The following is a 57,671-nucleotide window of genomic DNA, read 5'->3' as shown; positions in this document are numbered from 1 at the left end:
TTATGATGGGTATCAAATGTTTGGACTTGATACCTAATTCTTTCATTTCCGTTTTTGCCCTAATAAAGAAATCGTCAGCTCCGGTAACTACACCTATGAGAATACTTGCATACGTTCCTAATTTCTCAAATCCAAATTCACGTTCACATCTGTTTAGAATTTCAGTTAGATTATCCTCTCCAGAGTAGTGAACTTTATCTGAAATCCAATTATCAAGAGTTATATCTGAGTATAGTATATTCTCATGTATGTTCTTCGATGAACCTATTTGAATTGAGTTACATTCTTGGCCAAAATTACTCAACAATACAATAACTATCCGCTCCTGGGCTTTTTGAAAATATTCTTCTCCCAGGGTTTGTACTTTAATTGTTTCAAATTTTTTTGCTAGTAGCTTCCGTAACGGAGTTGCATAACCGGCTTGCAAAAATGACCATGGAAGTATCGCACTTATACCACTTCCTATGTGCAAATGTGAAAGGGCTTTAACTAAGAAATATGCCCACAAGTCAGCGGAGTTGTTAAGAATTCTTAGATCTGGTAAGTCTTTTCTGGCCCGTTGAATGGTCTCGTTTGTTAATCTATGATGACGCACATAAGGGGGATTCATCAAGATCAGGTTAAACTTGTTGTTACTGGAGTATCTGAAAAAATCAATCTTTTTTAAGTTGGCCTTAGGTAGATGCTTCAATAGGCCATTCACAGGTTTGATGTCACAACCAAATAGATGTAAGTCTTCGTTATAATTCGACTCTTTATATATTTTCTCGGCCGCTAATAAAAGAGACCCCTCGCCATAAGCGGGATCTAAGATTGACATGCCTGGAGTGAACTGAGTTGATTTGGCTAAATATTCTGCTAGGATGGGAGGAGTATAATATATACCATTGTCTCTTTCATGTGCCACTTCACCTGCCATAATTGAAATCTCTAATTAACGAATTGACTTTATGATCATGATTCACAAAGCCGTTTACTTTTAAGTAATAAGGACGTAGTAAAAAATCTTCGTTGAGTTTAATATGCTCACGCCATTTGCTGTCCTCAATTATATGTACAGTATCGGCTGTCCTGAATTCGCAAAAAACCATATCAAGAAGCAACGCTAGGTTCATCGGGGCGTAGTTGATTCTTGGTAATGACAGCCAGGGGTGTAAATGTCCTACATCTATACCTAGCGCAGCAAGTTGAGGTGATTGTTCTCCACCGTATTGTAAATGATAAACGGGTTTTGGTCGAGAATCTCCGGCTACTGGAAGCGCATAGTCAAAATGAAACTTCCTAATTATACTATAAGGAGGCGTATTTTTTTCACATATTGACAGTACGTACGAAGCCATGCTATATTGACTTCGAATGCCGGCTTCAATTACTATTCTGCGTTGTTGCTTTTCTATTTCAATATCAAAATCTACATGGAACTTAAAGTCTCGAATTAATAGTTCCTTATCTTTGTATCCTTTATATGCATGATATAAGCGATCAGCTATTGTTGTTAAGTTCCTAAATTTATTCACTAAGAACGTGTTGCTCGCTATTACATTCAAGGTTCTCAATTCGTTTCTAAAGAATTGCGGATATTTTGGGTGATCGGAATGTATGCTCATTCTGCAGGTTTCATTAATCTAATTTCCTCGAAGAATAACAAATCTTCGTAACTTGGATGTGATATCGTTTGATGTAATTTCATTGGTGCTCTTTTCGAACCTTTTGTTTCATCAATGAAAGCAACGGTCTCCGGATATTCTTCCCCAGTTACATAACATTGACTGTAATCTTTTTTCGAAATAGAGGGGAGTAAACGTCCTTTCTCCCAAGGCAAACCAAATTCTTTTACATTATCAGATAGTATTGACAATACTTCACTTTTCCACCAAACTTCATTGCTACTGTCTGAAAAAATTCCTGAATACTTTGCCTTGGCAAAGAGGTCTTCGACCTTACTAAAGCTATTTTCTTTTAACCCGAGAATTGTAGCAATCCACAATCTGTCATAAACAAATCCTGCGCGCGATATGAAGGTATTTCTAATCCAGTGTGAAATGTTCAGAAATAAACTATCGTCTCCGAAATTTTCTTTTAGTTCTTGAGGAAGAATTGTCATTAGGCGAACACGATCTTCATTGGGAGCTTTCATCAAAGACAGAATATCCATCACATTTTGTGGACGTTTATTCCGAAGTTTTTTGAATGATTTGGCTATAGATATTATAGTGGAGTAGTGGGAAGAAATTTTGGAGATGCTAAAAATGGCGTCATATAATGATCTCTTTTGAGAATCAACAGTGCTGATGTCTTCTGCAGTAATGCAAACAATGGGGCATTCGGGCCAAGTTTCTCTTATATAGGCCGCAAACGTTGAACCCTTCTTGAAAATACCTGTACTGATTTCTCTTAAATTGTGATCAATCAATATTAAATCCGGCTCTGCTTTTTTTAAGAGACTTTTAATTTCAACTTCATAGTCTTGACTCTTGACATCAATAAATTCTCCGCTAAGATTTGCTGCTTTTTTTAAGTTGTCGGACGAAGTGCGCCTACGAGGATCATCATCTATCCAGATAAATTTCAATTTACTCATGGTAATTTTATTACTAGTTCAGCATTCCAATCTTTTTGTGGCTTTACAAATTCTACAGTGCCATCGTGCGCATTGACAATCTCTTTCACAATCCCTAAGCCGAGTCCACTTCCAGTACCTACTATAAGATTATCCTCTGGGTTTAATCTACTATCTAAATTTTGATAAAGTTTGCCCTCGGGATCTGCTATAAATGGTATGAACACTTCTTCAAAACTTGATTCCTTTAATCCTAGACCTGTGTCTTTTATTGTAATGATATTATAGATACCATCCTTTACTGCGTTAATTTGAATTATTCGATTTCTGCCAGCAGCGATAACTGATTTAATACTATTTGAAAGAACATTGAGTAAAATTGAATAAAGCTCAGCTTCAAGAATTTTCTTAATCACTATATTAGCTGGCACTCCGCTGTAATCAATTGTTATCTCATATTTATTTGTTACTAGTTCAAATACTTTCTCAACTCTTGCTATTTTTTCTTTAAGTGCTATTTGACTAGGCTTAGATTTCCTATGGTCGGAACCAACTAGCGAAGTCAACTGTAACAATTCTTCTAATCTATCTTTTAGTTCTGAAAAACTTGCAGATATTTCGTTGACCTTCCTCTGATGTTTTGGGGAAGACATATTCTTTGCAATCAATGTGAGGGAATTTTTACTTTGCTCTAGAAGACCCAATAATGATTTTACTTCATGAGAAAATATTAAAAGTAAGGTTGAAGTAGATGCAACTAACCTCAGATGTGAAAGCTCAGCCTGATTAGATTCATTATGTTTTCGAATTGCTTCTGTGGCCTTAGTAAATGAGATTTCGATCTCTTTCGCTTCTTTTTCAGGCAGATGATCTATAATTGACCTCACATTATGTTCTAAAAAGCTAACAGCTTCAGTGACGACTTTGTCCGCATCAATTTTTTGATCGATAATGTTCTCGAATTCTCCTTTCGCTATCAAGAAATGTCTTTGCGATTCTTGCCTAATATAATAATCTCTTAAAATTGTTGACCAATCAATGGTAAATCGCACGAAATCTTTTAATTGGTCTACTGCAACGGAAGATAAGAAGCCTTCTCTATTTAATTTCATTTCAAATCCATCCGCTTCCTCCCCGATGTTGACGTTTCCAACGTAACTTCGCATAGAAAGTAAATTCAGTAGGGAACGCGATGGATCAACACCTCTAAGGGATTGAGCAAATGCAAATAATTCACTATTAGGATTCCCTTTCCTAAGTCCTCGATCCCTATCAATTTCTAGCCAATCATTATCACCATAAGGATATACTCTAAAATTTCTGTATCTAACTTGAACGCCTCCCCACTCAGGAAGTATTTTTTGCAAAGTTCCTTGAGACAAAACACCTGTATCTCTCATTTGATCACGTTGATCAACCATAATTGCAATCTCAAGCGAGATATCTCTGAGAGCTGAAAATTTTTGACTCGAAGTAATTGTCTTTCTACCAATGCCGAGTGCATTTAATTCGCAGACAGCCTGGTGTTTTTTATTAATATATGCCGTTAGAGTCCCCCAACCAGCATTCATTAAATCATCTCTTAGATCTCTTATACCACCTTCGAAATCAGGGGCTATTAACTTGACATTGAAACCAGGATCTTCTTTAAATCCCTCTCTCTTAACTCCTCTATTAGCGGCAAGGACTGCAAGTTGCCTTTTAAGCCAATTAAGTCCCCTATGTGACCATTCTTCTGAAATGCCACTTATTATTAAAGTGGTACCAGTAATTTCTCCATTCTTAAATGTTTGGTCACCTTTACATTTTATGTCAGTAACGTCAGTTCCTGGCTCAAACTCCATCCACGGAAATTCAACCTCAGTATATTCGATTTTAGATTGTTTGCCAACTGTCTTACCATTTGCTGTTCCTTTTGTTATTAAAGTAAGGCGATTGCCAAGTCTCCTACAGCAAAATCTACCGATTCCCTTGGCACCCGTCAATGGACGCCCAAATACAGTAGAAACTTTTCTGTCTTCTTTGTTCGAGGTTGCTATTCTCATCCAATAGTCCTTTACGGAGGTATGGCTCATACCTGTGCCATTATCAATGACCTTTATTATGGTTGCACCATTATCATTTGTTGTAAAAATTATTTCTACTTCTGTTGCATCCGCGTCATAACAGTTTTTTACTAGCTCTACCAATGCCAAATGCACTGTCTCAACTAATTTCTCACCAAGCTCTCTAAGCAAGGCACTGTCAACTGAAAAGCGTAAGAATGCCATATAAACTTTTGTCAGTGCAAAATTTAATTCTAATCTCTTTTAGTAGAAATCAACAACTCTCTAATATCCACATCCAAAATCGCAGCTATCTTTTTTAAATCTTTCAAGTGAGGCTGAGTTTTGTTATTACACATCGCAGTCATGGCTGTAGTGCTTACTCCAAGCTCATCGGCTAGCCATTTTTGAGTTCTCTTTTGGAAGAAAAGAACTTCCTTTATCCTGTTTATTTCGTCTATCGGTTCTTCCATTTCCTTGAAAATAACCCAAGAAAGTGGAATTGTGCAAGTCTAGCTTATCTATCTAAAAGTTATACTTCCAGTTATATAAGATTTAATTAAAGTATTTCTTGACTTTGTGTAAGTGTGTCTTACTTTTGTGTAAGTATTACTTATATATCAAGGTCAATAAAATATTTTCAAGTTATGGTTAAACATGATGAGCATTTCTATCTGCAACGCACCGTTACATTGCCAAAAACCACCAAGCTAACCGATGAAGCTATTCAATACCTCGATGACATTTTCGATTACTCCTCACCGGAAGAGTATCGCGAAACGTTGATTGAAGTATACCAGGTATATATTATGCATGAGCATCAATCGCTTCCGCAGGAGTTTGAGCACATGGCAGCGCATCTATACTTTCTGATAAACTTCTTTAAAAAGATCAGCACGGAAATGAAAGGAGTGGAGCGCTCAACGGTTAGTGATAGCGAGCCTCACACGTAAAAAACAGATATACTATATATACCTAAAGCCGTAACGCTGCCTTACCGAAACCCTCGCAATAGGGATAGAAGCGGAAAGCCCGAAGCGGGTAGGGCATGTGTGCGGACGGACTTGCAGCGTATAGCCCGGACCTTCTACGTGTTTACGTTGGTACGTGTTTATGTTGGTACGTTGGTGGAAGCGTGCTTACGTGGTTTAAGTTTTTAGAACGAACGTAAACACGTGCCAGCCTAAACACGTAAACACCACTTTGGCGTTCAATCCGAGTAAAGAGTCTATCAAACTGGCGTCACTGAACAAATTGCATGACGATGCGCACGCGGTGCTGGATTCGGTAAAGGCCGCTAAAACTGCATTCGACAATGCTACCAACGACCGCGAAACCAGTTTTGCACCGCTCAAGAAACTATCTACCAAAATAGTAAATGCGCTGGCCGCAACAGATGCCAGCAAACTAACGCTGGATGATGCGAGTTCTATAAACTTTAAAATACAGGGGAGGCGCAACGGTAAAAAGGTTGTTGCTGTTGCCGGCAAAGACGACACACCTCCGGAGCCTGCCGGTATATCGGTATCGCAACAGAGCTTTGATACACTCGTTGATAACTTCGCGAAGCTTACGCAGACTGTGGCCGCAGAAGCGCACTACACGCCCAATGAGAACGAGTTGCGGGTAACCACACCAAACAGCCTGCTGGCCGACTTGCGTGCCAGGAACAAAGCCGTAGTGGCCGCTATTACTTCGCTGAGTAACGCCCGCATAGCCCGCGATACGCTGCTACATGCCGCGAATACGGGCTTGTATGACACCGCGCAGTCGGTGAAGCAATATATTAAGTCGCTGTTTGACGCTACGAGCCCGCAATACAGGCAAGTGAGCGGTATAAAGTTTACGAGTCGCGCGTAGGTTGGTAATGTTACCGCTATACTTTTTAATGGACGGCAGATAAAGTATATACCTTGCGGGGAGTTTTCTATTTTTTGCAAGGTATTTTTTATAGGTAATACTGCATTCCATACAGTATACCAGGAGAAAGTTATTTCAGGCGAGCGAATGTATCAGAAAGCTCGATGTATTTATAGAATACGTCTTGTAACGTTTGCCGGTAGCAGTGGAAAGTATAGAGCGTGCAGCGGTATATAGCAAGGCGCGTGTTGCGAGTTTATAATTAGTCTCCGTGAGCCAACAGACCGCAATTGTTTTTCTCGGCTATATCAAAGAGTTTTACCAGTTGCTGAACATCGGCATCTCGGCTCATGTTTTTCTTCTGGATGGTTTGTCGCATTTGTTGGATCAGGTCCGTGCCCCAGCGAAAGGTAGAGTATATATCAAACCGGTCGGCTATGATACCTTTTTGCTGGAGGTTCTCAACTATAGTTTCATCAAGCTCACCGGCCAAGGGGAGGATGCTAGCTTTATCAGGTCTGGGTTGATCGTCTGGTATAATGTATAGATGGAGCATAACTAAAACTTTATATTTACTGCGCGGCTATTTTTAATTAGTGAGATCTTCAATGAATGTCCATTTACTATAATCCATTCCACATGCTTTAATTGCGTCTTTAGCAAAATCAACTGCCGGCTTATCAATAGTAAAATCTATTTCGTAAATATTTTCCAACAAGTTCTCCAGGGCGATGTCCCACTCATTGTGTTCGATTAGATCTCGGGCTTCTTTTGTGAATCTGTGTATCAGTTCTTTTTCAGTCTGTTGATATCCATTAACAATTCTATCGGTAGCCTTTTGTTGCAGGTACTCTATATGTTGAAGAAAATTCAATGTCTTTATTTTAGCTTTCGATTCGAACATGTGAATTGTAATCGTTAAATCTTTACATATTTTTTCATGCAAGAATCATTGATGACTGGTGCTGAAATCTTATTTGTTTTTGGTAGGTAATTGTTCGTTCTCGTTATAGACAGCCTTTAGCCTCGCAGCGTTTTGTTCAACGGTTAAATCGAAACCCATTTCCTTTCTGCGCTTATTTACATTCCTGGCATCTTCAATAGGCCAGACCGCGAGCTTCTTGTCTTCGCGGAAAGTTGAAGCCTGCGATCCATAGATTTGCTTTTTACCTTTCCACATCAGCAGTCTGTCTTCCATCATGGCACAGGCGGTCTTATCAGCTTCACCGATGCTGGCGAGTCTTTTAAATTCAGGAAACCATTTTTCCATTAACGCTATATCTGAATGCTGCACGATATAGAAAAAACCTTCAGCCGCTTTTTTGCCAATCTTGCTTTGTTCGATCCATCCATATTTATCAAGAATAACGTTCAGCTTTACCTGGTTATCAGCATCAATGTTTTGCATCTGCTTTATATACGTGCCGGCATGCGGAGAATCAAGTCCAACGGAGTCGATCAGAATTCTGCGGATGTTCTGGTCTTTGTAAACCATTTCTTCCAACACGATTCGAAGGGAATCGTAGTTAGGTTTGTGCGTAGTTTGGCGGGTAGCCTGTCCGTAGCATGACAGGGATGTTATTAGTATTACGATCGAAAGTAGTTGTTTCATGTAGCTATTGTTAATACTTGCTTTTTAACGATTAGGAATATACACGTTGTTACCTCGATTGTAAAGATGTTTTGATATGAAGTTTAGTTTAATTACGGACTGTGTAATTTTGTCCTCCGCAGAGGTCTCCCGCTTCGGGGACTCTGTCGGAAGCAAGCTAGAGGAGGACACGAAGTACTTACTTAGGTGGTTCGAGATTTCTGTCGGCATGCGGAGTCCTCTGCGAGAGACTCCGCTCGGACACAGGAGTTACAGTGATAATATCGTGGAGATGATTTATATTCTAAGAAGCATAACTCACCGTTCGGAAGCAAGCTATAGGATAGGCGGCACTTACTTAGGTTGTTGGAGATTTTCTGTAGGCACGCGGAGTCCTCTGCGAGAGACTCCGCTAGGACTGCCTTGTTTCTATCCCATATAAAGTGCCTATATTAAAATGAAACTATATCTTCTCCAATAACTTTTTTATCTCTTCAATTGATTCCGGCAATTCGTTCTGAAGATAATACTCGCAGAATAGACTTATAGTGGCATCTTCATATTTCTCTTTGGAGTCCAACGTATTCACAATATTAATGGTACGGAGATATAGTGACTCCAATCGGTAGATCACTCTGTTAGTATCAGGATGGAAAGTAGTAGTTTCATATGTGACTATAGTTATTCGTTTAACGATGATACCTATATTCCTCGGAACAATTGCTTTGTGTGAATATATCTAATGATGAGATGTATTCCTTGAATGGAGATGCTTAAATATTAATTTTAGTTTTAACTGGTCGAGGAGATTCTTTCAACGTGTAGTTGTTAGTTCTGGCTATTCGCTTTTTTCTCCATGATGTCGAGGAAATACTTTTCGTCAAAGATTATTTTCTCTCCTTTTAATCTTTTGAACTCGTTAAAGATTGTTAAAAGCGATGTGTAGTTCCAATTGAAAGTTCGGTTAATATCAACTGATTGACCTGGTGAGCTCAGTGTAAAATAATAACCGATTTTGGTGCCGCCTCTGCCTTCAGACGTGATTTCGATTCGCGAGTTCCTGATTTCGAACTCTTTGTGCCAATGTGTATTTATACTGGCGCCTCCGATGATAATCTTGTCCTCGGTAAATTTAACTTCATTGACAAAAGTCCAGGCACTGACTATAGATATGACTGCCTGAGTTACACTAAACCCTAAAATTATAATTCCGCAGAATAGAAACGTGTTGTTACTGGCGAAATATCCATAAAGAACAATCAGCGTTATTACGATGAATGGACCGATGAACTTTTTTCTAACTCTGCTCCAAAAGGGTATATATGGTATTGTTAACGTCATGTTTTTAATATTTCAGGGCTTTAGTCTAACGTTACGTTTAATACCAGTGATGGCCGCAATGTCGACATACTTTAGATTGTGGTCTTCGCGTGAGCCTTCCGCATTACGTCTCCGCAGAGTCTCCCGCTTCGGGGACTCTGTCGGAAGCAAGCTATAGGATAGGCGGCACTTACTTAGGTTGTTGGAGATTTTTCTGTAGGCACGCGGAGTCCTCTGCGAGAGACTCCACTCGGAGTGTAGGATGATAGGATACACAATATAGTTTGATTAAGGGGTATTAATAATTTTGATGAACTCATCCTTATTGCTGGGTGGAGGTGGTCCTTCACATATCATTATCAAATTTGATTTAAAATCGCTGACAAGTTTATTGATAAACAAGTCATTACGCTTAGATGAAATACTGATGCCTAACGTTAACGTATTGTCATGATTAAAGAATATCATGCCCATCAAGATTTCGGTTGTGAAAGGAGGTCTAAGATAGAATCTGAAGTACCCCTTACCACCTTGTGACATGAATTCGATCATTTCGTCCATGTTATCAGTTTCGAATTGATTTCCTGAATGTGACGGAAATGGTGGATATTCAAAGTAATCAGCTACTGGTAAAAAGCCTTTTAAATAGTTACTTCGAAATAGGTCAATATCCTTTCTGGCGAAGCTTTCCAGTAGAATGTAGATTTCATTTTTCATTCTATATCTTAACTAATAGAATACAAATTTACGTCTCCGCAGAGTCTCCCGCTTCGGGGACTCTGTCGGAAGCAAGCTATAGGATAGGCGGCACTTACTTAGGTTGTTGGAGATTTTCTGTAGGCACGCGGAGTCCTCTGCGAGAGACTCCGCTCGGACTGTTAGTTTAATGGAGATTCCCCATGTGCTTTTTATAAATCGAAAGTGGTGTGTTAATGGCATGCGATGATACTATATTTTATCTCCGCAGAGAATCTATTGCATTATAGCGTAAGTAATGGTGAATGCAAAAACACCAATTACGATTATATGTCCTACGAAGCCTATCCAGAACAATAAAGGTCTTTGTTTTCCTATTTCACCAATTCCAACTATGAGTCCGGCAATACTAATTCCAAAGGCAATTGTTGTTGTTACCGCTAAACGTATTTTGTTTGTTCCCAATTCTAGGGAATCCCAGAACGTTGCAGTTAGGATAGTTCCCAATAGAATCGCTCCGCTAAATAAAAAGAGTTTAAATGTTCTTGATTTCATTTTCTTTAATGCTTTTATGTCGGAAGCTCGCTATTAATGGCTGTGTCATTAGTGCTGTTTGATAGCTTGTTCTTAAACACGATAACGAAGAAAATTATCAAAAGAATAATTTCTCTAGTCTGGATAAGTATTGCATCTACGAGCTCTAGATATAATGCGTTATTCCGAATTTCATATCTTTGAGCGTTATCTAGTAAATTTATTTCTTTATTAAGATCTGTTGAGGCAAAGTAGCCTGTGGTTCTCCCGGCTATTATAACAAGGAGACAGATAAGTCCATATATTCTAAAGTTCTTTAATGTTACAAGTTTTGTAGCTTCTTTGTTTTTAGTACCCCATTTTTTAAGTATCCATATTAGAAGACCTAATAAAGTGAGAACAGTCAATCCGTCCGTTGATACTAAAACAGTAGCTCTCTATTTCTCCGCAGAGTCTCCCGCTTCGGGGACTCTGTCGGAAGCAAGCTATAGGATAGGCGGCACTTACTTAGGTTGTTGTAGATTCTCTGTCGGCACGCAAAGTCCTCTGCGAGAGACTCTGCTCAGACTAGAATAACCTTTTACTATATCAGCGACTATAGATTATTGCAAGTAGCAATAGTATTGATATAATGATTGAAATAGTCAAAGGAAATCCGATAGGTTTTGCTCTATACTTCACATCTTTTCCGATGTACTTGTCCCAAAAGGTAGTGATGAGTCCTAATCCGCCAGACCCGTTTAACAATGTCAGCCAATATTTACTGACGGAAGGGACGTTTATTATAATAATTGAAATAATGAAGTAGGCTATTCCGAAACCAATGATAATTAACTTCTTCTTTTTACCATTGACGTTATCAGCCAAAAGAAAAGCCCCAAAGAGTACGGTGAACACCGATGAGAACGCTAGGATTGCTGCTTTTGAGTAAAGGAGTGGAGCATTCGGATCTTCAACAATATTGGTTAAGGCATCGGCTACCAAATAATTTTGCTCTTCATACTCGGCTTTGGCTCTTGCATGCATCTTCCGGTCTATGTCTTCCAATTCCTGGTCGCTAAATTTTTTGCCACGTTTTCTTAGCTCGTTAACCGCTGCTAGGATTGCTTCGGGAGTATACTTGTTAAAATTGTTGATGTAATCGGTGAGTCCTTCGTCAGACTTCGCCTTCATTACCTCGCTTAAGCTCCTGCTCATTACTTAATCTGTATTATTAGGTCCACAGGCCTTAATCCATGGTTGTGTTAATTGGTAATCGTGCTGTTTGATTGTTTATTTTTGAATACAATTACGAAGTATGTTATAAGTATAATTACTTCTTGTGGGCACGCAGAGTCCTCTGCGAGAGACTCTGCTCAGACTAGATCATGGTCTGTAAGTTTATTCTTTTAAAGCAAAGTAATTTGTAATGGTAAGTATACCGGGCACGGTTGGATATACATCGTCGGTAAGTGTTGCTTTCCGGGTAGCCCGAGAGAGAGAACTACGCTATTGTTTGCTGTCGTAGTGATTAGTGTCCTTTACTCTTCCTTTTTCTTTGTGTCTCCAAACTGCCAAAACATAGCAGTCTGCATGATGTTCATCTGGATTATTAGCAAAAAGTCTTTCGCGAATGTAGTAAGCCATTTCAAATGTGTCTATGAGTCCATACTGGTTTAAGTCGGAGGGTTGAAAGGTTTCATCAAAACCGCCACAATTCGCGAGTGCACTGGTAGAATAGTCTTTGTCCAATAATTCGTATCCAACAAATTCAAAGTCCTTAGTTTCTATTTCTTCGCATTTGTGGTCAGGTTCTTTAACTACCTTTAGCAGATTAAATCTTTCTTTGTCTTTAACTTGTTCGACTACATAATTTAATGAATTGAATAGCCCTGTTACGTAGAGATTATCGACAACAGAAAATTTCGAATCTTCTGGATTTTCATTGTCCTGTTTTACTATAGAGCCATTGAGCATTGTGTCTAACGAAACCAATTCTGTCAGATGTGTTAGTTTACTAAACTCAATAAACTTTGCCCACGAAAAACCTCCCTCATCATAGCCAGGAGCATACGTTTCTGTTGCGGTGTATAAATAGTCCATTATTCTGTAAATCTTTGAAGTGATTTTAAACAATTATAGCCAATGTTGATATAAACGATGCTACATGTATTTTTATTTAACGAGCTCGTTAACATCGTTAGCAATCGCAGCCGTTTCACCGGTCTCGTGTGACCATATATAAATCTGGTCACTCAACTTCGATGGATCATCTGCTGTTGGCAGCAGAACTAACTTGTCACCGAAGCCATTGTCACCTATAGCAATGCCGGTTGAAGGGAAGTTGTCCCATTCTTTTGCGTTCTTTGTTTCTAAAATTATATGGTTTGCTGTTCGCTTGATTTTTTTAACATCAGTCTTGTCAAAAAATGGATAAAGCGTATAGGTGTCATCATCTGTCTCTATCTCTCCTCCATTTTGCCCTTTCATTTTTTCTATAAATATGGGAGGGAATTTAACGCCAAGCTCTCTTTCGGCCTCAGCAATATATTTCTCTTCAATTGGAAATGCCATGATTTAGGGTAGTTGTTCTTTTCGTTGCAATATAAGTCTTGCATTGGCAGCGTAATAACGTGAGGCTCCTATCCGGACAACGAAAAAAAATACTATTATTGTTAAACTGATAAAAGAACAATAGGTATGAAACGCGTAACAGGAATCGGAGGCATTTTCTTTAAATGCAAAGACCCGGAGAAGATGAATCAGTGGTATAAAACTCATTTGGGTTTGGATACAAGTCCATACGGAACAAAGATTGAATGGCAGCAGGAAGCAGACGCAAAAGAGAAAGGATATACCTTATGGAGCCCATTCCCCGACAAGACCAAGTACTTTGAACCTTCTACAAAGGACTTCATGATCAATTTCCGGGTCGAAAATCTCGAAGCGCTTGTAACGGAACTGAAGAAAGAAGGCGTAACTATACTGGATGAAATAGAAGCTTCCGAGTACGGGAAGTTCGTTCACATTCTCGATATAGAGGGCAACAAGGTTGAATTGTGGGAGCCTTAGTGAAGAACACGAGTCGGGAAGTCCGGAAGTTGCGATAGATATAGTTTACAAATCCAATTGCACAGAGATCACGGAGGAATGCACGCAAAGGGCACGAAGGGAAATTCATTGTACAGATAACAGTTGCTTTTTACTTCCGAGCGGGGTCTTGTTGAAATGGTCAACCCAAACTTCCGGACTTTCGGTCTTCCGGACTTCCCAACTTCCCAACTTCTTACTTCTGTCTTCTTACTTCTCCTCAATCACGGCACGGAAATTTAAGCAGTGCTTAGGATCTTCTAATGCATTTCAACCATGGAGAACAACGAAAAACAACAGCCGCCTCAAACAACGCAAGACTTCCAGGCTCCGCAGGATGAAAACCCGATGGCAGCGCCAAGGCATTCTCCAAAAAACAAGAAGTCGGAAAAGACTTCTAACCACGAGGATAAAAAGGTAAGAGGACGCCACGTGTGATCTGAGCAGGCGCGCACAACTTTCTTAAAGCATTAGCTATATATAGTTAGTGCGATAATCGTTTTGCGTCTTTTAAATCCAATTGCACAAAGATCTCAAAGAAGACACAGAGGTACACAGAAGAGTATATCTTATTCCCACGGATAACGATTCACCGATAGCGACTCAAACCCAGTCAATTCCTTTCTTCAAAAGATCAAGCGTTCTCTGCTCGGCAGTGCCCGGTTGTGGTTGGTGATTGTATACCCACTGCGCTTGTGGCGGCAGACTCATCAGTATAGATTCGGTGCGTCCATCGGTGTCGAGGCCGAACTTGGTGCCGCGGTCCCATACCAGGTTAAATTCTACGTAGCGACCCCTGCGCAGGTATTGCCAGTTCTTTTCATTTTCGGTATAGGGCAATGTATAGTTCTTCTTCATGAACGCGGTATATATAGGGGCGAATGCTGCACCTACATCTTTAACAAATTCAAAACGCGCTTCTTTGGTAAAGTTGTTATCGGCACGCAGGTTGTCGAAGAAGATGCCGCCTATTCCGCGTGTTTCATGACGGTGTTTGATATAGAAATAATCATCAGCCCACTTCTTGAATTCAGGATAATAGGAAGGATGATGCGCATCACATACTTTCTTAAGATGTTGATGGAAGGTTCGTGCATCGTCTTCGTTAACATAGTGGGGCGTCAGATCTATACCGCCACCAAACCACCACGTGCCGTTGCTCATTTCGAAGTAACGTGTGTTCATGTGTATGATGGGCACCATCGGGTTAACAGGGTGTAGCACAATGGAGATACCGGTAGCAAAAAAGTCAGGATGATCGTTGGTGTCAAGTTTCATCGTCTTCAATACCGGCTCAGGTGTTTTGCCCCACACCGCAGAGAAGTTTACACCACCTTTTTCTATGATCTTTCCATTGGTCAATATGCGGCTAACACCTCCGCCTCCGCCTGAACGTTCCCATGCATCGCTGATAAATTTCCCTTGACCATCAGCGTTTTCCAGTTCACGACAGATGTTGTCTTGTAAGCTTGTAAACCACTCGCGTATCGATTCCTTTGTTACCATAGGGCAGCAAATTTAAAGGTAATTCCCAATTGGGAAATGAAATGCGGCTTTAATTCATGTAACGCTTGGGCTGGTGATTATTTGCTGTTTCAGGGAAATCGCTTGCCTGATTACTGCGTGATACCGTTGTGTTGTAAGGTTGCTCACGAGAAATGCAACGGATTTTTAGAAGTGGTATAGGGTATAGTATAGATTGTGTAGCGATGTTATCATGATTTCACTTTGAATTCGGTATAGCGGAGAATGGGCTGAGCGGGTAATGTTTCGAGACAGGATTGTGGAACTTGCCTCTTCAGATATACCGACAGTGTATTGGTATCACGATGATTGGAGGAACGAAGGATATTTTTTTAGAGAAAAAAGCATGACTTGATTACATATAGTCTTGTATAATACACATTCATATCTAAAGACAATTTTAGCAGGTGGTGGGGGAAGTTAAATTATTGTAAAGTGTAACACGCGACACATCCGTCAATATGTAAGTTCACGAATGAAAAATGACATCCGTTGCCTTTTTTGCAGGGTTCAGGTATAAATATACACTTGTCATTCAAATGCTTCTGTTATGCAAAGGGCCGGCAATGGATGTGGTGATGATGTTATGTTTCAGATTCTTTTTGAAAAGTAATTCTGTTTTATAGAAAATAGTTTTTGTTATTACATTATGCATCAGTATAAATACCGATGCTATACTGCGTAAATAATTCAGGTGTAAATCTACGGTTGTACTGAGTGTGGAGTGTATAGATAGTGGATAACATTGCAGCTACTAACTAAAATATACCTGTTATGATTAGAGAATGCCTGCTCCGGATGTCTCGCTGTCAATCGCATCAACCATATGTAGATGCGTTATTGATAAAACTGTAATTTCCAAATATTACAATCTGTAATTATTGATATATAGTTGAGCGTCTCTTGACCCTTTACCTTAAAATCCTTTTCAAATAGTATGTTTAACAGAATGACTATCCGGCATAAGCTAATCCTGGTGTTTGCCGTATTGATTGCGCTGATGTGCAGTATATTCACAGTGTCTTATTACAATACCGGTGCGATCAACGATCGCTTAAATGTAATTGTCGATCAGAAAGTAGTGCAGCAGCACACGATCCGGCAGATACGGCATTACACTTCGCTGCTTATCATTTATCAGAAGCGTATCAGTATCGAAAAAGACGAACAGAAAATGAGTGATGTCGCCTGGGATATCGACAATACCTTGCGGCTTGCCAAAGGCGAACTTGAGAAGTTAAAGTCTATGAGCTCTGGTGAATTGCTGACGTTGGCTGAACAGATAGACCCACGACTGAACGACCTCGCGCGTGTGAGTACGGATGTGATGAAACTGGCTACGGCCAATACCGAGTACGTTGCAAGCGACCGGATTCTGAATGAGAGCTACAAACAACTGACAAAGGCAAATAGTATATTGAATATACTGTCTGATCAACTTGTGAAAACCGGTACGAAAGGACAAGTGGCAGATGTTTCGCGTATTCGTGAGTTGTTATTTGATTTGTTTATGCAGGAAAAGAATCTGGTTATATATACTTCGGATGAACAACAGGCTCGCGAACTTTCGCAAGCTATACCTTTGGAAAGTAAACTGGACTCAGTTACATCGGCTTTGAGACTTGGACTTAGCGGCAAAAGTGCAGAACTACTCGATCGGTATTCATCACAATTTACAGCATTCTATACGACCCATCGCGAGATTGTAGAACTGGCGCGTAAGAAAACGAACACGAAAGCATTTTCGTTGTCCAATACGCAAGGTGACCAGATAGCCGCTGCGTTGATCAAGAATATTGATGCCTACCTGAGTGTGGTGAAAGCCGATCTGCAAAGAGATCGTGTTGAAACGGATGATATATATTCCGGGGCAGTACGATTTATGCTGTTAACTATCATCTGCTCGATTGTTATGAGTGTGCTCATGGCACTATGGCTGCTGAAAGACATAGGTGGTTCGTTAACAGTAGCTTCACAGGCCTTGCATAAAATAGCATCAGGCGATTTTTCTGCCGATGTAAAGATCAACACACAGGATGAGATCGGACTGATGTTGAAGGAATTGCAAGCGATGATCATCAAGCTTCGTAATTCTGTTGATATAGCCAAACGCGTTTCCAAAGGTGACCTGACGATTGATTTTAAAGCGATCCGGAATTTTGGTGGTGAACTGGATGAGTCGTTGGAACAGATGGTGCATAACTTGCGTGAAGTAGCGCTGACCATTTACAACGGAGCTCAACAGGTAACATCGGCCAGCGTACAGGTAGCTGCGGCAGCACAACAAATGTCGCAGGGTGCTCAGGAGCAGGCGAGTGCCACCGAAGAAGTATCATCTTCAATGGAACAGATGGCTGCCAACATTCTTCAGAATACCGATAACTCGAAAGAGACCGATACCATCGCCACCAAAGCGTTACACGACATTGAGATCAGTAGCCAGTCCGTTGCAAGCGCAGTTGACGCGATTACTTCTATAGCGGACAAGATCATGGTTATAGAAGAGATTGCCTCGAAGACTGATCTTCTCGCCCTGAATGCATCAGTAGAAGCAGCACGTGCGGGTGAGCATGGTAAAGGCTTTGCCGTAGTAGCAGCGGAGGTACGTAAACTGGCCGAACGAAGTCAGCGTGCGGCAACGGAGATAAGCGAGATATCTGCGCAGACGGTAAGGCAGGCGAGGGAATCCCGAACATTACTGAGCAATACACTTCCGGATATTAACCGAACGGCATCACTCGTGCAGGATATAGCGGCTGCCAGTGTTGAACAAAGTCAGGGGGCGGATCAGATTAACCGGGCTATTCAGCAATTGTCTCAAGTCACGCAGGGCAATGCTTCTGCAGCAGAAGAGATGTCATCGAATGCTGAAGAGTTAAATTCACAGGCTGAGGAATTACGTATCGCCATTAGCTATTTCAAGGTCGATCATAGCATGCAAACAATGCTTCATGCCAAACAAAAACGCGGTGATAAAAAAATGTTTGCGAAACAATCAACGGTTCATGCATCAGCCTCGGGCGAAGGTTTCGATTTGAAATTGGACAATGCCGCGTCTGATCAGGACTTCACAGAATTTTAATTAAGTGTGCTATAGATAGCAAGTGCAGTATACGTTGTGTACTGCACGTTGCTTTTTGTAGTGATACATCAATATCGGTGTAGAATGATATATACCTTACGGTGAAATGGTTGTGATCTTTACCGGGCCAAGTAAACCGGCATCAAGCAACGTCCATTCGGGTTTGATGGTAATGTTGGTTTTGGTATAGCGCTTTTCGGCTGATAAGCCACGGTCGCCCACCAACCGGTTTCGCCACGAGTTTGTTACCTCAACTTGCAGTTGATTCGCTTTTGCACGGAGAGGTTTGGTGATCTCGATGCGGAACGGAGGTGTCCATAGAATGCCGAGGTCTTCGTTGTTGAACCTGACGCGTGCTATACCTACATCCTGTACATTGCCAAGTTCAAGGAAGTAACGAACGTTTTCTTTATAGGATGGAAAATCAAATGATGTGGTATAGATGGCTTTGCCTGCGTAATTAGCGACACCAGGTTCTTTGCGTTTGGTCCAGCTTGTCAACGTATCAAAAGTAACGAAGGCCGGTGTGCCCATCCGCAGGTTATCAAACTTTACCTGCCATGGTCCTTTCAGAGTAGTAGCAGTTTTGTAGTGCCACGTATTGTCGCTTACAACTCCTTTTACGGAGGAAGGTATATCGTCTCGAAAAACAACAAACACAGAACCGTACGGATCGAATTGTACCGGGATGATCGTTCTGTCATCTTGCTGCTGAAACGCTTTTACTGTTTTTACTTCACCCGTTACGGCATTCCAGAACTCCGGCTGTTTCCCGCTGACGCGAAACGAAAATGTGGCGGATGTTTCATTTTCATTCTGACTGCTAATAAAGTATATATCGTTTCCCTGTATACTACGGTGTATATAGTCGAACGCACCGTTCGCAGGATTTTCGGTTATCTCAAAATCAGGTTGGATGTTCATCGCTGCAAGTACGTTACGCGCAGACTGTCCCCACACTACTTTTCCTTTGCCAACTTTATGCACTCCCGCAGTAGCGATACTGTTTCCCCACAGCTCACCGGTAAGTCGTCTGAATTCCTCCATGCTCTTTTGCCGGTTGGACAGGCTTATCATGTCTTCCGGTTGGGGTCCAACAACAACAGCTCCATTGGTTACAAGAGTTTTTATTTTTCGCAGGGCAGCCAGCGAGAGTATTTTGTTCGCGGGTATAACCAGTAGCCTGTACGTTGTACCGTGCGGTAATGCTAGTTTTCCATTGTGCACCGTGAGTGCCTGCAGACGATCTTCGTTGATGAGATCATAGTCGTAACCGGGAAGTATATGCGCAGGATCATCTTCTTTCAGGTGACCTATGTTGGGAACGTGATCGCCATAGTAATATACTACATCTGTAACCGTGTTGCCCGGTTGCTGCATAATATACTGGCAGCGCTTCAGGTAATCGAAAAATCCGTTGGCATGTTCCCACCATGTAATGTTAGGATTGATGTGTGTACCGGCAAAATACTCTTGTCCAGGTAAACCCATCTCTTTTGGAGAACAGGTGAACGTATGGAGCAATACCAGGTTAAGGCCGGAGCATACTTCATGATCGAAGGCAGGCTTCATGGTTGCCCAGGGTATATCATTCCAGTGACGGCCGATGGTGGTGAACGATTCTGCGGCCACCAGTCTCTTGTTATAAATATGCGCAGCACTGGATGCCTGCTTCACAAAGAAACGTTCTTCAATCTTCGATCGGTGAGGTGATGGCGACCAGAATTCACTTAACATAATATCGTTGTAACTATAATTCTTCAGACCATCCAGCGGACCAGCATGCGGACCCGCTGACTCCGGTTGAATACCCATGTTATGTTTGGCTGCATGTTCTGCAAATACGCGATAGTGATGTTCGGCTATACAATCACCAATCGTCTTGCGAAAGTCTGCGAGAAATGCATTGCTCGTTTGGCGGTTGTGTAAAATTTTTCCGGCTATGATGGGCAGGTAAGTATATATATCGTATCCTCTGCGTTTTCTGAATTCAGCCGCGAAGTTGTCAGACCAGTTTATACCGCCACATTCCCAACTGTCGGTTTGCAGATGCGTGAGCGTTGTGCCTGCCAGCGGCCCTATATCTTTCAACAACGGTTCTACATGTGTGTTCCAATAACGGTTGAAGTAGCGTTCATTCATATAGTCGATGACACGTCCCTGCCATTTGCCACTGGACGTTGATACTTCTGCACCGCTGGTGGTATAGCCAAAGCGCATGATCGTCCAGTTACCGGCTGGCACATGCCAACGAAGTTTACCGGATGCATCGAGTTTGCTTTGCAGTACAATGATATCTTTTATAGCAGTGTCTTCTTCACCCGGTGAAGCGGGCACATCTTCGAGTAATTTTTCGGTGTCATATCCCGAGCGACTTCCCTCCTTGAACGCTGCTTTTACAGCAAGGTCTCGTATAGGTTGTCTCGTTGCTGGTATACTTCGTTTCGGAAAAGCAATTACCACTATGTCTTTATAGAAGTTATCTTTGGAAATAGGTTTCGGTAATGTCTGATACTTTTTCAACGGTCCGGCCACTGTAATTTCACTCCACGTGATGTGCTTGGTGGCTTCTGCCGGAGTAACATCCGGTCCGCCGAGGTTCCATCCACTTTGTATACTCAGGCTTAGCACGAGACCAAGACGATGGGCTTCGGTTACAGCGTGTGTAAACAGTTCGCGCCAGGCAGGTGTACCAAACATCGGGCCTTCGGGTACATTGCCATTGCCCTGTTGATTTTGTCCACCGGCATCAACGATACAAGCACCGCTGAATCCTTTTGCTTTCATGGCTTCGAGATCGCGCGTGATCGCTTCTTTCGTTACGTTTCCATTGAGCCACCACCACCAGCAACGGATACCATACTGGCTGGGCGGCTGTCGGAATGTTGCGGGTGAAAGCGATGTATCGGTCGCGACTGTTGATTGAGTATGCAGGACTGATGGATTCGTAAAAACAAATCCGGTAAGTGCCATTGTGGAGACCGCGAAGAGCGCGGATATCATGATCACACGAAACGCCATATTCGGTAAAAGATACTAAGGTTAAACACAGAAGCGAAAAGTATATGCGTCATTTTTTCTGTAAAGTGCTTCTATATATACTCTAGTTATACAAAAAAATCCAATCCTGCTTTTGAAGAAGGATAAAGTGAACGAATATCTGGTGAATTAACTGCTTTTTTTATACTTCATGCATCCGGCAGTAACCGGCATCGCAAATGTGTTGTATGATGGTGGATAACTAATTATGCAGGATGACTTATAGTTTAGTGGAGAAGGTTTAACTTTAGGCCGAGACCAACATTTTATCTATGGCGATTGAAGAGACCACGAGAGCCAGAAAGAAACCGCGGACTGCTATAGACCGTGAAGTTCTTTTGAAAGCTTATACCCTGATGTGTACGGCCAAACGTATGGCTGATCTGTACGATGAAAACCGCGACATCTGCAGCAAGTATGTACACAGCACTTCCCGCGGACATGAAGCCATTCAACTGGCAGCAGGCTTGCAACTAAAGCCGATCGATTATGCTTCGCTATATTATCGTGATGAATCCATGTTGCTCGGCATGGGTATAGAGCCCTATGAGCTCATGCTGCAACTCATGGCCAAACGCGATGATCCTTTCTCCGGTGGACGCACGTACTATGGACACCCTTCACTAAGACGTAAAGGTTTCCCGGTTATACCACATCAAAGTTCTGCTACGGGCATGCAGGCTATACCGGCCACAGGTATGGCGCACGGTATAGCATACCTGGAGTCTCAATCTTTATTGAAAGGTGATGATGAGCGATCGGTTGTGTTATGTTCACTCGGTGATGGTTCCGTTACGGAAGGAGAAGTTGCTGAAGCTTTTCAGATGGCGATTCTGAAGCAACTGCCAATTATATACCTGGTGCAGGACAATGACTGGGGTATATCTGCTTCCGGGAATGAAATGCGTGCCATGGATGCGTATGAGTATGCAGCAGGTTTTAAAGGACTTGAACGCATGCGCGTGGATGGTGCTGACTTTGTGGATTCATACCTGGGATTACAAAAGGCAATTGATCATGTACGCAAAAGACAAGGACCTATATTAGTGCACGCACGTTGTCCATTGTTAGGACATCATACGTCTGGTGTAAGAAGGGAATGGTATCGGGGAGAAGATCTTGAATTGCACCGGCAGAAAGATCCGCTGGATAAACTGAAGAGCTACCTGCTCGAGGAAGGCGAAACAACGGACAGCCTGTACGCACTGGAGCAACAGGCAGCAGATACGGTTGCCCGTGATTATCAACGTGCCGTACAAGCGGCCGATCCGGATATCAATGATTTTGACTCACACGAATTTGCTCCATCGCCAATCACAATTGAGACGGGCACTCGCACTCCGAAAGGTGGCGAGAAGGTAGTGATGGTGGACGCTGCATTGCACGCGGTAGATGAAATTCTGAAGAAGCATCCTGAAGCATTGTTCTATGGGCAGGATGTAGGGAGGAGATTGGGCGGTGTATTTCGCGAGGCTGCTACATTAGCGCAGAAGTATGGTGATGCGCGTGTGTTCAATACGCCTATACAGGAAGCCTATATTGTAGGATCGACTGCAGGTATGTCGGCGGTAGGAGCTAAGCCTATAGTAGAGATTCAGTTTGCAGACTATATATGGCCAGGCATTAATCAGCTAGTAGAGGAATTGTCCAAAAGCTGTTATTTGTCGAAAGGTAAATTTCCGGTGCAGGCATTGATTCGCGTGCCGATTGGTGCGTATGGTGGTGGTGGTCCGTATCACTCTGGTAGCGTAGAGTCTGCGTTGCTAACCATTCGCGGTATCAAGATAGTATATCCATCAAACGCAGCAGATATGAAAGGTTTGCTGAAGGCAGCTTTTTACGATCCCAATCCCGTTGTGTTGTTAGAACATAAAGGTTTATACTGGTCAAAAGTACCGGGTACGGGTGATGCCAAAACGATTGAACCGGATGAAGGATATATTATACCGCTGGGCAAAGCTGCTATTGTACAGGAAGCTTCTTCAGAGAAGATTGACAGTGGAGAGTCGTGTGTGATAATTACATACGGCATGGGTATATATTGGGCGAAAGAAGCTTCAAAATCTTTCGCAGGACAAGTGGAGATCATCGATCTGCGTACACTTAACCCGATTGATTGGGACACCATAACGTCATCGGTAAAGAAACACGGGCGAGCTTTCGTGCTGACAGAAGAACCCCTGCTAAATTCATTCGCAGAATCTATAGCCGGAAGAATCTCCAAAGAATGCTTCCAACACCTCGATGCTCCTGTATGGACGCTCGGGGCGGCAAACTTACCAGCCGTACCGCTCAATGTAGACCTAGAGAAAATGATGTTGCCGAATGCAGAGAAGGTGCGTGGTGCGCTGGGAGAACTGCTTGCTTTTTAGTTGCGAGGTGTGAGCTTTGAGCTGCGAGATTTTAAAAGGCTGCTGGCTGCAAGCTACTGGTTACAGGAAAAAATGTGTGTTGAAGTATATATATAGCAGAAACGTAAACCTCCAGCAGCCGGTAGCCAGAGGCCAGTAACCATTTAGAACGGAAAGCCTATCCCCACGTTATAGATAACCGGTTCGCGGTAGTTGGTATAGGTGGTGGTTTCTCCGTTGGTAACTTTGGTTGCGTAGGGTTTGAAGAAACGTACTTTGTCGAGTACGAAGCGGTCGCCTTCATCGCGGGCCGGATCATATACCTTCATGCCGACATCGAAGCGAAGAATGAGGAATGTAAAATCGAAACGAAGTCCGAAGCCGGTGCCCACAGCGATCTCTTTGTAAAACTGATTTATTCTGAACTGCGAATTACCATTATCTACTTCAACGTTGTTCACCGTACGCTTGCGTTGCTGGAACGTCCAGGTGTTACCGGCATCTATAAACAATGCACCGCTTACAAATCCGAAAAGCTTCTGCCGAACTTCAATGCTCGCTTCCAATAATATCTCGGCCGGCTGTTCAATGTTATAGTCAAACAAACCATCTTTCACAGGGTCTCCGTTAGAATCCGGATCTTCTGTTGTCCGCGGTTTGAACGAACCTGGTCCCAATCTTCGCGGACGCCATGCGCGTATACTATTACTACCACCAGCGAAGAAGAATTTTTCATAGGGAAGACTTTTGTTTTTGGTATAGGAGTAAGCAACACCTGAATTGAAACGATATGCAACAGAAGTATTTCTATTGATAACATTATTCCTGCGAAGGTCTAAACTTAGACGAAGGTATTTAAAGTACTCCAAATCGTATTGTGTTACGAGTGATGGATCAACAAAATTCCAAATGGTACCACCGCTCTCCAGTTGCGCCCGAATGAACCCAGAGTTCCTTTCTTGATTGCCATAATTCCTATAGTTCCAGGTGACACCAAAAATTATACTGTTCACGAATGAAGGACGAAATGAATTGAGCAAACTGAAGTTACCCAGTTGCGCCTGTTCTGCCAGAAGTTGTTTGAAATCATCGGACAAGTTTGCTGTATCAATCACACTCATGTTAATAGGAGTGAGTTGATATAGTCTGTTCTTGTTATTCTGCCATGAATAAGTTCCGTTGGCAGATATAGCGGTTCTTCTATACTCAGGGCGATCGGTATAGGCGTATCCCACCGTAAATTTAGTCTTCGGGTTATACGCTGCATGTCGGAAGCGTACGCGATCCCGGAAGGGCCAGATGAATTGAGGAAAGGTGAGTGATGCATTTATACCAGCCTCGGTACTCTTGTAGAAGTTTTGATCTTCCGTAGCAGAGGCGACACCTTCAAAACCAAATCGTCCGCTGATGTCGAATGTCTCCATGCCGTTGAATACATTTCGCTTCTTGAACGTCATGTTATAAAAAGGACCGGGATATCCCTGTGTTACGTTCACGCCAGCTTCGTTACTCCATTCGTATCGCGGCAACGGACTGGTAAATATATTGGCGGTGAATTTACCGTTGGCAGTATCGTAGTTGATGTTTACGAATTTGAAAGCATCCACCAGCGCGAGCTGTCGTTGGGTGTTAAGTGTTTTGGAGCGATTGTATAACTCGCCACGCTTGATGAACACACGCTGGGAGAGTATCTTGAGATTATAGTCATCGTTGTAATAACTGTATTGTATATCCCGGTAGGTACGACCTGTGCGTTCTTTTCCTGGTTTATTTATACCTATATCTGTGGTGAATCGCACTTCATCCACCGTAAACTTCTTATGATAGCCGCGCTTGGCCGGATCGTTGATGATGATCATCACGGCAACTTTGCGATCGGGAGTTTTGTAAGAGGTATCCGTGGCGTACTCTATATACTGTCTGCTGAAATCATAAAAGCCATAGTCTTTTAACAGGAGATCGAGGCGCTCGCGTTCTCTGGTAAAGTTATCTTCATCGTAGCGCTCACCTTTTTTCAGCAGCGAAGTCTGTGTATTACGCTGCACTACATTGTTCACAGCAGTATCAGCAATCTGGTAAAAGATAGAGTCGAGGATGTATGCCTGTCCGGGTACAACGGTATAGGTAACTTTAACACGCTTCGGGTATATCTTCATGGTGTCGACCTTGGCGTGCACCTTGTTAGTAAAGTATCCTTTTGAAAAGAGGTAACTGTGAAAGCGTTCGAGGGTAACGCGTACGAGGCTGCTGTCAAATACCGCGATAGGTTCTCCCCACTGCATTACAGTGTTTCCATTCTCGATCTTGTTGGTCAGCTTCTCGCTCTTCTGTTGCTTTCTGAATTGAAGGTTGTTGATGCGCTTTTCTTTTTTGGTTGCAGCTATCTTGGCATCGAACTTCTTTTCAAATCGCTCCTTCTTCTTGATCATCTTCTCCTGGTCGTAGAAGCGATAGCCGAAATAGTATATGCTTACCAGCGGTGCCAGCGGACGAACAATAAACTTACGGTTAGGGCGCTGTGCATGGAGTCCCTGCAATGCGCTCGCATCGATATGCCGCGGAGCATCAATTCTTTGGCGATACAATAGTTTTTCATTTTCTTTCAGGTGCTTTATACCCAGACAGCCCGAGAGGACGAATGGGAGCAGAGCAGCCGTAAGAAAATATTTATAGTTCAGGGTCCTCAAGCGATACGAATGCTATCCAAAGCAAAAATCAAGTTTATCAAATCTTTGCAAGTAAAGAAATACCGGAAACAGGAGCAATGTTTTGTGGTGCAAGGAGCAAAGAGTGTGCAGGAATTGCTCGCTTCTGACTTTGAAGTGACTTTGGTGCTCGGCACAGCTGACTTTTTCCGGCAACTGAACCGACCTGTACAGGCCGAAACGCTGGAGGTAACGGAGAAGGAGCTCACAGACCTGAGCGAATTCCAGACGAACGACTCGGCCCTGGCGGTAGCCCGGCTCAAACCCAACGACCCGACACAGATACCGCCCAATACATTCGGCATCGTGCTGGACGATATACGTGACCCCGGCAACCTCGGTACCATTATCCGCACAGCCGACTGGTTTGGCATAACGCACATCATTGCTTCCGAAGAAACGGCCGACTTCTACAACCCCAAGGTGATCAGTGCTACGATGGGCTCATTCGCCCGCGTGGAAATATACTATACTAACCTGCAACACTATCTGTCCAAAACATCTCTGCCCGTCTTTGGTGCTTATCTGGATGGTAAGGATGTTCATAAAACTGATTTTGGTTCCGGTGGATTTATATTGATCGGCAATGAATCGCGTGGTATATCGGATGCTTTGGAACAGTTTGTTACGAACAAGATCACGATACCACGGTATGGCCAGGCGGAGTCGCTGAATGCAGCTATTGCTACTGCGGTGATTTGTGATAATTTGGTTAGAAGTAAGAAGTAGATGTAATGCGTAAGAAGTCCGGAAGACCGGAAGTTTGTGGAAGGTGAGGTTGATATATAGCTGCTATAAATGAAAAACGCCTGATCTATTGCTATAGCTCAGGCGTTTTGTTTTATGCTCATCGGGAAATATACCCGGTGCCAATTCTTACTTCTAAGCGAGTTCTCGCAAATCTACGGGCACCACGCGCGACACACCTTTCTCCACCATCGTAATACCATAAATGATATCCGTTGCTGTCATGGTGCGCTTGTTGTGCGTTACGATGATGAACTGAGAATCTTTACTGAACGTACGGATGATGTTGTTGAACTTGTCGATGTTGGCATCATCCAACGGAGCGTCAACCTCATCAAAGATACAGAACGGTGCCGGCTTCAGCAGGTACATCGAGAACAACAGTGCGGTTGCTGTCAAGGTCTTTTCTCCTCCGGAAAGCTGGTTGATCGTCAGTGGACGTTTACCTTTTGGTTTCGCGATGATGTCGATGTCAGACTCCAGCGGATTGTTTGGATCAACAAGACGCAGGTCGCACTGATCGTCTTCGGTAAACAGCGAGCGGAATACATTGATGAAGTGTTCTTTGATTTTGTTGAACGCTTCCATGAATGTAGTGCTGGCTACACCTTCAATTTCACTAATGGTGCTGAAGAGTGATTCTTTCGCCTTGAGCAGATCTTCTTTCTGTTTCAGGATAAAGTCGTTACGCTCCTTGATCTCCGTATAGGCTTCCATCGCCATCGGGTTGATCGGTCCCATGTTATCGAGACGGTCGCGTATCTTCTGTACCTCTGCGCGAATCTTGTCTTCATCGGCAGTAGCGAGGTCTTTGCTTTCTTCTTCGGATCCCTGGTTGATAACAGAATCCAGATCGATGTTGAACTCTACCGAGAGACGTTCCTTCACGGAATTCAACTGCATCTTGCTTTCGTTCAACTGGCCTTGCATGTCCATCAACAACGTGTCGATGTTCTGGCGCTGGTGTTGAATTTCACGCAATGCTTTTTCAATCTGATCGATGAAGCCGCGGCTCTCGTAGTAATCTTTCTCAGCTTCTCCGAGACCTTTCTCCATCGCTTCTTTCTCTTCGTACATACCGATGAGTTCGTCATCATTGCTTTGGGTATTTTCAATGATGCGTTTTACTTCCTCTTCGTTCTTGCGAAGTTCTTCGGCATTTACTTCCAGGCGTTGCGCGCTTTGATCCATTGATTCCTGCTTGAAGCGGATCTCCTGATCTATACTCTTCACGCGGTTGTCCTGCTGGTGGAAGAATATATTCTGCTCGTTAAACGCTGCAGACTTCTGCGTAAGTAATTCGTTGTTGGAAGTGAGGTCTTGTGCGATAACACTTAACCGGTCTTCCTGTGCTTCCAGATCATGTTGAGCCTGTTGAGCTTTCGGCTTCAGGTCATCGAGTTCCTTCAGCAGGGTATCAATTTTCTCGAGTATATCTTCTCTGCGTAAGTCGGCACTGCTCAGCATTTGTGAGAACTGCTCGCGCTTGGTGCGTACGGATACAAACTCTTCGTTTACCTGACGAATCGTGTTTTGTACTTCTTCGATCTGTTGGCGCAGTTTGTTGTTGCGCAGCTTTTCAAGATCGGATTGTTTTTCGAGCAGGCTTCCGCGGATATCGTCCAGTTTGGAGGTGAGTTCTTTGATCTCCTTCTCCAGCTTCTCCATGTTCTTCGCGCGACCGATCTTCTTTCCTTCGAACAATCCTACCGAACCACCGGATACACTGAACTTGCGCTTGGTAAGTTTACCGTTCTTGGTGATGAAGGTGTTTTCATCGCTTGACGGAAGTTGCTTGATGTCGCCTTCAAATATATATACCTTGTCGAGTATAAAAGCCATCAGCTTTTTATACTTCTGATCGTACTCGATGATCTCCGTTGCCGGGAAAGCGTTATCGTATATACGGCCTGGTGTCGACTCGAACTTCTCGAATGCATCGAGTATAAAGAAGTGTGCTTTGCCTTTGGCAGCATCGCTGAGGATGTTGATGGCATCGTACGCTTCAGACTCGTGTTGTACTATATAGTAGTTCAGGTATTGCTCCAGATAATTTTCAATCGCTACGCGATACTCTTCCGAAGTTGTAAGTATATCGGAGAGGAGGGGAGCATTTTTACCTACTTTCTTCTTGAGGAACTTGATGGCTTCAGGGAAGCCCTCGAGGTTTTCTACAAGTGACTTGGTAAGGTTATATTCATTCTGACGTGCATCGAGCTTACGACCGGTTACGTTCATTTCTTCGCGTATCATTTCGATGGTCTTCTCCATCGCACCGATGCGCTCCTGCACTTCTTCTTCTTCTTTCTTCAGTTTATCAGATTCACCGTTGAGACCGCCGAGTTCATCCTGCAACACCTTGAGTTTATTTTCAAACTCTACGAGGCTTGCACTTTGTTGAGATGAGTCGGATGCAGTCTTCTCTAACTCTTGCTTGAAAGATGAAACCTGTATCTCACGGATCTCTACGCCTTTGTTGATCTGGAAGCTTTCTTCCTGTTTCTCGCGCTGTACTCTGCGCAGTGAATCAGACTGTGTCTGCAACTCAGTGGTTATGCGCTTCTGATCTTCGTATTCTGCTTTAAGGTGTTCGAGTTTTTGGGTGATCTCTGCTAATATACCTTCTGCCGAGGCCTTTTCGCCTTCGAGACTTTGTATACTGAAACGTGCACGCTCGTTGCTCTTGCGGTCTTGTTCGATCTGGTCGCGTAAGCCTGCAGCACGGTCGTTCAAATACTTGAGACGCTCGTTCTTGATCTGCTTCTCGCTTTCATACTGACGGATCTTCGCTACGAATTCATTGATAGCTTTCTGACGAGAGCTTAATGTTTTCTCTTTGAGAACGAGTTCAGCTTTTGCTTTTTCGATCGCTGCTTCTTTCTCTGCTATATCTGCCGCGAGTGCTATTTTTCGATCGCTCTCTTCCTGCACGCGCTGGTTGATGTCGTTGAACTTGTCTTTCTGTTTGTTCACGACAACCTTGGCGAGTGTTATACTTTTCTGCTTATACTCTTCCTTAATTTTGTAATAGTTCTCGGTCTGCTTCGCTTGCTTCTCGAGCGACTTCATGTTCTTCTCGATCTCGAAAAGTAAATCTTCTACACGCTCCAGGTCAGCATCGGTATCTTCAAGTTTCTTGAGCGTTTCTTTTTTACGCTTCTTGAATTTAGATATACCGGCAGCTTCTTCGAACAACATTCTGCGCGAAGAATCTTTATCGTTCAGCAGATCGTCCACCATACCCAACGCGATGATTGCGTAGGTGTTTGATGCAACCCCTGTATCCAGAAACAAGTTGGTAATATCTTTCAGGCGGCATGATACACCATTAAGTAAATATTCACTTTCACCGGTACGATATAGCCTTCTTGTAATGGTGATCTGCGAATATTCCGTAGGAAGTATATTCTTGGTGTTGTTGATGGTAAGCGATACTTCGGCCATCTGCTGCGCGCTTCGCCCGCTGGTTCCGTTGAAGATAACGTTCTCCATTTTTTCGGAACGCAGAGCACTTGTTTTCTGCTCGCCCAATACCCAGCGGATGGAATCCACCACGTTGGACTTTCCGCACCCGTTCGGCCCGACAATACCGGTAATTCCTTCATCGAAGTTGATTACTACCTTGTCGGCAAAACTCTTGAAGCCTTTAATCTCCAGTTTCGCTAATTGCATGCTCTCTCCTTTGTGTTAGAGGTTGTTGTACTTTTAATCTGCTCAGGCCAAAACTATATCTCGGCCCGCTGTGTGCTGCCCGTGTGTGGGGAGTGAAAAGCCTTGCCCGCCTGGGTTTCAGTTTGTTACACTATGAAATAGTTTGTAGAGGTTTATCTACTGCTATCACCTGCTTACTTACCGGAGCCAATGGGGGAAGTCGGCAAAGATAAGCTTCTGCAGTTGGCAATTCAAAATAAAAAATTTGAGGAATGTAAGGGGTTGATAGTGAGTAAGAAGAGTATTTCACGAGCCTTTTTATGTAAGTTTTTTAGTGCCGCGGGACGAGTTCCAAAGGAAAGGGATTCTGTAACAAGGATCTAACTGGATTCGATCCCGAAAGTTGAATCCATAGGCTTGCTGAAGAGCCGGCAACCTTGCCAATTTATGTCCCTTACACATTGACATGTCTTGGAAATCACAAATGGGTTATTGGCTCTTTTGGATATACTTCTTACCCTAGTAAATAATTTATACTTGGTCTGCCTCAAGCTGCCAATGAGATAGGGAATTGTATTAAATGAAATATACCGGTTTACTTATTAACTACGGTATCGGGAAAAATTTGTGAGTTATGAAATATGAGTTGGGTTCGATTGAATCGCTGATAAAAAATGAAATTGTTTTACGACTAGAAAGTGAACTGGAGGTACGCGAAAAATTAGAGTCGTTTACAAATGAAGTTGACCGCCTTCGAACTGTTTTGCGTTACAATGTTATCAACTGTGGTGATGCAGGGCTTGCTACTCGTTATGTTCAAGCTCACCAGCAAGGTGTATTAGAGTTACTAGAATTTTACTCGGACAAGTTGGGGCAAGATTGCATGGCGCTTTACTCCGATGAGCCCGTTGACGAATCTTTACTTCTTCATAAGCATATATACCTACAACTTGAGGATCTTCTGTGGGCATAGAGAAATACTTTGTGAATTATACTAACGAAGAGTTACAGGCTTCTGCGGGCTATATATCTACGACTGCTCAGGAGATAGCGGAAGTATACCGGTATGTTGCCGATGTGTTGATAAAGGCGAAGGCTGATTATGAACTGATCAATGTTGTTGCCGAACCTATGGATGATTTTCTAAGCTTTCGTATGGAAAGCGCGCGGAGTTACCGAAGTGTACACTATATGCGCAAGTTTGCCGCAGAAATTATGCGGATATGCGTATTGCATGAAGCTGATGCGTTGCCTAGTTCAAGAAGGTGCTGGCATCTGATCACTATGCTCACCAACTTGATCACTATGCATTTGAAGCAAAATTATTGAGCAGACGTTTGTTGATACCCGGTACACCTATGATGCTGTTGCCAAACCAATTCGCGATCAAATAATGGGCTGTATTGTGGAGGAGGTGTTTTATCTGCGTGAAAAGTTGCAGAACCAGTTACCCTTTGGTAACAGTCGCGACTCAAGTACGAAGCCTGACTATAAATTGCTGGTGAGTATATCTGGTGCTTAGCTTGCGGGCCTTACACGTGCCTTAGTTGAGAGTGGGATGATTCAGAATAAAAATATTACAGAACTGGCCCGCTTTCTATCGGATATGGTAAGGTGAAGCAGCTTGATAGGTTCTCGCAGGAGAGTTTTCGGCTAAAGTATTACAATGTGGAAACCGGAACGCGTGATTTTTTGAAGAATTACCTTCAGCAGTTGATACATACTATATCTGCGTTTGAATAACTGATTCCAAGTATATACAACGTGTTGTAACCCTGTTGTAACTGTTTTTTGTGAACTATATATAGCGAGTTTTGAGTATATAAATTAACCATACCTTATATGCTACAAAAACAACTTACCCGGGACGATCTGAAACAGTTCAGGACTGAATTGATCAGAGACTTGAAAAATGCCATGATTGAAATGCATACGTTGCCCAAACGCAAATGGATGAGGTCGCATGAAGTACGCAGAATGCTTGGTGTATGCCCGGCCACGCTACAAAACTTGCGTGACAGCGGTGAACTGCCTTTTTCGTTATTGGGGCGTGTGATGTTCTATGATGCTGATGATAGTAACAACCGGCTTGAGCAAAACAAAGTCAACAGACATAAGCAGAACGGATTGTAGTATATATACCCCTAAACGTTACGATGAACTACATAAACACTACAAGAAATGGCTGGAGATACAAGCAAGTGACGAGCGTATTACCTGTTTCCATTGCAGTTTGTATTCTGCATTGTTTCACTTCTGGAATCTTAGCCGTTTTCAAAATCCATTCAGTATAAATCGAGGTGAGATTATGGCATACTCAAAGATGGTTCGATCAATACCTATCACCGGTGTATGCACGGGCTGAGTGACTGGAACTATATTTTATATGAACCTTCGTATGACCAGCAACGCGGCAGCCAGGTTATCCTGCTCAGATTTGATATGCCAGTGATACAACGGGAGAAACAGCCACTGATACAACCGGTGCACAACCGGTGAGTCGTTCTATAAACATATTAAAACATTACAAACATTTAAACGAAGTGAACGAGGTCGCGCAGGCTGATAATGAAGCAATGCATTTTGTTTTCAAGGAAGAAGTGCGCCACGAGAAAAAGATACCTGCGGCTATACCGACCTCGCTCGATGAAGTGATGCTCTATTTTGAGCAACAGGGGACCGCGCGTGTTGAGGCAGAGAAATTCTTCAACCACTTCGAAAGCACCGGCTGGAAAATTGGCGGTAAAGCCGCTATGAAGAATTGACAAGCTGCCGCGCGTAAATGGATTTTAAACTGTAATGACTTTAACAATGACTCGAAACGACTTACACCCGGTAACCTGCAAAGTAACACCGACAAGAATTTCGCGGAGCCCTTTTAATCCGATGAATGCTGCTCATGACTTCGTTGCACCTTGTGCAGACGAAGTCAGGCAGCGAATTAACGAAGGACGTGTGCTCGATTTTTATTGGTGCCTTGGATTTATACGGAAACGTGGACGAGAAATGTATCGCGGTATAGGATCAAAATGGTCAGAAAGTACAACTGGATTATTCACAAAAAAGCGCAGGAAATAAAATTGTAGGTATATTGAACTTAAATAAGATAGATAATATTTTTTCGGTTTTCTCTATGCTGGCAATTTCTAATGAATTGGATGGTACATCGAATTTTCTAAATATATGTTATAGTAATCCTACAAAGCAGTTTGATGAAAAAAGGGCAATATGAAATATACTCCTATTCCTGGGTATCCTGGATACTATGAACCGGTGCCTTCCACATTAGTTGATCACAAATTTCCTCTTGTAGCTTTTAAACACCTTGAGAAAGACGGAGAACATTATATGGTCGAAGTAATTCATCCCTCAATACGAAAAAAGAAATGAAAGTAAAGCAAAATTTGTATTTTCATTGTTGATATTGGCTGTATTATCGTGTTCAAAGACCCGAAATACGGACTTGTCAGATGCGGATCTTGTTAACATTTCCAAGATAAAACGAGATTCTGTTTACATTAACGAAGCTGGAAACAGAGTGATTGTGCGTTTTAACGTAAAAATTGAAGACGTTGACTATTCCATAAGCTGTTAGTAATCATATAAAAGCAATCTAAAAACCATTGGCAATTGTAATTTGTTCTGTAATCACCGGAGGTGCAGTCGCATGGATACGATCAAAAGCCGAAGACGATGATACACTATAGGATTGTAAACACTATTTGCCACATCTAATCCTTGTCCGGTTTTCCAGACAACCTCAACTGCGGTATTGTGAAATAAAGGTATAAACGAGACCTTTGCAATGGTATTTAATTCCTAACCTAACTTACCTGTGATCCTCTGGGTGCCCCTGTGCATTCAGAGGATTTACTTTTAGGAATACAGTAGTTTATACGGCATAGTGAGTCGGTTGATATATAGTCTGGGTTTATAGAATCTTTTTTAGTTATGAAGAATTTGTTGCTCGCATTTTTTTTAGTTGTTTATGCCTCCGGTTATTCGCAAATTCCGTTAGGATTTAAAGCGGGAGTAAATATGAGCCAGATCGTGATGAAAGATGTTCCCGATGGTTCTATTGAGGAGGACTATTCATCGGTAGCGTCTTTTCATGTCGGCGTTTTCTCGAAATTGAGATTATCAGATAAGTTTGATTTCATTCCAGAGTTACAGTATATAAGAAAGGGCTATCATTATAAATCGTCCTATAGCGAAGGTAATATTCGGCTTGATTATATTGAATTGCCTTTGCTGATCTCTTACAAGCCGATCTCATTACTTGCCATCGAAGCCGGACCTTCATTTGGTGTTAAAATTAAAGAGAGTACGTATATCAGTCTTTATGAGTCTACGGATATCGGCGCAGTTGGAGGTCTTAGGTTTAATTTAACCAGCAAGTGGTCGGTAGTAGGACGTTATTACTATGGAATCACCAGTGTGAAAGATATAAAGTATAATTCCGGTCCTAACCAAGGACCAGTTGAAAAGGTCTCAACCTATACCCGAAACTTCCAATTTTCAATTGCCTACTATTTGAAGTAGAGGTCAAATCCTAATCTCACACTCACACCTCCAGCAGCTGGCAACTCGCAGCCAGCAGCTCCTCAAAAATAGTTCTTTCCCAAATCTCCCTATCCGCTTATATTTGCGGCCTTAAATTCAATTTGTTTAGCTCATGGGACTTCAATGCGGGATCGTAGGTTTGCCAAATGTTGGAAAGTCGACTCTCTTTAACTCTATTTCTAATAACAAGGCTGAGGCGGCTAACTTTCCGTTTTGTACGATCGAGCCCAACGTTGGTGTTATTTCGGTGCCTGATCCTCGTTTGAAAATCCTGGAAGGTCTCGTGAATCCGCAGCGTGTGCTGCCGACTACTATTGAGTTTGTTGATATTGCCGGACTCGTAAAAGGTGCCAGCAAAGGTGAAGGTCTTGGCAACCAGTTTCTGGGTAACATTCGCCAGGTGGATGCTATTGTTCACGTGGTGCGTTGCTTCGAGAATGATAACATAGTACACGTAGATGGTCGTGTTGATCCGGTAGCTGATAAAGAAATTATTGACACCGAGCTTCAGTTGAAAGACCTTGAGTCGGTTGAGAAGAAGATCAGCAAAGTCGAGAAGGCTGCGAAGGCTGGTGACGCTAAGCTGAAGAAAGAATTATCGGTACTCCAATTATATAGAGATACACTGCTGTCGGGTAAGAATGCCCGTTCATTACAGGTTGATGAAGAAGACAAGAAAGCCGTGGCTGATCTGCAATTGCTCACTGCGAAGCCGGTGATCTATGTTACGAATGTTGATGAAGGTTCTCTTCATACCGGTAACAAACATGTTGAGGCACTGCGTGCACATGTGAAGGATGAGAATGCTGAAGTGGTAATTATTTCGGCAGCTATTGAAGCACAGATCGCAGAGCTGGAAAGCGAAGAAGATCGTGCTGTATTTTTAGCGGAGTATGGCTTGACGGAATCAGGACTTAATAAACTGTTGAGAGCATCTTATCACTTGCTTGATCTGATCACTTACTTCACGGCAGGTGAGAAGGAAGTACGTGCCTGGCCTATTAAACGCGGGTGGAAAGCACCTGCGGCCGCAGGCGTGATTCACTCAGATTTTGAGAAAGGCTTTATTCGTGCCGAGGTTATTAAATTAACTGATTATCAGCACTATAAAACAGAACAGGCTTGCAAGGAAGCTGGTAAGATGGCGGTTGAAGGAAAAGAATATGTGGTTGAAGACGGGGATATCATGCATTTCCGCTTTAACGTATAAAGTTTCCTTACAATTATATTTAACCTTTACTTTTTTTTCTTAGCTTTATAATCCGCTCACATTCAGTATTGAGCGGATTTTTTGTTTGGGTAGAATTAACCCCCCGATTAATTTTTTTTTGGCTTGAGAACCAGGATCATTTTTTCACTGAAAAACAGGGGTGCGTACGTGCCGTTTCACCACCAATATCTGTTGGCGCAGGTAATTAAAGGACTTTTAATATTTGGTCCGGAGAAAGGCTACGTGGATTTTAACCAATACAATTTCTCGGGGTTAAAAGGTCAGACTAAAGTTAGTCGTAAAGGACTGCATTATTTTTCATCGAAGGTTACGCTTGTGTTTGCCTGCTCGGATAAGCCTTTTATGGATTACTTCCTGGCTCGTTTGTTTGAGCAAAAAGAAATTATCGTTGGGAATCTTCATCTGATGCCGGAGTCGGTAGAGCAGGAGGACCCGGTAAAGATCAGCGATGAATCGAAGTTCCTGTGTATATCTCCGATTGTGGTTATACCTGCCGCTTTCAACGATGAGAGTGGTAAAAAATTCGTATCGCCTGAGAGCGATGAGTTCTCTGATCTTCTCTATGAATCTACCCTTGCCCGTATGGAGATACAGGGTAAATATACGGCTGAGCAACTAGCATCTTTCTATAAATTTCAGATTGTGCCTGACCAGGACTATATCCAGCGAATACAGGCATCACATAAAAAGTTTGCGCGTATATACCCGTTGTATGACAGTGATGTAAAATTTGAAGTGCGCGGCTATACTTTTCCTTTCACACTATACGCAGCCAAAGAAGTGCAGCAGTTTGTATATGAAAATGGCTTAGGTCATTTTACGCACAAAGGCTTTGGTATGCTGGATGTCGCTAACAACGATTCCATCCAACGCACCGCTCAGCAGGAAGTAATTTACGCTTAACGCGGATTGGCTTCGAGTCTCAGATAACCGATAAGCAAATCAGCTTGTGGCTGAAACGGTCTATAGTATACAAATACTTCGTACTGATTCTCGGTCTCAAAGTGACTTCCTTCAAAACGGTACGGATTAACTCCTGGTGCTTTCACTATATATTGATAATCATACCAACCTTGTTTTAAGAGTATATCGGCTACGTAGCTATTCTGCGCAGTATCGTAGTGCATTTTGTTTTCCTGATTCAGGTTCCAGTAGTTGAATGCTCCGGCTACATATACATCTCCTTTAACCGGTGGTGTTGATAAAGTAAAGTTCACATCAACATAGTTGGCATAAGCCATGTCGCGGTAGTCGTAATTGTCGAGGGTAAAGCCACCGTTCAGGTCGTTATACTGTGCATACGCTTCATCTTCACGCGACTTGTCTTTCTGTATATAGGCTTTAAATGGTTTTACTTTTTTATCCATATAGCGTACGTTACGTCCTGGGTAATTCAATGAGCGCAGATCGAAGAAACGGAATTCATTTCCGCCTTTGAACATAAGTGCATCGTCAAAGAATCTATACTCGATTTCTTTTTCAATCTCACGAACAAAACTTGGTTTTACATTGGAAGCCATGTTGTCCCAACGCTGGTTCTGCCGGATGTTTACATGTACATCCGTAAGCGGGTTGAGTATATTCAGGTTCTTATAGTTTACCGTGAAATTGATCTGCTGATTGAGATCAGCAATTCTCCCCGGACCAATCAGATTTCCATTTTGTGTAAAACTCACCTGGGTGTTAAAAACCATAAATCGTTTTGTGAGAATAAGATCTTCTTTGTTGCTGCCGCGATATACCGCGAGCACATAGTTGCCTGGTAATTTTACGGTAGGCAGTGTAAATGTATAGTGAATATAGGGGAGGTGTGTATCAACCGAGAACTCGTAGGTGTTGATTGGAAATTCATTATAGACCGTCATATAGTCAAGGTCCTGCAGCGATGATGGCGTCCAATCGTGATTGCAGTGAATGACTCTTGCATAATACGAATCATTCTGATTACGCATGTCGTCAAACTCCAGGATGAGGTTCGCCTGTCCTAAACCCGTAACGGCCGGGTTGAGGGTGTTTCCCGAAGAATATAACTGAATGGTTTTGATCTGTGGTTCGTACGCGCGGTCGATAAGCTGGAGGGTTTTAGGATTACCATCTGAATTAACCGTACTTTGTGCGATGGGTGTGCAGGCAGCCGCTAACAGTACAATCGAAATATACAGGAACCTCATTCGTTAAGCTGATTAGTGAAACGTTGTGTTTCGGGTTTACAGGTTGATTTTATAAAGGGCAAAGGAAAAAAGAATTTGGCAATATCAAAGCCAAATGAGGTTGATGTACGTTTCAACAGGATCAAAAACCTGTGCTGGAATGAACGATTTGGACATTCCAACCTTTTGCATGGAGATAGTGTCTAAGTTTCAAATGGTCGGATTATCGGATTAATGCTCCACGAAACCGAGCTTATAGAAGGATGCCGAAAAGGTAGCAGGGCCTCACAACGGGCTTTGTACGATCGCTATTGCCGAAAAATGCTGGTGGTCTGCCTTCGCTATTCGAAGACTACGGCCGAAGCGGAAGACATTCTGCAGGAAGGATTTGTAAAAGTGTTTCAGGGAATCGAGAATTTCAGAGGAGAATCGAAGCTGGAAACCTGGATAACCCGGATCATGGTGAACACAGCACTGAATGCAAACCGGAAGAAACTTTACCTCCTCCCCATGGTCGACATCGAAGAGACCAATCTTCCGGAAGACGAAGTCAGTATATCCGGTATTCATTTTACACAGTTACTCGAAATGATACAGGCATTGCCGCAAGGGTGCCAGATCGTTTTCAACATGTTTGCCATCGAAGGATTTAGTCATAAAGAAATAGCCGAACAATTAGGTATATCAGAAGGTACATCGAAGTCGCAGTTTGCCCGCGCTAAGAGCTTGCTGCAACAACGGTTACTAAAGGAGTCAACGTATTATGAACGATATGGAGAGTCGAAAATTTGAGGATGCGTTCCGTGATGCTTTCAAGGAAGCAGAGGTGAGTCCCACAGAAAATGTGTGGACGAACATCGAGCTCGACCTTGAAAAAGCGGAGGGTGACAAGATGAAGCGTAGAATTTTCTTCTACAAGCTTCTCGCTGCTGCATCTATAGCATTTGCTATGAGTGTTGCCGGTGTAGGATATTATATACTCCAGGATCAACAACGATTTGATGGATCACTTGCTGTGAATCCAAAAACAGAATCATCGTCAGAACGTAATGCGCAAACTCGTACCGGAGAAACTGCCGGTAACGATCAGGTAACTGAAAATATAGCCGACAACTCAAAGGCAGATCAGGCTATATCTTCCGATAACGCCATTGTAAACGGACAAGCAAATTCAGGCACAGCAAACGAACAGACTGCGACATCTTCTTCGCCTGTATTTGATGATAATAACAACAACGAAAATCCAGCAGAGAATAAATCTATAGCATCTCTGAATACACATGATGAGAATACACCCGCTGATTCTGAAAATAAATCCAATAACAAGGCTTCAGCGATCAAACGAGCTGACCAGTCCAATTCAACACAGCGTCAGGCGAAGACAAATGGTTCTTCATCGAATACTGAAAAGACAAACAGTACTTCCGATCGGGCCAATCAGAATTCAATAGCGAAGACGGAGCAGAAGAGTATCAATCCTGGTAAGCAAAGTAACACCGCTGATCATGCGGCTCAGAACGCTGTTGCATCAAGGGACGGTAAGCAGAATAACAGTCAACGCAACGCACAGTCTACTGAATCAACCGTACTCTCTTCTGACAAGAATACAAAGGGTATGAATGCTATAGCAAACACATCTTCTCAGCAGGTTGCGGCCAATGATGCTTTTAAAAATAGTGACACTCCTAATCAGCAGAATCAAATTTCGTCAGCAACCGATGGACAAAATACGGTTGCATCTGTTAACGCGAATAAGGCCGGACAAGAAGTTAACGGCAAGACTATATCTGCTGATAACGGTATAGATTCCCGTGCTGACAAGCAAGGTATAGCTTCAAACGAACACGTTGGTTCTGGTAATGACAAGAACAATGCATCGGTAAATACTACTTCTGCTATAGCGAGTGATAAACAACAGGGTGTAGCTGCTGTCGATAATAAAAATGCTCTTGATAGCAGTCCTGCAGGTAATAAGAATGGAGTTGATATCAATCCGTTCAGTCGCTACTATACGGCTAACAACGGTGAATTTGGCGCAGTAAATAATACCTCTACACTTGCTTCCAATGAAGGTGTAAAGAAATTACCATCACGCGTTGATAAGCCTGTCGACTTTGATGCAACCAAACTTATGCCACAAGTAGATCCACTTATGCTGATGTTGGCAAAACTTGATGAGGAGGGTAAGAGCAAAAGCGAAGAACAGAAGAAAGAAGAAGATAATAACACTGAGAAACTTTGGACATCGGTTGGTTTTGCTGCCGGTAGTTTTAATACGGTAAATTCAAACGCATCAACGTCTCAATCTTTTGCTATGAACAATGTAGCAAGTCAGCAGGCAAAGGCGTCTGGCTCAAGCTATACCGTTGGACTCAGCATGGGTACGCGTTTATCAAAACGCTGGGTGGTGCAGGGCGGTGTAAACTATATGACGCAGTCATCGGACTATACCTCCAACGCGGTGGGGGCTTCATCTGATTTTTCAAACTTCAGTGCGCCAGCAGTTAACAGCATGATGAGCGAAGCGGATAGTCGCCTGGTATCTACAGCACCGTATACCATCAACAATAGTCTCCGGTTTGTCAGTATACCGTTGCAGGCAGGTTATATGATTGTGAACAAACGTTTCGGCATACAACTGAACGGAGGTGTCTCAACGGATATGTTCCTGCAGAATACACTTACTCCGGAGAGTGATAACGTAAGCAAGACAACGCAGGGCAGTGGTGAAGATTCTCCGTATCGTACGTTCAACTTCAGTGGTCTGGTGGGCACTGAATTCAGTTATAAGTTTGGACAACATTATCGATTGGCGTTGAATCCGGGAATTCGCTATCCATTCAATTCTATTTATAAATCGGATCAGCCCGTCACCGCGATGCCGCTTACATTCGATGTGGGTTTACGTTTTCGTTATATTTTTCACTAAGCTTCCAACCTTTTCGTGTGGGTGAGGGTCTAATCACTAAATAACCCTGAACCGGTATGGATACTTTAGAGAGCAGGCTTCAAAAACGAATACACGTTTCGCTATATGCGTTACTCTTTCTTACAGGCCTTTTGGGCATCAGTGTTCTGCTGGAAGGGTGTACGGACAAGTGTGAAGTAACGAACGAGTATACTTTTTACGAGCCTGTATATACTACGCTGAACGAACTGCGTTCCAGTGTGTCCGTTACCGCACCCGAACCCATCAAGACAGTAGGGAAGATATACTATAAAGATGGATTTCTGTTTGTGAATGAGCCGGGAAAAGGAATTCACGTTATTGACAATCGTAATCCGGCAGCTCCTGTAAATAAAAACTTTATTACCGTACCGGGAAATTTTGACCTGGCTATAAAAGGCAGCATGCTATATGCCGACAGTTTTATTGACCTGGTGGTATTGGACATAACATCGCTTGTTGATATAAAAGAAGTAAACCGGCTAGAAAATATTTTCAGTAACTATAACAGCCTCGGCTTTTACCTGGATGCGGAAAAAGGTCTGGTAACAGATTGGGTAGAGAAACGTAACGTATCCATTGAGAAATCGGATTGTGACACACAATTCAATATTCAACCCTGGGGTGGAGTATATTATGAAGACGGAATAGCGTTAGCCAGTTATGTAAAGTTTGATAAGAGCGCAGCCATCGCTCCGGGGAACGGCTCTGGCCCCGGAGTTGGCGGCTCTATGGCAAGGTTCACCATCAGCCAGGATCATTTATATACCCTCGATCTCGGATCGTTACAGGCTGTTGATATCACCGATGCAAAGAATCCTGTAGCAAAAGCGAAGACTTATGTTGGCTGGGACATTGAAACGATCTTTCCACATGAGGAGCATCTCTTTATAGGTTCCAGCAGCGGTATGCATATATTTGATATTACAGCACCGGCTGCACCTACACATATAAGCACCTATGCGCACATACGCAGCTGCGACCCGGTAATTGTTGATGGTGACTATGCTTATGTAACACTTCGTTCAGGAACTACCTGCCAGGGCTTTACCAATCAACTTGAGGTGATTGATATCAAAGATGTAACGAGTCCGCAGTTACTGAAGACGTATGCTATGACGAATCCGCACGGACTTGGAAAGGATAATTCAACGTTGTTTATCTGCGATGGTTCTGCAGGATTGAAAGTATACGATGCTTCTGATATTAACCTGATCGAAAACAAACAGCTGGCGCATTATTCAGATATACATGCGTATGATGTAATCCCATTCAACAATACGTTGATGATGATCGGAGAGGATGGTCTCTTTCAGTATGACTATTCCGATCCAAAGAACATAAAACTGCTTAGCCATATCGTTGCGTCCAATGAAGAATAAACTCTTGCTGGGCTTTTGCTTCATGATGGCAGCGTTTACGCTGTCCGCTCAATCCGATACGGTTTCATCCAATCATTCTAATCAATTACGATACTCCAATAGTTTCCATGCCGGTGCTTTACTGGGTAAGAAAGGAAATGGAAGCTATACTTCTTTATCAACCGTACACGGCATACGACATAATCGCCTCTTTGCAGGGCTTGGTGTGGGATACGATGGCTATACCGGCTGGCGTACACTCCCTGCATTTGCAGCTATTTCATACGACTTCGCGAAGGTTAAGAACAACGCATTCTTTATTCAATTCAATGGAGGTTACTCATTTGCATATCGTACCGAGGAGTATGAGGATAATCTTGATTACGATGTAGATGGCGGACAAACTTTCGCAGGCTTACTCGGCTATCGTATCAAAACCGATAAGCTTAGTATACAAATCAGTTCCGGCTATAAATTTCAGCGCATCAAATATAGCTATACACCTTCATTCTGGTGGTATGCAGATGTAGCGGCACCGGTTACATCGGTTGAGCGTGATATGGAGCGATGGGTGGTACAGATCGGTATCGGAATTAATTAGCAAGGCTAATTGTCTCTTTCATAACCAGTCACCGACTGGTTAATAGCACTGGTGTGTCAGGAGGAACACTGATCACCTTTTTAGGTAAATGGTTAGTTTTATGGGATGTCGGATGTTCCTGCCGGCATCCCTTTTTTGTGTTTGCCAGCGAATGCTGAGTATATTTACAGGCATTCATTTTTATCGGTATAGCACATGATTCGTGAAAAGATTTCATCCACAAGTCTGGCATCGATAGGGTATGATGAAGACCACGCTATACTGGAAGTAGAATTCCGGACGGGAGAAGTATATCAGTACTTTGATGTACCTGTATCCGAGTATGACGCTTTAATGGTTGCTGATTCTATAGGAGCTTACTTCTCTCATAACATTCGTCCTAATTACGATTTCCGGCACATTCACTGAGTTTTATTTTCCGTCCCGATAGCTATCGGGACGGAAAATAATTACTGATTCAGTTCATCGATAGCAGTCGCTACCTCTTCCCACTTTTTATTAGCGGCTGCAAGTTCTGCTTCCGTTTTGTTGAAGCTCGCTTGTACTTCTTTTAGTTTGGCAGCGTTGCTGAATACATCCGGACTCGCCATTTCAAGTTCGAGTTTTGATTTCTGTTCTTCGAGCTTGCTGATCTGTTCTTCTGCTTTCTTTAATTCTTTATCAAGCGTCTTTAGCTTCGCTTCGTTGCTTGGAGTCTGTGTTTGTTTTTGTTTTACTTCAAGCTCTGCTTTCTTTTGTTTTGGTGGTTCTGCCTTTACACCACTTGCTTCATTCTTCTTGCGCCAGTATTCGTATTCATCGTACGTGCCCGGATATTCTTTGATCTGCTTGTCTTCTATATACCAGATTTTGTTCGCAATCTGACTTACAAAGTGACGGTTGTGAGATACCACGACAAAGCTACCGAGGTACTGTTGCAACGCCTGTATAAGTATATTTTCAGAGATGAAATCAAGGTGGTTGGTAGGTTCATCAAGGAGGAGGAAGTTGGCTTCCGAGATCAATGTCTTCGCCAATGCCACACGCGATTTTTCTCCTCCTGACAATACCTTGATCTTCTTGAAAACATCTTCGTCCGAGAAGAGAAAACATCCGAGTACATTTCGCAATTCCTGTTCAGTTTTACCAGAGCCTGCCTGTAACAGCTCTTCCAGTATTTCGTTTTCTACACGCAGCGATTCGAGTTGGTGCTGTGCATAGAAGGCGCGTATTACGTTAAAGCCCATCACACGTTCACCATCGATAGGTTCTTCACCAGCAATGATACGCAGCAATGTAGATTTACCTTTACCGTTGGCACCGATCAACGCGATCTTGTCACCACGTTCAATGTTGATTGATGTATTTTTTAGTATCTCCAACGGTCCGTATGATTTGGATACATCGTTCAACGTAATAATATAACGACCAGGCTGCTGCTTGAATTTGAAACGGAAATTTACCGCTGCGGTATCATCAACCACTTCTTCAATCATATCCATCCTCTCCAATGCCTTTACGCGCGATTGTACCTGGCGAGCTTTGGTAGCTTTAGCTTTGAAGCGTTCAATGAAGCGTTCGGTCTGTCGTATTTTTTGTTGCTGATTTTCGTAAGCACCCTGCTGGATCTCCTGGCGAAGTTCTTTCTCCTGCAGGTAGAAGGAATAATTTCCTTCATACGTAACAAGTTGCTGTTGGGTAACATCAACTGTTTTGGTAATTACATTGTCGAGAAAAGTACGGTCGTGTGATACGATGATTACAGCACCTTCATAATTACGAAGGTAATTTTCAACCCACTCGATAGAAGGTAAGTCCAGGTGGTTGGTAGGTTCATCGAGCATGAGCAACGATGGTTTCTCCAACAGTAATTTCGCAAGCATCACGCGCATGCGCCATCCTCCGGAAAATTGTTTGAGCGGACGATGTAAATCTGCTGTAGAAAACCCAATCCCTTCGAGTACTTCTTCTGCTTTGGACTGAATGGAATAACCATCCAGGTGATCGTACTTCTCCTGTAGCTTCGACATCTTCTCAACAAGATCGTCTGAATATTCTGTCTCCAGTTTTTTGATGATCACTTCCAACTGGCGCTCTATATCTACCACTTCCTTGAATGCGCCCATCGCTACCGTTAGAATGGAGTCTTCAGTCTGATAGGAGAGAAGATCCTGGTTAAGAAAGCCAATCGTACAATCATTACTCTTGCTGATGGTGCCGCTGTCAATTTTATACTCACCGTTAATGATCTTTAACAATGTAGATTTACCACGACCGTTCAGGCCGATCAAACCGATCTTGTCTTTCGGTTTCACAAACATGTTGGCATTTTCGTAAAGCGCGCGGCCTCCGATGTAATAAGAAAGATTGGTGATGGATATCATAGCTGGTAATTCCCTTCGATCAATGGCACAGGCATGCCTGTTACCTCAACTAATCTGCAAAAGTAATGAGTATTTGCAGCATTCCGGAATTTAAAATCTGCCAGACAGCCGAATTTTTGCCACTTACGTAATCCGCATCCGCGCAAAACGCAAAAAGCTGTAATTTTCAGCACGATTAAATCCTGAATGTTATGAAATCAATGATCTCCATACCCGTACTGATACTGGGACTCATGCTGGCTTGCAGCAATTCCAGTTCTACGGAAGATAAAAACAATGCGACAGAAGTTGGCGGCAACGGTGTGCCGGCCATAACCGAATACGCAGCAACGTTGCCACTCGATAAGATCAAACTTCCGGCAGGTTTTAAAATAGAAGTATATGCGGAAGTTGAGAATGCTCGCTCGATGGCGTTGAGTCCGTCCGGAGTGCTATATGTAGGCAACCGCGATAAAGATAAAGTATACGCTGTAAAAGATACCGATGGTGATTTTAAAGCCGATAAGAAATGGGTCATTGCCAAAGGACTGAACATGCCGAACGGTGTTGCCTTCAAAGACGGAAACTTATATGTAGCGGAGATAAGCCGCATCACCAAATATAGCGGTATAGAATCGAAGCTGGACAACCCGCCTGCACCAACGGTAGTGACGGAGAATTACCCGACTGAATCACATCATGGATGGAAATATATAGCGTTTGGTCCGGATGGTAAACTATATGTACCGGTAGGCGCGCCTTGTAACATCTGTGAATCGAAAGATGAAATATATGCGAGCATCACACGTCTCAATGCCGATGGTACCGGTCGTGAAATATATGCGAAAGGTGTACGCAATACGGTAGGCTTCACGTGGCATCCTCAAACCAAAGAGCTTTGGTTTACTGACAACGGCCGCGATATGTTGGGTGATGATAAACCTGCCTGCGAACTGAATGTAGCTCCGAAGAAAGGTATGCACTTTGGCTATCCATATTGTCATGAAGGTTCCATCAAAGACCCGGAGTTTGGTGATAAACATGCGTGCTCTGAATTTACAGCACCTGCTGATAAGTTAGGACCACACGTAGCACCGCTCGGATTGAAATTCTATACCGGAAGTTCTTTCCCGGCTGCCTATAAAAATCAAATCTTCGTTGCCGAGCATGGTTCCTGGAATCGCTCGAAGAAGAGTGGCTACAATGTTACACTCGTGAAATTACAGAACAACAAAGTAACGGGTCACGAATTATTCGCGAGTGGTTGGCTGGATGATGCCACGCAGAAAGACTGGGGGCGTCCGGTAGATGTATTGGTGATGCCCGATGGTTCATTACTGGTGTCTGACGACAAAGCGAACGTAATCTATCGCATTACGTATAAGGGCTGATCGGTCGCACCCGAAAAAAGTAAAGCCTTTGGATGCCCGGTATAAATTTACCTTCCGGATGTTCAGAGGCTTTTTCATAAAAAAGTACGATCTTGTTCAAGTAAGTATGTGCCGCAAAACAAAACTCTTAACCCGATTTGTCATGAATAAAATTCTTTGCCTGTGTATCCTGTTGTTCAGTGCCTGTTGCGCACTGGCACAACCTGCTGCGGAACCACCTGTGTTTACGGTTATCAAAAAAAATGAGTATACACCTATCAAGAACCAGGCGAATACAGGAACATGCTGGAGTTTTTCAACTACTTCGCTCGTAGAATCTCAAACCATACACAACGGTTTGGGTACTGTAGATATTTCTGAAATGTATACCGTACGGAATATATATACCGAGAAAGCACGTAACTATATACTTCGCCAGGGCACCGCGCAGTTTGGCCCGGGTGGATTGGGACACGATGTGATTCGCGCCATAGCTGCGTATGGAGCTGTACCGGAAAGCGCTTATTCCGGATTACCGCTGGGACAGAAGAATCACGATCACAGCAAGCTGGATGCTCGTCTGAAAACGTACCTGGATAGTCTCTTGAAAGTGCGTCCCATTCCTGCTGACTGGATGAAAGGATTTCAGGGTATACTCGATGAGACATTGGGTAAAGCACCGGAGACATTTACATACGGTGAGCGTCAGTACACACCAAAAAGTTTTGCAACCGATGTGCTGCATTTCAAAGCGGATGATTACGTGAACATCACTTCGTTCAGTCATCACCCGTTCTATACTTCCTTTATATTGGAAGCTCCTGATAATTTTTCGAACGGATCATACTATAATCTGCCGCTGGAGGAAATGATTAAACTTACCGAGCGCGCTGTGGAGCAAGGCTATTCTATTATGTGGGATGCCGATGTAAGCAACGAGTGCTTCCGGAATAAAGAAGGCTTTGTATTGCAGTGGAAAGATGGAAAGGTACCCGCTAAACCAACACCCGATGATGAAGAATTGAAATATACCCAGGTGATTCGCCAGATGCTCTATGAAAATCTGACAACACAAGACGATCACCTCATGCACCTCGTAGGTCTTGAGAAATCAAAAGGTGGCAAGAAATTTTTCATGGTAAAAAATTCGTGGGGCGAGTACGGTCCAACAAAAGGATTGGTACACGTATCAGAAGCATACTTTGCTATTAACACCGTGAGTCTCGTAGTGCCCAAAGCTGCCATCGATAAAGCGCTGCTCACAAAACTGGGTATACAGTAACTATATAGTAACGCTATTGGCTTAACCTGTCTGCTATGCATCCTGTTTTATTTGAAGTAGGAGGGATCTCCATATACAGTTATGGTTTCATGATTGCCATTGGTGCTATAGCCGGTGTGGCCTATATGGTGATTCGGGGAAAGAAAGAAGTTGGACTCACGTTCGATCAGGCCAACTCATTATTCCTGCTCATCTTCCTGGCTGCGTTTGTAGGAGGTAAAGCGTTGCTGTTCTTTGAAGATACCTCGTACTATATGGAGCACCCCGGAAAATTGTTTACCGGTCGCGGCTTTGTATTCTACGGATCATTTCTGCTGGCAGTACTTACCATGTTATGGTTCTTTAAGAAACAAAAGTTACCGACCTATGCCATGCTCGATATAATGGCCGTAACTACGTGCCTGGTGCACATGTTTGGGCGGCTCGGTTGTTTTCTCGCAGGATGTTGTTATGGTTTACCTACCGATTCTGCTTGGGGAGTGGTATTTACCGATCCGGCTTGTCATGCACCGAAGGGAACTCCGCTGCATCCTACACAACTCTATGAATCAGGGTATATATTCCTGGTGATGCTGGTCTTGCTATACCTGCGCGGAAGAAGAAAATTCTATGGACAACTTTTTCTTACGTACCTGTTGCTATACGCGGTAGGACGTTATGCGCTTGAGTTCTTTAGAGGAGATATAGCACGTGGGTTTATCATTGAGAAATACCTCTCGCATTCGCAGCTTATTGCCTTGCTGATTTTTCTAACGGTGCTATATGTATATACCCGCTGGTCGCGACAGAACCAGCTGGGTATGCACAAAAAGCCTATTTAAGATATACCGACTCGAATGTAGCGAGCAGCGTGTTGCCTTCGTATAGTTCGAGTTTTTCTCCTTTAATCTTGTAGCTGTCGGCAGACTCCATTGCTTTTGTGAGGAAGTTCTCTACATCCAGGCGATCGCAGGCCATCTTCGTAGTCATGGTGGTGAATTTTATTTTATCACCGTTCAGGGTATAATTACCACCCAGGCCGTTGCACCCTGCAAATCCTTTGATGCGCTTTTCACTGCCTTCGCTGCTCAGTACGAAATGTACTTCCTTGGAACCTTCCGGAGTAATCACCGGCATTCCATTCATCTCTGCTAATTTCCAGTAAGTGTTTTCAAGATTTGCCACGCTTGTTGTTTTTTCAGATGACCGGCATTGGAGGAGGGTGAGGAGGACTAGTGAGAGGAGTATCTTTTTCATGGTTTTTATCTGTTAAAAGTTATCAGTTAATAGTTATCCGTGTGTAAAATCCAATGCCACAAAGAAGACTCAAAGGATCACAAAGTTTTTTTCTCTGTATAACTCTGTGTATTCTTGTGTTCTCGGTGCAAGGGATTTATTTCTTCTGCGCTTCCACTAGCTCAATTGCTTTTTTTAATTCATTCTGAAATTCGTCATACCCGATAACCCGGCCTATACTTGTCAGTTCCAGAAAATGCATGCGCAGGTTTGGGTATAAAGTTTCTCTTATTTGATTTTTTAATAGCTTGACTTCTTTGGTTTGGTCCATATCGTCAAGTTGCTTGTACAGTTTTAAGATATCGGTGTTCATGCTACGCTGGTTTATCAAAATTAGCATTTATTCCGGGCTAAACTATAGCTTGGTAGTTAAGCAAAGCCAGAAGGCTTTTGTGCGGTATAGTTGAAGACTAACGGTATAACAGCAGAATGTATTTCTTTCTGAAAGAGAATCGCACAAAGCTCACAAAGAAGACTCAAGGATCACAAAGTTTTTTTCTCTGTGTAATGCTGTGTCTTCTTTGTGTTCTCGGTGCAAGGAATTTCAAATCTCGCTACCTGCTAAACATTACCAGCAAGAAACGGATAACGTTTAACTTTTAACGGATAACTTATAACGGCTCATCAAAGGTCCCTGATCCAGATGTTCCGGAAACTCACCGCATTACCATGATCCTGCAAACGGATCGGTCCTTTCTCATACGCCTTATATACCGGTAACCCTATATATTCAGTAGGTCCCCAGATGGCTACGTGATTTTGTGTAAGCACACCGTTGTGAATTACCGTTACGTACGCAGGTGAGATCACGCGACCTTCTGCGTTGAAGCGCGGTGCCGTAAAGAAGATCTCATATACCTGCCACTCACCGGGCTTGCGACAGATATTTACCAGTGGTATATGTTGCTTGTAAATTGAACTGGCTTGTCCGTTGGCGTAAGTCTTGTTGTTATAGTTATCAAGTACCTGTACTTCATAACGCTCTTGCAGAAATATACCGCTGTTGCCTCGGCCTTGTCCGGTTTGCTTCGGATCAACTTCTGCAGGTGAACGCCACTCTACGTGAAGCTGAAAATCACCGAACTCTTTTTTAGTCTTGATATCTTTCGCACCTGCAGTAACTGTCATTGCGCCATCTTTGATGGTCCACTTGGGCGCAGTGCCATCGATCGTTACCCAATTGTCGAATGATTTACCATCGAACAACACGGTAGCGTCAGAAGGAGCATCGCCAACTTTGTCAGCAGCAGTGATAATGCGCGGCTGTGGTTCCCATATCTCGCTGGACTCCGGTGTTTTTTTACTTTGATCCTGTGCATTCGCAATGTAACCGGCACTGATACAGGCCAGTGCCATGAATAACTGATTGGCTTTTTGCATATTGGTCTGGTTTAATTATAGATCGTTGATAATGTCATCTACTTTCTTCTCCGTTTCGTCTTTCATCATGTTGCGTACGATCGGAGAGCTATATTCGAGTTCCAGGAAATTTTTGTCGGTGGATTTGAAGCGTAGTACAATGCGATCGCTCTTCCAGAAGTATAGCTGGTTCTTCATATCGTACGCGGCTTTACCGTAGAGTGTCTCCAGAGCTTTCATCAGGCGCGGATCTTTATCGGTAATAACCTTGATCTCGTAGATAAGATCTTTATACGACTTGAGTTCGATCTCCTTTACTTTTACCTCACCGATCTTTTCATAATCGGGATGTTCTACCGAGTATAGTTTGGCCGGATAGGTATCGCGTTCCTTAAACTCCTTTTTTACTTTGGAACCTTTCACGGAATCAGCAAGCGTTCCGAGTTTGATGTCTTTAAAACCATTTCGTTTTTCGAGTTCCTGAATAGTCTGAGCATGTGTATATACAGTCAGACACATGAGCAGGGCAGAGAAGATGTAGCGGATCATGCAATTAATTTATAAACTTAATCGGAATAGTAACCATTGTCCTATCCCACATTATCAAAAGGTTTGCCACATCGTTTCGCTGGTCAAATTTGAGGGTGAGTGGCTCGTAAATAAGATCTCCCGTGGACTGCACGGGCACATCGAAGCGGATCAAGTCTTCTTTCGGATTGTAGTTATAGGAACCCCACAACCCGACATCTTTACTGATAATGATCGTCCATTTCTCCTTGTCGGGTATCGTAAAGAGAGTATATGTACCGGCTTTGATCAGGAAGCCTTTCATGGTTATGTCTTTTGTAAGCGTTATCTCGGCAGCTTCATTCGCACCGGGGCTCCACTCTTTTCCATAGGGAACCAGCTTGCCGAAGATCTCTCTTCCTTTTTTCTGCGGCTGTGAGTACGTGATCTTGACATAAGATTCTTTATAGCGCATGGAGATCACATCCAGCGGACTACTTCGTGCTTTGAATTCCTGCGACCAACACGTGAGTGATGTTACCAGACAATATAGTGTAAAAAGATATCGTGCCATTGGGTTTTAAATATACTAATTTAGAATTCATCTGCCGGTTAACACAAGCGTTTCAATTTAGTAACGCTCTTTCTTTTCCTTACGCGTCTTAACTGCTTCAGGACGAATTACTTTTTGATTTTTCATCCAGGGTTATGTGATCAAACTTTTTAACACGCAGATAAAACGTGATTGATGTTCAGGTATTATAAGGACTATAATTTCGATCCAACCTAAAACAAATCATTCATTCCCCATTCATGAAAAAATCATTTACAAAAATTATGTGCCTGCTCGTGGCAGCGTCACTGGCTTTTACTGCGTGTGAAGGTCCTCAAGGAGATGTTGGTCCGCAAGGCGACAAAGGTGATGCCGGAGATAAAGGCGACAAAGGCGATGCAGGTGAAGATGCAAACCAGGTAGTGCTTGCCAATCACTCTACTACTTCTACATTTCTGAAGAAACTTCCGGGTTTTGAAAGTGTCGAAACTTTTTCATTGATCGGTAGTGCCGATTATCTGCCGCAGTCTCCAGCGTTTGTATTCGGTGGTGCGGCCGATGGTGCCGGCCTCATGAAAACTGCCGATGGCTTTGTGATGCTCGTTAATAACGAAGACAATATTGCTGTTTCGAGATTGACGTTTGATAAAACTTTTCGTCCTATAAAGGGAGAGTATATTTTGAATTCTGACGGTGGACAGAAAAGATTATGCTCGGCTACACTGGCGACACCGGAAGAACACGGCTTTGGTCCGATATTCTTAACGTGCAGTGAAAACAGTAGTGCGCAGATACACGGTCTCAATCCGTTGGCGGCTGCTACACCAACTGTTCCTAACTTCTTGCCAGGCCTTGGTCGTTGGGGGGCTGAGAATGCTGTACCGCTTCCGAAGACTGCTTATACCGGCAAAACTGTTATCTTAATTGGTGATGATGACTCCGGTACGGATGGTGGACAACTTGCGCTATATCTGTCGAATACCGTAGGTGATCTGGAGAACGGAAGTCTGTATGTAATGAGACGCGTTGATCAGAATACACGCGAGATGGATCTGCAAGTGAACACCGCGGTCAATATAGAGTTCGCGAAGATCGATGATCACAAGAACATTACTGGTGCACAAACGAACGCAGCATCTACGGCATTGAAGTCTATCGCCTTCGGTCGTGTTGAAGATATAGACTATCGTAAAGATGGTGTTGGTCGCGAAATTTACTTTAACGTAACCGGACAAGATGGTAATGCTGACCGCACCAAGTATGGTCGTGTATATAAATTAGTATTGGATGCCGCTGATCCATTGAAAGGTACACTCACGCTTGTACTGGATGGCGATGATCGTACTGGTAAAGCAGGCTCGTTCCAGGACCCGGATAACATTCTGGTAACAACCAACTATGCCTATATACAGGAAGATCCGAACCAATATACCGGTATCGATCATGATGCTTATCTCTATCAGTATAATCTGAATACTGGTGCACTGAAAAAAGTGTTTGAACTCAATCACTTCCGTGGACAAGCTGATGCCGAAGCCATCTATGGTAAGTCTAACTTTGGTGCATGGGAATATGGCGCCATGCTAGATGTATCCGACATCCTCGGTATACCGAATACATTTACACTCAACATTCAAACCCATACCTGGAAGTCTCCATTATTTAAAGGTGTAGACGGAGGATCGCTTGCTACATCATTCGATGAAGGCAGCCAGATTGTGGTGCTCCGCGGACTTCCAAGATAGCTTCGAGCTGCGAGCTTTGAGCTGCGAGACATGAAAGAAGGAAAGGCTGCAGGCTGCAAAAGAGTATCGTTAGGATGCGTTGCTACTATATAGCATCGGTTAACCTAAAGTTGCGTTCCTCCTGTAGCCAGCAGCTAGTGGCCTTTTTTTCTCTCGCAGCTCGCGGCTCAAAGCTCACAGCTAATTTTCAAACTATGCATCATATCACTACTCTAACAGTCGCAGGCTTTTTCTTTTTGCTTGCTGCATGTTCCTCCCGGGCTTCAAAGACTTCTGCGGAGCGTGTTAATGAATTTTTTATTGCCCAGGTAGATTCACTGAATTATACCATCGGGTGGTTTGCTGATCATGGTGACTCGACTTCGGTGGAGAAACTTCGAAAGTCTTTTACGAAGGCACGAAGTCATTACAAAAAAATAGAATCGCTTATCGTGTTTTATTTTCCGGAGGAGAATGAGCGCATCAACGGGCCGGCTCTTCAGCGGGCAGAAGAATATGATGATAAAGTTATTCTACCGACAGGTTTCCAGGTGATCGAAGAAGAATTGTATGCTGACACCGTTCAGCGAGAAGCGTTACAACAACACGTGCTGGCGCTGAAAGCTATTCTGAATAATCTGAAATATACTGTTCGCAGCAATTCATTAAGTGATGCCAATGTATTTGAAGCGATACGACTGGAAGTACTCACAATGATGAGTCTCGGTATTTCCGGTTTTGATTCACCGATCTCTTTTCAATCTATACCGGAAGCAAAGTCAAGTCTGCAGGGGATTGAAACTATACTGGCTTGTTATGAACCGGCTGATGAATCTGCGCAGAAGCTGCATTCTGTTTTTAGCGGAGCGTATCAATACCTCACGCAGCATACGGACTTTAATGCTTTTGATCGCGCTACATTTATCCGGAAGTATCTTAATCCGTTATCCGAAACACTTTATATATATCAGCAGGAGTTGAAGATTCCTAATAACCGGTGGGTGAGTGCTATGAAAATGGATAGACCTACATTCTTCAGTAAAGATCTGTTTGATACTGACTTCTTTTCACCCGCTTATAACCGTGATCTCAAACCGGAAGCTGCAGTGTTAGGAAAAATGTTATTCTTTGATCCGGTGCTGTCAGGCAATCATACACGCTCGTGTGCATCCTGTCATTCACCGGCAAAAGCATTTTCCGATGGACAAACACGAAGCATGGCTTTCGATTCACATCAGCATGTTTTGCGTAATGCACCTACACTCGTCAATTCCGTATACCAGAAGTCTCAATTCTGGGATCAGCGTGTTCATTTTATAGAAGACCAGGTAACGGCTGTTGTAACCAATCCGCAGGAGATGCATGGTGATATGGATGCATCGGCAAAATTGATCGCGGCCAATAAAGAATATGCAGCTTTGTTTAAGAAAGCATTCGGAGAATCTGTTGTTATCAATCAACGCAGTATACAAACTTCACTCGCAGCCTATATCCGTACATTATCGGGGTTGAATGCACGCTTCGATCAGTATATGCGTGGTGAAGGCGCGATGCTTACAGAAGATGAACTCGCGGGTTTCAATCTCTTTATGGGTAAAGGTAAATGTGCCACCTGTCACTTTATGCCGTTGTTCAATGGCTCAGTGCCACCACAATATTTTGAAACAGAATCGGAAGTACTTGGTGTTCCTGCGAAAGCGGATACCATCAACGCGAATATTGATAGCGATGCCGGTAAGTTAAATACCTATAACCGCGCATTGCATAAGTTTGCTTTTAAAACACCAACGCTTCGTAATGCAGCACTCACAGCGCCCTATATGCACAACGGTGTTTATAAAACGCTGGAAGAAGTGATTGATTTTTATAATCGGGGAGGAGGTGCGGGTATCGGAGCCGTTGTGCCGAATCAAACTTTGCCCGCTGATAAACTTAATCTCACGCGTAAAGAACAGCAGCAGATCATCGCATTCATCCATACATTAACCGATACAACAGGCATGACGCGTATACCGGCAGCGTTACCTGCGTATAGCACTGAATAAACGCAAAGCATCAGGCAAAAACTAGTTAAGAAGCGTCACGAATGGAATGCAAGGAAGCATGATTCACGATGCTTTGGACACCTGTATGTTAAATTCTCGTTTCTATATTCTATTTTTGCCGACATGTTGCGTCCCGATTTTGATGACATCTATATGGAGCTGGCAGTAAATCTTGCCAAGCGTTCGCATTGTATCAAGCGCCAGGTAGGTGCCGTGCTTGCGAAAGACACCCGCATTATCTCCATTGGTTACAACGGTCCGCCTGCCGGTACGCATAACTGCGATGAAGAATGGCCTGACGTGGGGTGCCCGCGTGACTCAAAAGGTGGTTGTTCATTAGCCTTGCATGCCGAGCAGAATGCAATTCTTTATGCTGTAAAGAACAAGACATCCGTAGAAGGTGCTACATTGTATATAACGCTTTCGCCTTGCCTGGCTTGTTCGCGCATCATCTACTCGATGGGTATCAGTAAAGTTATTTACCTCAATTCATACGCAGAGTACAAGGGCATTGCTTCCGATGAGGGAGTGGATTTCCTTCGGAGGTTTGGGGTAGAGGTGGAGAAGTTTAACAAGCAGCTAACGAATGTAACGCATATGATATAAGCGCGTTGCTACTGTATCTTCAATGCTTTCTCCAGATCTCCAATCAGTTTAACCGTAATACCTTTTGTCTTCTTGGCTTTCTCGGCATTGAATATGGTTAGTGCGCGGCCGAGTGCTTCATATAGTCCGGAAGGATTTTTATCATGACGGTAACTTCCCAGGCACCATTCCAAATCAGATTGAAGTTGAGGATCGATACCGAGTGACTGAAGTTTCTTCAACGCTTCATCACTGGCTGTTTCAATGTCGTATGAAGCAGTTGAGTTCGTCTTTGCTTTTGGAGCGGCCGCTTTTGCCGGAGCTTTTGTTGCTGTTTTTGCAGGTGCTTTTGCCATAATGGTATTGTTGTTTGTTGTGATTTTCGATTTAACAAGAGAAAGTTACGAGTGATGTTTACGCAAGACAAGCATCATGTGGATAAAATTTACGCAACCGAGTGTGAGAAAACGAAAAAATAGCGCGTGCACAGCGATTGATGTTGTGTTTGAGTTTCGTGTTTGTAACGCGCATAGTTCGCTTCATGGTATGTGTTCATGATTGTTTTAGCGTACTATACCATACTAAATAACAATGCCGTGATCGTGCTGCGTATGTTATACAACCCTACGCCTGCGCGCGATCCATGATCCTGTAACGATGAACGATGTATAGCCGCGCGTATGTTGGAGACGTTTCGAATGAGCGATGAGATCGTCAGATCAATTTACTGATGTTCAATCCTGATTACTTAAAGCACCGGTTTAACATGCTACAGGCATGAATTATATTCTCAGCATGACATCAGTGGTGCTCCTTCGGAAAAACAATGTGGATAACTCTGCGGTAAATGAGAAACAGGTGAGCGATGATGGTATATAGCAAGCTATAATTACTATGAAAAGCGAATGTAGCGGTGTATAAAAAACGAAAGGGAAGTAAATCCAATTTACTTCCCTTCGCAAAGTTTCTTAGGTCAAACCTAATTACTTCTTCTTCTTAGCA

Annotated in this window: 52 protein-coding genes (1 of these 52 running past the window's edge); 26 read left to right on the top strand and 26 right to left on the bottom strand. The window is 43.0% G+C overall.

Annotation, left to right across the window (positions count from 1 at the left end; genetic code table 11):
* The 5 genes in view from ACFQ21_RS02660 to ACFQ21_RS02640 are tightly spaced (at most 29 nt apart) and all read right to left on the bottom strand, a layout consistent with a single transcriptional unit that may run on beyond the window.
* Positions 1 to 919, bottom strand: partial view of an HsdM family class I SAM-dependent methyltransferase gene (locus tag ACFQ21_RS02660; RefSeq protein ID WP_377574452.1) — the 5' portion only. 626 nt of this gene lie to the left of the window's left edge; only the first 919 of its 1,545 coding nucleotides appear in the window; the start codon lies at positions 917 to 919; its stop codon lies off the left edge, out of view.
* Entirely contained in the window at positions 909 to 1,607 is a 699-nt protein-coding gene (locus ACFQ21_RS02655; RefSeq protein ID WP_377574449.1) for a hypothetical protein, read from the bottom strand. The genes ACFQ21_RS02660 and ACFQ21_RS02655 overlap by 11 nt, the downstream gene beginning before the upstream one ends.
* Positions 1,604 to 2,581 carry a hypothetical protein gene (locus ACFQ21_RS02650; RefSeq protein WP_377574446.1) on the bottom strand — a complete coding sequence of 326 codons (978 nt, stop codon included), beginning with the start codon at positions 2,579 to 2,581 and terminating at the stop codon, positions 1,604 to 1,606. The genes ACFQ21_RS02655 and ACFQ21_RS02650 overlap by 4 nt, the downstream gene beginning before the upstream one ends.
* Entirely contained in the window at positions 2,578 to 4,830 is a 2,253-nt protein-coding gene (locus ACFQ21_RS02645) for a sensor histidine kinase (protein WP_377574444.1), read from the bottom strand. Before ACFQ21_RS02645 ends, ACFQ21_RS02650 begins: the two co-directional genes overlap by 4 nt.
* 29 nt (positions 4,831 to 4,859) lie before the next feature.
* A complete protein-coding gene (locus ACFQ21_RS02640) occupies positions 4,860 to 5,078 on the bottom strand; it encodes a helix-turn-helix transcriptional regulator (protein ID WP_377574441.1) in 219 nt (72 codons plus the stop codon).
* 174 nt (positions 5,079 to 5,252) lie between these two features.
* Between ACFQ21_RS02640 and ACFQ21_RS02635 the strand changes: the two genes are divergently transcribed.
* Together ACFQ21_RS02635 and ACFQ21_RS02630 are read left to right on the top strand one after the other, a co-directional pair.
* Positions 5,253 to 5,558: a hypothetical protein gene (locus tag ACFQ21_RS02635; RefSeq protein WP_377574437.1), complete on the top strand. Its 306-nt coding sequence runs from the start codon at positions 5,253 to 5,255 to the stop codon at positions 5,556 to 5,558.
* Positions 5,559 to 5,808: 250 nt separating this feature from the next.
* Entirely contained in the window at positions 5,809 to 6,465 is a 657-nt protein-coding gene (locus ACFQ21_RS02630; RefSeq protein WP_377574435.1) for a hypothetical protein, read from the top strand.
* Positions 6,466 to 6,727: 262 nt separating this feature from the next.
* Here the strand turns inward: ACFQ21_RS02630 and ACFQ21_RS02625 are convergent, their stop codons facing one another.
* From ACFQ21_RS02625 to ACFQ21_RS02585, 9 genes are all read right to left on the bottom strand, one after another.
* Positions 6,728 to 7,021 (bottom strand): hypothetical protein, encoded by a 294-nt coding sequence (locus ACFQ21_RS02625; RefSeq protein WP_377574432.1) that lies wholly within the window; start codon positions 7,019 to 7,021, stop codon positions 6,728 to 6,730.
* Positions 7,022 to 7,054: 33 nt separating this feature from the next.
* On the bottom strand, positions 7,055 to 7,369 hold the full coding sequence (locus tag ACFQ21_RS02620; RefSeq protein WP_377574430.1) for a MafI family immunity protein: 315 nt from the start codon (positions 7,367 to 7,369) through the stop codon (positions 7,055 to 7,057).
* A gap of 69 nt (positions 7,370 to 7,438) precedes the next feature.
* Positions 7,439 to 8,077 (bottom strand): DUF6624 domain-containing protein, encoded by a 639-nt coding sequence (locus ACFQ21_RS02615; RefSeq protein ID WP_377574427.1) that lies wholly within the window; start codon positions 8,075 to 8,077, stop codon positions 7,439 to 7,441.
* A gap of 442 nt (positions 8,078 to 8,519) precedes the next feature.
* Positions 8,520 to 8,690 (bottom strand): hypothetical protein, encoded by a 171-nt coding sequence (locus ACFQ21_RS02610; RefSeq protein WP_377574425.1) that lies wholly within the window; start codon positions 8,688 to 8,690, stop codon positions 8,520 to 8,522.
* Between the two features lie 194 nt (positions 8,691 to 8,884).
* Positions 8,885 to 9,397, bottom strand: a complete 513-nt coding sequence (locus tag ACFQ21_RS02605; protein ID WP_377574423.1) for a hypothetical protein — start codon at positions 9,395 to 9,397, stop codon at positions 8,885 to 8,887.
* A 951-nt stretch (positions 9,398 to 10,348) separates the two neighbouring features.
* Positions 10,349 to 10,627, bottom strand: coding sequence for a hypothetical protein (locus ACFQ21_RS02600; RefSeq protein WP_377574420.1), 279 nt, complete (start codon positions 10,625 to 10,627; stop codon positions 10,349 to 10,351).
* A gap of 567 nt (positions 10,628 to 11,194) precedes the next feature.
* Positions 11,195 to 11,803, bottom strand: a complete 609-nt coding sequence (locus ACFQ21_RS02595; RefSeq protein ID WP_377574417.1) for a hypothetical protein — start codon at positions 11,801 to 11,803, stop codon at positions 11,195 to 11,197.
* Between the two features lie 291 nt (positions 11,804 to 12,094).
* Positions 12,095 to 12,688, bottom strand: a complete 594-nt coding sequence (locus ACFQ21_RS02590) for a hypothetical protein (RefSeq protein ID WP_377574414.1) — start codon at positions 12,686 to 12,688, stop codon at positions 12,095 to 12,097.
* A gap of 72 nt (positions 12,689 to 12,760) precedes the next feature.
* Complete coding sequence (locus ACFQ21_RS02585; RefSeq protein WP_377574410.1) at positions 12,761 to 13,159, bottom strand: SMI1/KNR4 family protein; 399 nt, start codon at positions 13,157 to 13,159, stop codon at positions 12,761 to 12,763.
* 126 nt (positions 13,160 to 13,285) lie between these two features.
* Between ACFQ21_RS02585 and ACFQ21_RS02580 the strand changes: the two genes are divergently transcribed.
* Both ACFQ21_RS02580 and ACFQ21_RS02575 read left to right on the top strand, forming a co-directional pair.
* The gene (locus ACFQ21_RS02580) at positions 13,286 to 13,657 is read left to right on the top strand and encodes a VOC family protein (RefSeq protein WP_377574407.1); all 372 of its coding nucleotides are present in this window, start codon (positions 13,286 to 13,288) and stop codon (positions 13,655 to 13,657) included.
* 294 nt (positions 13,658 to 13,951) lie between these two features.
* Positions 13,952 to 14,113 carry a hypothetical protein gene (locus tag ACFQ21_RS02575; protein ID WP_377574404.1) on the top strand — a complete coding sequence of 54 codons (162 nt, stop codon included), beginning with the start codon at positions 13,952 to 13,954 and terminating at the stop codon, positions 14,111 to 14,113.
* A 165-nt stretch (positions 14,114 to 14,278) separates the two neighbouring features.
* Here the strand turns inward: ACFQ21_RS02575 and hemF are convergent, their stop codons facing one another.
* Positions 14,279 to 15,181, bottom strand: coding sequence for an oxygen-dependent coproporphyrinogen oxidase (gene hemF, locus ACFQ21_RS02570; RefSeq protein ID WP_377574401.1), 903 nt, complete (start codon positions 15,179 to 15,181; stop codon positions 14,279 to 14,281).
* A 955-nt stretch (positions 15,182 to 16,136) separates the two neighbouring features.
* Here hemF and ACFQ21_RS02565 point away from each other — a divergent pair.
* Positions 16,137 to 18,281 (top strand): HAMP domain-containing methyl-accepting chemotaxis protein, encoded by a 2,145-nt coding sequence (locus ACFQ21_RS02565; RefSeq protein ID WP_377574398.1) that lies wholly within the window; start codon positions 16,137 to 16,139, stop codon positions 18,279 to 18,281.
* 96 nt (positions 18,282 to 18,377) lie between these two features.
* Here the strand turns inward: ACFQ21_RS02565 and ACFQ21_RS02560 are convergent, their stop codons facing one another.
* Positions 18,378 to 21,302, bottom strand: a complete 2,925-nt coding sequence (locus ACFQ21_RS02560; RefSeq protein ID WP_377574395.1) for a glycosyl hydrolase — start codon at positions 21,300 to 21,302, stop codon at positions 18,378 to 18,380.
* A gap of 290 nt (positions 21,303 to 21,592) precedes the next feature.
* On the opposite strand from ACFQ21_RS02560, the gene ACFQ21_RS02555 reads away from it, so the two are divergent.
* Entirely contained in the window at positions 21,593 to 23,692 is a 2,100-nt protein-coding gene (locus tag ACFQ21_RS02555) for an alpha-ketoacid dehydrogenase subunit alpha/beta (RefSeq protein WP_377574393.1), read from the top strand.
* A gap of 143 nt (positions 23,693 to 23,835) precedes the next feature.
* On the opposite strand, the gene tamL is transcribed toward ACFQ21_RS02555, so the two are convergent.
* On the bottom strand, positions 23,836 to 26,358 hold the full coding sequence (gene tamL / locus ACFQ21_RS02550; RefSeq protein WP_377574390.1) for a translocation and assembly module lipoprotein TamL: 2,523 nt from the start codon (positions 26,356 to 26,358) through the stop codon (positions 23,836 to 23,838).
* A 9-nt stretch (positions 26,359 to 26,367) separates the two neighbouring features.
* Between tamL and ACFQ21_RS02545 the strand changes: the two genes are divergently transcribed.
* Positions 26,368 to 27,105 (top strand): TrmH family RNA methyltransferase, encoded by a 738-nt coding sequence (locus tag ACFQ21_RS02545; protein WP_377574387.1) that lies wholly within the window; start codon positions 26,368 to 26,370, stop codon positions 27,103 to 27,105.
* A 153-nt stretch (positions 27,106 to 27,258) separates the two neighbouring features.
* Here the strand turns inward: ACFQ21_RS02545 and smc are convergent, their stop codons facing one another.
* Positions 27,259 to 30,795 carry a chromosome segregation protein SMC gene (gene smc, locus ACFQ21_RS02540; RefSeq protein WP_377574384.1) on the bottom strand — a complete coding sequence of 1,179 codons (3,537 nt, stop codon included), beginning with the start codon at positions 30,793 to 30,795 and terminating at the stop codon, positions 27,259 to 27,261.
* Positions 30,796 to 31,408: 613 nt separating this feature from the next.
* Here smc and ACFQ21_RS02535 point away from each other — a divergent pair.
* From ACFQ21_RS02535 to cas6, 8 genes are all read left to right on the top strand, one after another.
* Entirely contained in the window at positions 31,409 to 31,747 is a 339-nt protein-coding gene (locus ACFQ21_RS02535) for a hypothetical protein (protein ID WP_377574381.1), read from the top strand.
* An 11-nt stretch (positions 31,748 to 31,758) separates the two neighbouring features.
* On the top strand, positions 31,759 to 32,103 hold the full coding sequence (locus tag ACFQ21_RS02530; protein ID WP_377574379.1) for a hypothetical protein: 345 nt from the start codon (positions 31,759 to 31,761) through the stop codon (positions 32,101 to 32,103).
* 64 nt (positions 32,104 to 32,167) lie between these two features.
* Positions 32,168 to 32,296, top strand: a complete 129-nt coding sequence (locus ACFQ21_RS02525) for a hypothetical protein (protein ID WP_377574376.1) — start codon at positions 32,168 to 32,170, stop codon at positions 32,294 to 32,296.
* Between the two features lie 320 nt (positions 32,297 to 32,616).
* Positions 32,617 to 32,907, top strand: a complete 291-nt coding sequence (locus ACFQ21_RS02520) for a helix-turn-helix domain-containing protein (RefSeq protein WP_377574374.1) — start codon at positions 32,617 to 32,619, stop codon at positions 32,905 to 32,907.
* Between the two features lie 410 nt (positions 32,908 to 33,317).
* The gene (locus ACFQ21_RS02515) at positions 33,318 to 33,539 is read left to right on the top strand and encodes a hypothetical protein (protein WP_377574372.1); all 222 of its coding nucleotides are present in this window, start codon (positions 33,318 to 33,320) and stop codon (positions 33,537 to 33,539) included.
* A 1,186-nt stretch (positions 33,540 to 34,725) separates the two neighbouring features.
* Positions 34,726 to 35,316 carry a porin family protein gene (locus ACFQ21_RS02510; RefSeq protein WP_377574369.1) on the top strand — a complete coding sequence of 197 codons (591 nt, stop codon included), beginning with the start codon at positions 34,726 to 34,728 and terminating at the stop codon, positions 35,314 to 35,316.
* A gap of 133 nt (positions 35,317 to 35,449) precedes the next feature.
* A complete protein-coding gene (ychF, locus tag ACFQ21_RS02505; RefSeq protein ID WP_377574367.1) occupies positions 35,450 to 36,547 on the top strand; it encodes a redox-regulated ATPase YchF in 1,098 nt (365 codons plus the stop codon).
* 123 nt (positions 36,548 to 36,670) lie between these two features.
* Positions 36,671 to 37,471: a CRISPR-associated endoribonuclease Cas6 gene (cas6, locus tag ACFQ21_RS02500; protein WP_377574365.1), complete on the top strand. Its 801-nt coding sequence runs from the start codon at positions 36,671 to 36,673 to the stop codon at positions 37,469 to 37,471.
* On the opposite strand, the gene ACFQ21_RS02495 is transcribed toward cas6, so the two are convergent.
* The gene (locus ACFQ21_RS02495; protein ID WP_377574362.1) at positions 37,468 to 38,739 is read right to left on the bottom strand and encodes a type IX secretion system plug protein; all 1,272 of its coding nucleotides are present in this window, start codon (positions 38,737 to 38,739) and stop codon (positions 37,468 to 37,470) included. The genes cas6 and ACFQ21_RS02495 overlap by 4 nt on opposite strands.
* A gap of 213 nt (positions 38,740 to 38,952) precedes the next feature.
* Here ACFQ21_RS02495 and ACFQ21_RS02490 point away from each other — a divergent pair, with 213 nt between their 5' ends.
* From ACFQ21_RS02490 to ACFQ21_RS02470, 5 genes are all read left to right on the top strand, one after another.
* Positions 38,953 to 39,510, top strand: coding sequence for an RNA polymerase sigma factor (locus ACFQ21_RS02490; RefSeq protein WP_377574360.1), 558 nt, complete (start codon positions 38,953 to 38,955; stop codon positions 39,508 to 39,510).
* A complete protein-coding gene (locus ACFQ21_RS02485; RefSeq protein ID WP_377574357.1) occupies positions 39,491 to 41,647 on the top strand; it encodes a hypothetical protein in 2,157 nt (718 codons plus the stop codon). Before ACFQ21_RS02490 ends, ACFQ21_RS02485 begins: the two co-directional genes overlap by 20 nt.
* Positions 41,648 to 41,703: 56 nt before the next feature.
* Positions 41,704 to 43,047: an LVIVD repeat-containing protein gene (locus tag ACFQ21_RS02480; protein WP_377574354.1), complete on the top strand. Its 1,344-nt coding sequence runs from the start codon at positions 41,704 to 41,706 to the stop codon at positions 43,045 to 43,047.
* On the top strand, positions 43,037 to 43,627 hold the full coding sequence (locus tag ACFQ21_RS02475) for a hypothetical protein (protein ID WP_377574351.1): 591 nt from the start codon (positions 43,037 to 43,039) through the stop codon (positions 43,625 to 43,627). The genes ACFQ21_RS02480 and ACFQ21_RS02475 overlap by 11 nt, the downstream gene beginning before the upstream one ends.
* Positions 43,628 to 43,822: 195 nt before the next feature.
* On the top strand, positions 43,823 to 44,035 hold the full coding sequence (locus tag ACFQ21_RS02470) for a KTSC domain-containing protein (RefSeq protein ID WP_377574348.1): 213 nt from the start codon (positions 43,823 to 43,825) through the stop codon (positions 44,033 to 44,035).
* Between the two features lie 41 nt (positions 44,036 to 44,076).
* Here ACFQ21_RS02470 and ACFQ21_RS02465 read toward each other — a convergent pair whose 3' ends face one another.
* The gene (locus ACFQ21_RS02465; protein ID WP_377574345.1) at positions 44,077 to 45,990 is read right to left on the bottom strand and encodes an ABC-F family ATP-binding cassette domain-containing protein; all 1,914 of its coding nucleotides are present in this window, start codon (positions 45,988 to 45,990) and stop codon (positions 44,077 to 44,079) included.
* 191 nt (positions 45,991 to 46,181) lie between these two features.
* Between ACFQ21_RS02465 and ACFQ21_RS02460 the strand changes: the two genes are divergently transcribed.
* The 3 genes from ACFQ21_RS02460 to lgt all read left to right on the top strand — a co-directional run bounded on the left by ACFQ21_RS02460 (position 46,182) and on the right by lgt (position 49,442).
* On the top strand, positions 46,182 to 47,360 hold the full coding sequence (locus ACFQ21_RS02460; protein WP_377574342.1) for a PQQ-dependent sugar dehydrogenase: 1,179 nt from the start codon (positions 46,182 to 46,184) through the stop codon (positions 47,358 to 47,360).
* A 142-nt stretch (positions 47,361 to 47,502) separates the two neighbouring features.
* Entirely contained in the window at positions 47,503 to 48,621 is a 1,119-nt protein-coding gene (locus ACFQ21_RS02455) for a C1 family peptidase (RefSeq protein ID WP_377574339.1), read from the top strand.
* 35 nt (positions 48,622 to 48,656) lie between these two features.
* Positions 48,657 to 49,442, top strand: a complete 786-nt coding sequence (lgt, locus tag ACFQ21_RS02450) for a prolipoprotein diacylglyceryl transferase (RefSeq protein ID WP_377574336.1) — start codon at positions 48,657 to 48,659, stop codon at positions 49,440 to 49,442.
* Here lgt and ACFQ21_RS02445 read toward each other — a convergent pair.
* The 5 genes from ACFQ21_RS02445 to ACFQ21_RS02425 all read right to left on the bottom strand — a co-directional run bounded on the left by ACFQ21_RS02445 (position 49,435) and on the right by ACFQ21_RS02425 (position 52,336).
* Positions 49,435 to 49,857 (bottom strand): META domain-containing protein, encoded by a 423-nt coding sequence (locus tag ACFQ21_RS02445; RefSeq protein ID WP_377574334.1) that lies wholly within the window; start codon positions 49,855 to 49,857, stop codon positions 49,435 to 49,437. The two genes, lgt and ACFQ21_RS02445, sit on opposite strands and share 8 nt — an antisense overlap.
* 136 nt (positions 49,858 to 49,993) lie before the next feature.
* The gene (locus ACFQ21_RS02440; protein WP_377574332.1) at positions 49,994 to 50,209 is read right to left on the bottom strand and encodes a hypothetical protein; all 216 of its coding nucleotides are present in this window, start codon (positions 50,207 to 50,209) and stop codon (positions 49,994 to 49,996) included.
* A 311-nt stretch (positions 50,210 to 50,520) separates the two neighbouring features.
* Positions 50,521 to 51,276 (bottom strand): 3-keto-disaccharide hydrolase, encoded by a 756-nt coding sequence (locus ACFQ21_RS02435; protein WP_377574329.1) that lies wholly within the window; start codon positions 51,274 to 51,276, stop codon positions 50,521 to 50,523.
* 15 nt (positions 51,277 to 51,291) lie between these two features.
* Positions 51,292 to 51,804, bottom strand: coding sequence for a hypothetical protein (locus ACFQ21_RS02430; protein ID WP_377574326.1), 513 nt, complete (start codon positions 51,802 to 51,804; stop codon positions 51,292 to 51,294).
* 4 nt (positions 51,805 to 51,808) lie between these two features.
* Positions 51,809 to 52,336: a DUF2911 domain-containing protein gene (locus tag ACFQ21_RS02425; protein WP_377574323.1), complete on the bottom strand. Its 528-nt coding sequence runs from the start codon at positions 52,334 to 52,336 to the stop codon at positions 51,809 to 51,811.
* 239 nt (positions 52,337 to 52,575) lie between these two features.
* Between ACFQ21_RS02425 and ACFQ21_RS02420 the strand changes: the two genes are divergently transcribed.
* From ACFQ21_RS02420 to ACFQ21_RS02410, 3 genes are all read left to right on the top strand, one after another.
* Positions 52,576 to 54,060: a hypothetical protein gene (locus tag ACFQ21_RS02420; RefSeq protein WP_377574320.1), complete on the top strand. Its 1,485-nt coding sequence runs from the start codon at positions 52,576 to 52,578 to the stop codon at positions 54,058 to 54,060.
* A gap of 194 nt (positions 54,061 to 54,254) precedes the next feature.
* Positions 54,255 to 56,084, top strand: coding sequence for a cytochrome c peroxidase (locus ACFQ21_RS02415; RefSeq protein ID WP_377574317.1), 1,830 nt, complete (start codon positions 54,255 to 54,257; stop codon positions 56,082 to 56,084).
* Positions 56,085 to 56,207: 123 nt separating this feature from the next.
* A complete protein-coding gene (locus tag ACFQ21_RS02410; protein ID WP_377574315.1) occupies positions 56,208 to 56,690 on the top strand; it encodes a deoxycytidylate deaminase in 483 nt (160 codons plus the stop codon).
* A gap of 8 nt (positions 56,691 to 56,698) precedes the next feature.
* On the opposite strand, the gene ACFQ21_RS02405 is transcribed toward ACFQ21_RS02410, so the two are convergent.
* On the bottom strand, positions 56,699 to 57,025 hold the full coding sequence (locus ACFQ21_RS02405) for a hypothetical protein (RefSeq protein ID WP_377574312.1): 327 nt from the start codon (positions 57,023 to 57,025) through the stop codon (positions 56,699 to 56,701).
* Between the last annotated feature and the right edge of the window lie 646 nt (positions 57,026 to 57,671).

The organism is Ohtaekwangia kribbensis, from assembly GCF_042676245.1.
GTDB lineage: Bacteria > Bacteroidota > Bacteroidia > Cytophagales > Cyclobacteriaceae > Ohtaekwangia > Ohtaekwangia kribbensis.
The sequence above is the reverse complement of the archived record's forward strand: the minus strand, read 5'-3'. Positions and strand labels throughout refer to the sequence as shown.

Bases quoted from the DNA above. Each gene is read 5' to 3' on its own strand.
- ACFQ21_RS02655 (WP_377574449.1), bottom strand. From the start codon at position 1,607: ATGAGCATACATTCCGATCACCCAAAATATCCGCAATTCTTTAGAAAC.
- ACFQ21_RS02650 (WP_377574446.1), bottom strand. From the start codon at position 2,581: ATGAGTAAATTGAAATTTATCTGGATAGATGATGATCCTCGTAGGCGC.
- ACFQ21_RS02645 (WP_377574444.1), bottom strand. From the start codon at position 4,830: ATGGCATTCTTACGCTTTTCAGTTGACAGTGCCTTGCTTAGAGAGCTT.
- ACFQ21_RS02640 (WP_377574441.1), bottom strand. From the start codon at position 5,078: ATGGAAGAACCGATAGACGAAATAAACAGGATAAAGGAAGTTCTTTTC.
- ACFQ21_RS02635 (WP_377574437.1), top strand. From the start codon at position 5,253: ATGGTTAAACATGATGAGCATTTCTATCTGCAACGCACCGTTACATTG.
- ACFQ21_RS02625 (WP_377574432.1), bottom strand. From the start codon at position 7,021: ATGCTCCATCTATACATTATACCAGACGATCAACCCAGACCTGATAAA.
- ACFQ21_RS02620 (WP_377574430.1), bottom strand. From the start codon at position 7,369: ATGTTCGAATCGAAAGCTAAAATAAAGACATTGAATTTTCTTCAACAT.
- ACFQ21_RS02615 (WP_377574427.1), bottom strand. From the start codon at position 8,077: ATGAAACAACTACTTTCGATCGTAATACTAATAACATCCCTGTCATGC.
- ACFQ21_RS02605 (WP_377574423.1), bottom strand. From the start codon at position 9,397: ATGACGTTAACAATACCATATATACCCTTTTGGAGCAGAGTTAGAAAA.
- ACFQ21_RS02600 (WP_377574420.1), bottom strand. From the start codon at position 10,627: ATGAAATCAAGAACATTTAAACTCTTTTTATTTAGCGGAGCGATTCTA.
- ACFQ21_RS02595 (WP_377574417.1), bottom strand. From the start codon at position 11,803: ATGAGCAGGAGCTTAAGCGAGGTAATGAAGGCGAAGTCTGACGAAGGA.
- ACFQ21_RS02590 (WP_377574414.1), bottom strand. From the start codon at position 12,688: ATGGACTATTTATACACCGCAACAGAAACGTATGCTCCTGGCTATGAT.
- ACFQ21_RS02585 (WP_377574410.1), bottom strand. From the start codon at position 13,159: ATGGCATTTCCAATTGAAGAGAAATATATTGCTGAGGCCGAAAGAGAG.
- ACFQ21_RS02580 (WP_377574407.1), top strand. From the start codon at position 13,286: ATGAAACGCGTAACAGGAATCGGAGGCATTTTCTTTAAATGCAAAGAC.
- ACFQ21_RS02575 (WP_377574404.1), top strand. From the start codon at position 13,952: ATGGAGAACAACGAAAAACAACAGCCGCCTCAAACAACGCAAGACTTC.
- hemF (WP_377574401.1), bottom strand. From the start codon at position 15,181: ATGGTAACAAAGGAATCGATACGCGAGTGGTTTACAAGCTTACAAGAC.
- ACFQ21_RS02565 (WP_377574398.1), top strand. From the start codon at position 16,137: ATGTTTAACAGAATGACTATCCGGCATAAGCTAATCCTGGTGTTTGCC.
- ACFQ21_RS02560 (WP_377574395.1), bottom strand. From the start codon at position 21,302: ATGGCGTTTCGTGTGATCATGATATCCGCGCTCTTCGCGGTCTCCACA.
- ACFQ21_RS02555 (WP_377574393.1), top strand. From the start codon at position 21,593: ATGGCGATTGAAGAGACCACGAGAGCCAGAAAGAAACCGCGGACTGCT.
- ACFQ21_RS02545 (WP_377574387.1), top strand. From the start codon at position 26,368: ATGCTATCCAAAGCAAAAATCAAGTTTATCAAATCTTTGCAAGTAAAG.
- smc (WP_377574384.1), bottom strand. From the start codon at position 30,795: ATGCAATTAGCGAAACTGGAGATTAAAGGCTTCAAGAGTTTTGCCGAC.
- ACFQ21_RS02535 (WP_377574381.1), top strand. From the start codon at position 31,409: ATGAAATATGAGTTGGGTTCGATTGAATCGCTGATAAAAAATGAAATT.
- ACFQ21_RS02525 (WP_377574376.1), top strand. From the start codon at position 32,168: ATGGGCTGTATTGTGGAGGAGGTGTTTTATCTGCGTGAAAAGTTGCAG.
- ACFQ21_RS02520 (WP_377574374.1), top strand. From the start codon at position 32,617: ATGCTACAAAAACAACTTACCCGGGACGATCTGAAACAGTTCAGGACT.
- ACFQ21_RS02510 (WP_377574369.1), top strand. From the start codon at position 34,726: ATGAAGAATTTGTTGCTCGCATTTTTTTTAGTTGTTTATGCCTCCGGT.
- ychF (WP_377574367.1), top strand. From the start codon at position 35,450: ATGGGACTTCAATGCGGGATCGTAGGTTTGCCAAATGTTGGAAAGTCG.
- ACFQ21_RS02495 (WP_377574362.1), bottom strand. From the start codon at position 38,739: ATGAGGTTCCTGTATATTTCGATTGTACTGTTAGCGGCTGCCTGCACA.
- ACFQ21_RS02490 (WP_377574360.1), top strand. From the start codon at position 38,953: ATGCTCCACGAAACCGAGCTTATAGAAGGATGCCGAAAAGGTAGCAGG.
- ACFQ21_RS02485 (WP_377574357.1), top strand. From the start codon at position 39,491: ATGGAGAGTCGAAAATTTGAGGATGCGTTCCGTGATGCTTTCAAGGAA.
- ACFQ21_RS02480 (WP_377574354.1), top strand. From the start codon at position 41,704: ATGGATACTTTAGAGAGCAGGCTTCAAAAACGAATACACGTTTCGCTA.
- ACFQ21_RS02475 (WP_377574351.1), top strand. From the start codon at position 43,037: ATGAAGAATAAACTCTTGCTGGGCTTTTGCTTCATGATGGCAGCGTTT.
- ACFQ21_RS02470 (WP_377574348.1), top strand. From the start codon at position 43,823: ATGATTCGTGAAAAGATTTCATCCACAAGTCTGGCATCGATAGGGTAT.
- ACFQ21_RS02465 (WP_377574345.1), bottom strand. From the start codon at position 45,990: ATGATATCCATCACCAATCTTTCTTATTACATCGGAGGCCGCGCGCTT.
- ACFQ21_RS02460 (WP_377574342.1), top strand. From the start codon at position 46,182: ATGAAATCAATGATCTCCATACCCGTACTGATACTGGGACTCATGCTG.
- ACFQ21_RS02455 (WP_377574339.1), top strand. From the start codon at position 47,503: ATGAATAAAATTCTTTGCCTGTGTATCCTGTTGTTCAGTGCCTGTTGC.
- lgt (WP_377574336.1), top strand. From the start codon at position 48,657: ATGCATCCTGTTTTATTTGAAGTAGGAGGGATCTCCATATACAGTTAT.
- ACFQ21_RS02445 (WP_377574334.1), bottom strand. From the start codon at position 49,857: ATGAAAAAGATACTCCTCTCACTAGTCCTCCTCACCCTCCTCCAATGC.
- ACFQ21_RS02440 (WP_377574332.1), bottom strand. From the start codon at position 50,209: ATGAACACCGATATCTTAAAACTGTACAAGCAACTTGACGATATGGAC.
- ACFQ21_RS02435 (WP_377574329.1), bottom strand. From the start codon at position 51,276: ATGCAAAAAGCCAATCAGTTATTCATGGCACTGGCCTGTATCAGTGCC.
- ACFQ21_RS02430 (WP_377574326.1), bottom strand. From the start codon at position 51,804: ATGATCCGCTACATCTTCTCTGCCCTGCTCATGTGTCTGACTGTATAT.
- ACFQ21_RS02425 (WP_377574323.1), bottom strand. From the start codon at position 52,336: ATGGCACGATATCTTTTTACACTATATTGTCTGGTAACATCACTCACG.
- ACFQ21_RS02420 (WP_377574320.1), top strand. From the start codon at position 52,576: ATGAAAAAATCATTTACAAAAATTATGTGCCTGCTCGTGGCAGCGTCA.
- ACFQ21_RS02415 (WP_377574317.1), top strand. From the start codon at position 54,255: ATGCATCATATCACTACTCTAACAGTCGCAGGCTTTTTCTTTTTGCTT.
- ACFQ21_RS02410 (WP_377574315.1), top strand. From the start codon at position 56,208: ATGTTGCGTCCCGATTTTGATGACATCTATATGGAGCTGGCAGTAAAT.
- ACFQ21_RS02405 (WP_377574312.1), bottom strand. From the start codon at position 57,025: ATGGCAAAAGCACCTGCAAAAACAGCAACAAAAGCTCCGGCAAAAGCG.